Source organism: Paenibacillus filicis, assembly GCF_038070315.1.
Classification (GTDB): Bacteria; Bacillota; Bacilli; order Paenibacillales; family NBRC-103111; genus Paenibacillus_G; species Paenibacillus_G filicis.
In genome coordinates this window covers 115,344-173,014 of sequence record NZ_JBBPCC010000015.1, presented here as the reverse complement: position 1 = coordinate 173,014, position 57,671 = coordinate 115,344, and the positions used below count along the sequence as shown (strand labels likewise).

The following is a 57,671-nucleotide window of genomic DNA, read 5'->3' as shown; positions in this document are numbered from 1 at the left end:
AGCCCGGATGAAGCATAGACGTTGCCGACATGGTCAAACAGCATATTCCGATGGCGACCAAAACAAAAGCGACTAACCAATCCATCCATTTCATGGGTATTTACTCCCTCCCGTAAACCAAACAATCTCAAACCTTGTCCCCTGACCCAAGCTGCTGGAAACCTGAATCGATCCCCCCTGAATATTGACCAGTTTCTTCACAATGGCCAGTCCAAGTCCGGTTCCCCCGCGTTCCCTGGAGCGAGATTTTTCCACGCGGTAAAAGCGTTCAAAGATATAGGGCAACTCCTCCGCCGGAATACCGATTCCGGAGTCCTCGATGACGGTTATTACCCGGTCAGGCTCTGCCGTGCTCACCTGTACATCAATGTTCCCGGCTTCGGTATAGCGAATCGCGTTATCCAGCAAATTCATGTAGATCTGTTCCATGCGCAACCCATCCGCATAGACGAGCGGAACCGATGCGGGAATTCCAACGCTTAAGTTCAGTCCTTTGCTTTTTAGGTTAAGTTCAACTTTCTTCAGCGAATGTTCGATGACTTCGGCAAGATCTATCCATTCCAGATCGAGGCTTATTTTGCCTTCCTCCATTTTGGACAAGGCAAATAAGTCCTCAATCAGCCTGGTCAATCGAACGGCTTCTTTATGAATAATGTCCAGATAGCGCTCCTTTTCTTGTTCCGACTCGTAAAGCCCTTCTTTGAGCACATGCGTATATCCTTCCAAATAAGCCATCGGCGTACGAAGCTCATGAGAGATGCTGGCAAAGAATTCACTTCTCGAGTCGCGGTAGCGTCCCAGGTCCACGGCCAATTCGTTGATAGCTGTAGCTAATGAACCCATCTCGTCTCTTGCCGGAACTTGGACCCGAATGTTTAAGTTGCCTGTAGCCATTTGTCGGGTTGCCCGTTCCATTTCGATTAATGGGTGGGAGAGCTTTCTTGAAAGAATAAAAGTGAATCCGAGAGCCAAAAAAAACGCTCCGATGCCAGATAGGATTAATAGCTCCTGAACATTCCGAAGGGACTGGCGGACATCCTGAGTAGAGGCTAAGACATACACGGCTCCGCGAAAATGCGTACCGTTCATGATGGGAGCGGCCGCAACTAAAAAACGATCCCCGTTAGATGGAGAATTCATCTCGCGGAGCAGCGTCTTCGCTTCAGTGAACGCGTTCATGTCCTCCTGAGCAATAACCGTTTCTTGAGCCGCCCAAGGTACTCCGGAATTTGCAATAATATGACCCCGGTCATCAGCCATAACCATGCGAACGTTCGTGAATTGCGAGATTTCTTCAAACTTTCGGACAGCTGCAATCGGATCTTGGATTGTCGATATCGACTCGGCATACCGAGCGGAAGATTCGCTGATCTCATCCTGTATCTTTTTATAATAAAATCCGGAGACAATTTGATTAGTAACATAACCAAGAGGCAGAAGGACGACAAGGAAAAGAATTATAATGGCTCCGCCTAATTTGGCGACAATTCGGTTAAATTTCATGAATCACGATCCTCAATGGCGTGGAATCTATATCCCACCCCCCAAACCGTTTGAACAGGCGTATCGTTCAGGCCGGCTTGCCTCAGCTTTTCTCGGATATTCTTAACATGGGTATCTACGGTTCGAATATCCCCAAAGTAATCATCCCCCCAAACCTGTTCCAGCAAGACTTCCCTTGAAAAAGCCCGATTAGGATGCTCGGCCATATAGCGAAGCAATTCAAACTCTTTGGGCGTGTATTCAACCGGCTGCTCGTTTACGAAAACTTGCCTTGATTTGGAATCGATGAGAATGCCCCTATATGAAATGGTCTCGATAGGAGAGGGTTGAGTCTCTGCCATCCCGGCTCTTCGGATCAAAGCAAAAACCCGGGCAATCAACTCTTCGGGTTCAAAGGGCTTCACCACGTAATCATCCGCTCCAACGTTAAATCCATGAACTTTATCTTGGGTTTCGGTTCGGGCGGTCAGCATCAGAATGGGCGACTGATTGACTTTGCGTATTTTTTTGCAGACATCCCACCCGTCCATATCGGGCATCATGACATCTAAAATAATCAGATCGAAGGAGGATTGTTTGATCACACTTAGAGCTTCGCTTCCGCCGCTCGCTTCCGTGACCTGAAAGCCGCTCTTGGACAAGTAAATACGCAGCAGGTTCCGCATATTCCATTCGTCATCGACAACCAATACATGAATTTTCTGCATAGGGTACACCTTTTCTATCGCTATTTACTATCTAGTTTATCATCCACATTTGTTGAAACTGTGAAGAAGCGGAAATTTGAATCAAAACATCGATCCTGGCCTCCCTCTATAGATTGCCACATTTGTTGAAGGAAACATACGGACCTTGCCTGATTAAACACAATGATTCTCCATGCTTTCATCAAACTTTCAACACATCTTGGGACTATACTGAGCATGTTCTTACACGGATCAAGGAGGAATCGCAAATGCAGCAACTATTATCGATTTTGGCACTGTTGGCTTGTCCTATCATGATGCTTCTGTGCATGAGGGGGATGTTCGGCGGAAGCAAGAATAAGAAGGCAGATCCATCGCAATTGGAGGCTTCCCAGCAGAACATGCAATCTTAACCAGAAATGGCCGGAGGGAGTATTTGGATGTTGTCGATCATAAGTATGGGGTTAGTCATGCTGTTAACTGGATATAGCGTGTTCTACACCTACAAGCAAAAAGAAAAATTGAGCTGTATGGCCGGTATGATGATTGCCATGACTGTCGGCATGATGTCCAGTCTTGCACTTGGTGTTCTGTTGGGCGTTGCCCTGAATCATGACTTAACGCTCTCCACGATCCTCTCGATTTTATTCGGGATGGGAGTCGGTTACTTAACCGGAAAACCAGTCAGTCTCATGGCTGCCTTGGATGGCATGATGGCGGGAGTCATGGGCGGCATGATGGGCGCTATGCTTGGCGTCATGCTCGTTGTGTCAGATGTCATGGTCATATTTGTAGATGTCATCTTCATTTTTATCATGAGCGTGCTCATTCAATTGATCGAACAAGAATCCGGTAAAACCAAAGAAGCTCGTCAGGCGGTCGGCAAACGATTTGTAGGCAGTCTCTCTGCACTGATCTTAGGCATGGTATTGGTTGCCGTATTGTTAGTTGTTCAGTATCAAGGGACAAGTTCGGTGTTCGGGGCAGCCCCAAGCACGTCAGCAGGGGAAGGGGCGGCTTCGGAGGAAACCGCAGGCTATGAAATTGTTAATATTCAGGTAAGTGCTACCGGATACGCCCCCAAGGATATTGAGGTGAAGGCAGGAGTGCCCACCAAAATTAATTTTATTGCCAATTCAGCGCGAGATTGCACGGCTACGGTTGAATTCGAAAAATTGAATAAGGATGTGCAATTAAAAAAAGGAAATAACTATGTCGACTTGGGAGACTTGAAACCGGGGGTTTATGATTACCATTGCCGCATGTATATGTATGGCGGTAAGATCACGGTGAAGGCATAGCTTGAGAATTTTATCAAAATTAAAGAAATGGCGGTGCTCAAGGATGTTAATCCCGGGCATCGCCATGTTTATTCGGGCCCGAATGGAGGGGGTCCAAACTTTAAGCCTGCCTCCCTCAGGTTCAGGAAGCTTTGGCAGAACGGCGCATCTTCGCCATGAAGCGTCTGTCCAGGATGAAACCGACGAGCAAAGCCAGAATGCCGACGGCTATCGGGATCCCAAACGCTTCATAAGAGAACGGCGCTCCTTCCAACTTAAGCCGGTCTGTCGCACGATACTCCAGCCGCTTGGCTGCAAAGGCTGCCGAACGCACATCCTCCTGCTTGGCCAGTTGTTCAAAGGCAGGCTCCATCGCGAACCGGTCCGGCGCATCGCTATGCAGGAACAGGGTTGGAGTCTGGCTGCCCTTGTCGTTCCACTTGCGGATATCGTCGGCAGCGCGCATCTTGACATCAGATCCGACAAAGATCAGGTTGTCGAGCTGCGGAGCATCGGCGAGCGTATAGCGGGCGATCAGGTTCAGGCCATGACGGCTGACTATCGGCTCGCGGCTACTCGATATCGTGGGCGTTATCGTGGTACCGGAAGCCCCGTACGTGTCAAATGCCGAGGATAACGCCAGCTCATCCGCGCCGTTGTACAGAAATACGCCGTTCTTTTTCTTGTTCCATTGGAACGCATTGTTCAAGATATAGACGATATCGCTGAGCCCTACCGGGAACGGCTCCATCTGCGGATGCTCCACAAAATCATAGGAAGGGTAATTCATGGCCTTGGCGACTTTAGCCGCCGCAGGCTCCCCGATTTGCCGGGCAATCACGTAAAGCGTCGCATCGATGCCGGATGTCAAGCCAGCAGAGGAGACCAGATTGCCATCAGGCACGTAGCGCTGATCCCTTTTCCATTGAACCTTCGTGTAGGTTTTCTCCAGCCTGTCGATATCTCCCCAGTGCGTGGCAGCGGATTTCCCGTCCAGCAGGCCGGTATCGGCCAAGTTCTCCGCTCCGTTGCAGATCGAGAGGAGGATCGTATTCGGGCCGGAATGCTTCCTGATCCAGTCGCGGACTGGCTTGTACTTCGCTTCGTCCAAGATCGGCATGAAAGGAATGACGATGATATCCGGTCCCTTGCCCGTCATATGGTCCAGCTCATCGAACGTGTAATGCGGAACGACGTCAAGTCCGCCGGTCAGCGACTTCACCTTGTTGTCGGGGGCCGCGGCAAACACATTATACGCCTCGGTCATCGAGAACATTTCATAGGGAACCAGGAAATCGAATACTTCTGTAACTTCGTTGGCCAGTATAACGGCTACGGTCGTTTTTTTGGAATCATAGGGCGGTGGTTGCAGATTGGATAACGAAGCCGGAAGGGGCCGATCGTACATGGACATCGCCTCCTGCATCGTCGAAGCGAACCCGACCGCTCCTGTTCCTCCCACAGCCACGACGAAAACGAACACATACACGAGAATCCGCCAAACTTTTTTCAACTTCATTTCTCTCCCTTATTTTTCTCTAGTTGCAATTCCCTTTAAGAATAAGGGGAGGGCGCCTTGGAAGAAACCGCCTAAAGACTATATAGGACTTGGACTTAAGTCCAGGCGTTCCCAAATCAAAAGCCAGGCTTCGTGAAGTTGTTCACGAGACCTGGCTTCAATTCTGCTCCTAGGCAGTTCATCAGAGTCAGTTAGATGCAGCGTACTTCCGATCCGACATCAGGCAGGCAATAGCCAGGAGCAGCGCCAATCCTACGAGTACAGCCCCAACCCAAGGGAGCGAGGCAATAGAGAGGTGGATGATGACCATTCCCCCGATGAAAGCCCCGGTTGCATTGCCCAGATTACCCGCAGAGTGGCTCATGGTAGAGGCCAAGGCAGGCGCTGACTGCGCCAGGTTCATAATGCGCACCTGCATCCCAGGGAAAACTGCGAAGGATGCGACACCCCATAGGAATATCGTCAATACGGCGGTAATCGGGTTGTACACGGTCACGGTGAATAGGGTCAGAATGACACAAGTTGCAAAGTAAATGCCGAGAATAGTAGGCATCAGCTTCCAGTCCGCCAGCTTGCCGCCGACGAAGTTGCCGATGGTCACTCCGCAGCCGAAGAGAACGAGTATCCACGTTACACTATGCTCGGCAAACCCGGTCACTTGCACAAGCAGCGGGGTGATGTAAGTGAAGATGGTAAACAAGCCGGCATTTCCCAGCACGGAGATCAACAGGAAGGCCAGAAGCCTTGGATTGGCCAGAGCTGCAACCTGCTGGAGCATCCCGGCACTCTTCTCCTGCTTGAACTTCGGGATGAAGATGATGATACCGATCAGCGTCACCACGCCCATAATCGCAATGGTGGCGAATGAGGCACGCCATCCCATGTTCTGACCGATAAAGGTTCCCAGCGGTACGCCAATAATATTGGCAATCGTAAGACCCGCCATCATCATCGACACGGCCCCGGCCCGTCTGTCCGGATGGACCAGCTTGGAGGCGATCACGGCCCCTACCCCGAAGAAAGTGCCATGCGTCAGGGCGGTGATGAGCCGTGCTCCCATTAGAACGGCATAGTTCGGAGCAAAGACGGCAAGGATGTTTCCGAAAATAAACAAACCCATCAAAAAATATAACAGCTTTTTTTGAGGAATTTTGTGGGTCAGTACGGTCAGAATAGGAGCGCCGACCGCTACTCCGAGCGCATACATCGTGATGAGCTGCCCAGCGGCAGAAATACTGACGTTCAAATCGTTCGCGACATTAGGAAGAATACCCATAATGACGAATTCCGTCATGCCGATGGCAAAGGCTCCGACGGTTAATGAGATCAAAGAAATAGGAAATGATTGACTAGGCGCCTCTGGCACGATAGACGGTTCTGATGCTGCCATGATAGTTTGTTCACCTTTCGACCACAGGATCGGGTTTGGACTAGGCTCGGAACAGTAACTTTGAGCCCAAGTAAGTGTAACAATTTTCTCAGATTGTTTCAATTGCTAGATATAGGGCTCTTTGCTAGAGAGTCCAGTAGAAAATCCCCGTTCATGGACTATAGGATTCGCGCGGCAATTAATGCACGCGGCTAGGCGGAACGCCGTAATGGCTCTTGAACAACTTGACGAAGTAACCCTTGTTGTCATAGCCCAACGCTTGGGAGATATCTTCAATCGTACGATTCGACTCGTTCAGCAGCTCTTTGGCCCGCTCCATTTTCATGCGATTCACGTATTCGATAAAATTCTCGCCGGTTTCCTTCTTGAACAAGCGGCTGAAATAGCTTGCATTCAAAAACAACCGCTCCGCCACTTCGCCTAAAGTAATTTTTTGATCCAAATGCAGGAGAACATACTTCTGGGCATCGACGATCTCCGCTTTCTTGCTTTTCGTCGAGATCTGGTCCATCAAGGTAATGGCTCCTTCGAGAAAACGGATCATCCATTCCTTCAATTGGCTGATATTGTCCATTTCCTCCAGATGGCCCTGAATTTTCTCGTAATTGTACTGATGACTGAACGTTAATTTCATCTGAATATCCAGCATCAGCTTGAACAAGAAATGTTTCACCGTGATGGGTTGAACCCTGCGCACCGTGACGAATTGAATGAATGAATCGACGACCGGGTGAACGTCTCGATTACCCTCTATGATCAAATGATTGACTTGCTCCGTATACTCAGAGTAAAAAGGCAATAAATCTTCCGGGTTATTCAGCGGCCGGATCTGACTCGAACGGAGGATTTCTGGCGTCGCTGAGTAAAAAAACGGATCGGCTGCTTGCAGCAATCCCAGCAGCTGATGCTTAATCGCCGCATGATGCTGCTCGATCTCTCCGACGAGAAAGGAAACCTGAACCTTCAATACTTTGGATAAGGTTCGCTGCAGCTGCTTGCATACCTGTTCGACCCACTCGTCAGGATTGGACTTCAAGCCCTTCCGGCAGGCGAATAATAAGCAGAAGGACTCGGCAGAGTAGGAGAAAGCGAGCACATCGGGCTCACTCTGCAGCAGCTCGTCGAGGGCGTTGCAGATGATAAATTTCACCATGTCCTCATTCTGATACCGGGTTATGGCGTCCTGAAACCGGTACATGCGGCAGACAACGGGAACAAAATGGGTCAGGCTCAGGTCTAACCCATATTCGGCGAGCTGCTCCCGCCACTTGATTTCTTCGGGGAGGGGAGTCGTCAGAAAATCGCGCAGCCAATGTTCCTTCCAGACCGACTTGCTTTGCAGCGCTTGGAAATGCAGCTTTTCTACCTTCTTCTGCAGGCGGTTGTCTTCTTCGAGCCGGTGATGGACGCGTTCGAGCAGCTCCTGCACGATTTCGATATGGAGTGTTTCCTTCAGGATATATTCCTGCACGCCTAGCTGGACGGCCTGTTGAGCGAATTTGAAGTCGTCATGGCAGGATAAGATAACGAAGCGGGGATGCTCGTCGGTTTGCTTGACGGTCTTAATAAATTCAATCCCATCCATGCCGGGCATGCCTATATCGGTGATGATCAGGTCCGGCATATGGTCCTTGCTTAGTTCCAGAGCATCCAGAGCATTCGTACAAGCGCCGATCAATTGATACCCGTAGTCCTCCCAACGAATCATTTTGCTTAGAAACGTAAGTACCGCCACATCATCGTCGACGATCAAGGCTTTATACATGGCCGGTTTCATCCTCCTTCATAGACAGTGGCAATTTCATCGTAAGGGTCACGCCGTTGCCGGGCGAGCTGTCCACTTCAATCGCATAAGCGGAACCATAAATAATCTTCAGACGTTCATGAACGTTGCGCAGTCCGATCCCGGAGATGTTCGCTCGGGAGCGGCTCGGAGGGCCTTCCTCGACCTTCTCTTCAAAGAGTTTCATGACTTCTCTCAATTCCTCTGCGGTCATGCCTTTGCCGTTATCTTGAACGGTTATATAAAGCGAGTTCGCTTGTCTTCGCGAAAAAATCGAGATCTCGCCGTTTTTCTGTTGTAATCCGTGAATATAAGCATTCTCAATTAAGGGTTGTAGCGTAAAGCGGGGAATCGGATTCAATAACGTATCGGAAGCCAGATTGGCGGTAAATCGAACCTCCTCCAGATGCCTGAAATTCATCAGCTTAATGTATTGCTCTACGGTGCTGACCTCCTCATGTAACGGAAGAAATTCGTTGTTCCGATTGATCGTCATCCGCAGCAGAGTCGATAGAGACTCAATGATCTTGGCAATCTCGTTCTCGCCCTTCATCATGACCTGCAGACGAATCGAATTCAGGGTGTTGAATAGAAAATGCGGATTAATCTGAGCTTGCAGAAGCTCCAATTCCGCGATTCGTTTGCGGTTTTGCTCCCACTCGATCTGCCTTACCATATTGCTGATGCGGTCCAGCATGCTGTCGAAGGACAGGCCCAGGTGTCCGATCTCGTCCTCGCCGTGGATCTTGGAGCGTACATCCAGGCTGCCCATCTCGACCTTGCGGGCTGTCTTGGCCAGCCGGGTAATCGGATTGGTGAGCTGCCTCAGCAAGTAGAACATCGCGATAGAGAACACGACGAAAAATAAGATTTGCAGGATGAAAATATAATTAATGAAATTGCCGAATTTGCCGATCACGTCTTTGGAACTCATTAAGCTCTGAAGCGTCCAGCCGGCGAACGGCAGCGGATGGCTGACGCCAAAGTAATCAGCTTCATTCCAGCGGAAGGAAGCTTCATCGCCGCTAGTGAGCGGAGAGGGAATACTTTGACCGATCAGCCGGTCGTCCGTTTGCGCGAGCACCTTGCCCGCGGCATCCTTCAGCATGATGATCTGATCGGGCTCGTAGGTGCTGAAAATCTGATGAAACTGGTCCTCCGGCTTGCTGATCATAATATATGCATTGGGGCTGTTCGCATACAGCTGGAACGTCCGGATGATCGTAATCAGATGTTTATGCTTGTCTGCATCGGAAGGCACATAGTTTGTTTGGCTGCCCAGCCAGTAGGTCGTATTGATCGGAGCCTTGGACAGCTCCTGCAGCCACGGCTGTTGATACATGCTGGACAGATCGGCCTTATAGGTGGAATAATTGGTGAAATAAAGTCCATTCGGCAGCAGGATCGTCATATACGTTTTCTCGCCGTACAGGGTAATCGTCTCCAATTGCTCCGTAATCCGTTTGAAGGAGAACATATCGAGTGCCTTGGAGTCATCGCTGTTGTATTTCGTATACGAGGTCCGCAGATGGGTAATCATCTCGCTGTCATACTGGACGGAATTGGAGGCGGTAATCATATCATGGACCAGATTCGTCACGTAGAGATCGGCTACCTCCAGCGATTGCTCCGCCTTCAGGAAAGCCTTCTTCTTGAATTCATTCTTCGTATGCATACCGGTTAGAGCCAGGGTAATCACGGAGGGCAGAACCAGGCACAGCAGAGAGGTCGTAATTAGCTTTTGCCTCCAGCTCATGGCCGGGAGCTTCATGAGTCTCATGACAAGGCCTCCGTTCTTCAAGGTGAATGAAAAAAGGGGATGCCGGTTAAGACATCCTCCTCATCAGTATAACGTAGCTGATTACTTATTTGAATCGACAATTTTCTTCAGCTTGGTTTTGATATTGCTAATCGTCGTATCGAGATCGTTTACTTTCAGCAGGAAAGCCTCCGATTCCGCGATATATGCTTTTTCGATTTCCGAGTTGTAAGGCACCACGGTAGGCGGGTTAGGCAGCTTGGTTACCTTCAGCGCGTTCATCAGGGAAGCTTTGTCGATCTTGTCAGGGGTTTTGGTAGACGCGATGATCGCATCGATTTCCTTCTCCAGATCGGCTTTCTTCCAGGCGGATAATTGCTTCGTCAGCGCCATTCCTTCTGTCGACAAGAATCGGATAAATTCATAGGATTCTTGCTTATGCTTGGACTTGGCCGAGATGACCAGCGAGTCGGCACCGCCGAAGGAGTATATCTCGTCGCCCTTATTGTTGGTAGGCCATGGAGCGAAGGCCGAGACGAACGTTGCCGGGATTTTTTCCGTTCCGCCGGCTTCGGCAATCATCCATGAACCTGTTGGTACCATGCGTGCTTTTCCTTGGAAATATTGATCCCGGTAAGGAATTTTCTGCGTAATGACATCCTGGTAAGGAGTTGCGGACTTGTCGACATACTCCATATCATAACGGAGCTGCAGGGATTGCTTCATGAGTGGGTTATCTGCATCCACTGCCGTGCCTTGGTCATTCATAATGCCTTGGTTGCTTGCTGCGCTGTACTTGCGCAGCAGCAGGTAGTCTTTCCAGGAATGGAAGTGTGCTCCGTACTGCTTGTTGGCGCCTTCGCCGCTTGTTAATTTCTTGGCATACTCGCGGAAGTCATCCCATGTCCAGTTGCTAGGAACCGGCAGGTTCGCTTTATCCAGCTCGGCTTTGTTGAGCAGGACCAGCCATGGACCGAACTTGCCCGGCAAGGAATAGCGCTTCCCGTCTACCTTCATCTGCTCGGCTTTGTACTCGTCCTCGTATTTCACGCCTTCCTTACTGATGTAGCTGTCCAGCGGCTCGAGCATCCCATTGGACGCTCTCTGGCTGAAGTTTGGCGTTGAGTTGAGCGAGAAGACGTCAAAGTCTTCTCCCGATGCATACATCATGTCGAGCTTCTTCAAGGTTTCATTGGAATCGTTTTCGACCAGCGGAACATATTTAACTTTAATATGAGGATACTTTTTCTCGAAGGCATCGATCGCCGGCTGGTAGACGGCAGGCGGCTCCCAGTTAATAAATTTGATTGTGACATCCCCCGACTTCCCACCGGAGCTGCCAGCATCTTTGCTGGACTCGCCAGACGGTGAGGTGGAGCTGCTGCAAGCTGTGAGAACGCTTGCCAGAAATACAGCGGATGCAGTGAGTGTGACCAGCTTCTTCATGTAAAAACCCTCCCTATTTGTCTATGGATCAATGGATATCTGAACTTTAACATCACGAGGTATTCGATCAAAGTACCTATTTTTACTCTTTTTGTACTATCTTTACCCTTTTACGCCGCCCAATGCGATTCCCTCGATGACTTGTTTTTGTCCGATAATGAAGATGATGATCAGCGGGATGATGGCTGATACCGTTCCTGCCATAATCAGCGAGTAGTAGACACCGCTCTCGGAGGCAAACTTCTGGATGCCGATCTGTACCGTCTCCAGATGATGGCTTCTGATGAAGACGAGCGGGTTAGAGTAATCGTTCCAGGTCCAAATGAACCGCAGAATGGCATAAGTGGCCAAGGCCGGCTGGACGAGCGGAAGGGCGATGGTTGTAAACATTTTGTACTGTCCGGCTCCGTCCATTCTGGCGGCGTCCAGCAGCTCTTTGTGAATACCCAGGAAAAACTGTCTCAGCATGAACGTGCCTAGCGCAGAGAAGGAGCCCACAAGAATAAGACCAAGATGCGTGTCGATCAGATTCATCCACTTGAGAATCATAAACTGTGGGACGATAATCGACAAGTTGGGAACCATGAACGTCATGAGTACGACGACGAACAGGGCGTTCCTTCCTTTGAAATTCACATGGGAAAAGCCATAGGCCGCCATGCTGGATACGATAACGGACACCAGTGTCGTAAGCAAGGTCACCTTGATCGTATTCCAATAGTAGAGGGAGAAGGAATGCTCGCCAAGCCACACTTCTTTATAATTCTCCACGATCTGCCAGTTCGTCGGAATCCACTCAATCGGATACTTGAACACATCTACTTCGGGTTTGAAGGAAGCCGAGATCATCCATAGGAAGGGCATCAAAAATACCAAACCCAGGATGAGCATAAGCACCGTGGAGATCACTTTCCCGAGATTGTAATTCTTTGTCATAACAACCCCCGCTTAATGTAAATTAGTAATTGACCCATTTTTTCTGACCGTATAATTGAACGATGGTAATGAGCATCACGCATCCGAACAAAATCAATGCCATGGAGGAGGCGTAGCCGGTTTTCAAGCCCTCGAAGGCTGTATTGTACAAGTAATGGGTGACGACAGAAGTGGAATTGGAAGGACCGCCGTCGGTCAATACTTTGATAATATCAAACGACTTGAAGCTGCTGATCAAACCGGTAACCATAAGGAAAAAAGTCGTCGGCGATACGAGCGGCATTGTGACTCTCCAGAACTTCATCCCCGGTCCGGCGCCATCGATCTCAGCGGCTTCATACAGCTCCTTGGGAATGGATTGCAGGGCAGCCAGATACACGATCAAGCAGAAGCCGATCCCGACCCAGACGAGAATGATCATCACCGACGGAAGGGCGAAGTGAACGTCCGCCAGCCACTTGGGCGGGTTCTCCATACCAAGGGCTCTCAAGGTTTGATTGACAGGTCCATGGGACGGATGGAACAACAGCTGGAAGACGATCGCAACTGCGACAATACTAGAGATGTAGGGCATGAAGAACATGACCTTCATCAGGTTTTTGAAATAGACGAATTTATCGATCACCACGGCAAGCGCCAGGGCGACCAGCAGCTGAACGGGAACCGCCAGCAGCAGAATCAGGTTGTTTTTAAACGAAGTTTGGAACACCGGGTCATCGAATAGCTTCACATAGTTCTGAAAGCCGATGAATTTGATTTTATCGATACCGGAGATAAAACTCCACTGCGTAAAGCTTAGAATAAAAGTGATGAGCGTCGGAAGGATGGTTAGGACAATGAGTCCGATCATCATCGGCGCGATCAGGATGTAACCGGCGAGATTTTCTTCTCTTTCCTTCTTTATTCGCACCCGCGGCTCCTTGCGGTTGAGTTCGGTTTGCATAGGGTTTCACCTCACATGATTCGTTGTCTAGGCTATTTGTTGCTATAAAACTCCTGCATGACATAGAAGGCCGGCTTCGTGTAGCTCTTGTCCTCGGAGAGCAGCCCCTTCGTATTGTAATAATTCTGGGTCGTCGGATGAAGCCTGCGCGGGCAGCGGAAATCATACAAAATCCAAGGGCTGGTGCCTTTGACATAAGGAATTTTCCCGAGGACATCGACCTGCTTCTTGTAAATGTCGAGCTGGCAGTCTTCGGTTCCCTTCTCGTCGATGGTACCCCGGTGTCCGGCCTTAGCATCAGCGCCGAACTCTGTAATGACGACAGGCTTATCCGGCTTGCTGTTCTCGAACAGCGTGATCAGATTGTTGAAATCCGTCTGGTACCAGCCGTAGTATTCATTGGCACCGATCACATCCAGGTACTCCGCCAGTCTGTCATCGATCACATGATTGTCATGATCCAGGAGGCAGGCCGCGGAGACTAGCCGGGTCGGGTCGAGTTCCTTGGCTTTCATAGCCAGAGAGCTCATGAACTTGAGCCTGGCTTCCGTGTCCGCATTTTCATTGCCGACAGACCAGATGATGACGCTGGCGCGGTTGCGGTCTCGCTGGATGAGCTCGGTCAGCTGGTTCTCGGCATCCTGATACGTATCCTCATTGTCAAACTCGATTGCCCAGTACACGGGAATTTCTTCCCAGAGCATGATGCCCATCTCATCGGCCAGTTTGGCCGCTTTTTCCGTATGAGGGTAATGCGCCAGCCGCATATAGTTGCAATTCATTTGCTTGGCCAGGTTGAAGTTTTCAATAATTTCTTCGTCTGAGATCGCCTTGCCGTTCGGGACGCTCTCTTCATGCGTGCTGATGCCTTTCAGATAAATCGGCTTGCCGTTCAGCACGATGTCGGTACCGTCTACACGGATTTCCCTGAATCCGATTTTCTCGCGGATGCTGTCTTCCCCGTACGTGAGGGTAACCTCGTACAGCTTGGGGTTTTCAGGACTCCACAGCTCCGGCTGCGCATCGAGGATAGCCGTTCCCTTGCCGTTCAAGGCTTGTATCGATAGCGAGATGCCAAGCTCTGGGATCGTCAGGTTACCTTCGCCTTGAAGTTCCGGCCCATCAACGGCGAATGCTGCGCTAATTTTCGAAAATTCGCTGCCTGGTACGAGCTGGATCACGAAATCCTTGATGAAAGTCTGGGGAAGCCGGATGATCTCCACATCCCGGTACACGCCGCCATAGTTGAACCAATCCGTATTCTCATTGGGCACCTGCTCACGCTTGCGCGTATTGTTGGCCACGACGAGAATCCGGTTCGATTCCTTCAATCGCCCCGTCACTTCGATAAAGAAGGGAGTGGAGCCGCCCTTATGAAAGCCGAGATACTCCCGGTTCAAAAAGACTTTGGCGTCATAGTTGACCGCCCCGAATTTGATGAAAACCCGCTCTTCGCCGTTGTTGATGTATCGGAAAGTACGGGTATATACCGCGCTGCCTTCGTAATAGAAGAACTTCTCCTGCTGCGTATTCCAGGATGAGGGAACCTTGATTTTCTCCCATTCGTCAAAGCTGAAATCCATCGGATTCGTCCGGCCTTCGGCATCTGTGTAATTCTCTTCAAACCACTTGGCTCTCAGGCAGGTATCATATTGATCGATTCCGAAATTCCAGAAGCCGTTCAGGGATTCTTTGTCTCTCCCGTTGTCATAGATCATGCTCTGATGCGTAATAGGCTTGGATAAGTACGGGTCGAGATAAGAAGGGTTATGGAGATGATCGACGAAATTCGCCGGCTGCTTCATGTTGAAAACTTCCTTTCGCTTAGATCGTATGGACTTATTAAACCTTGCCCGGCAATCCGTGACAAGGAAGGGAAATGACCGATCCTTAAAATATTTTTACATGGGAAAATAATCCATAAAATGTGAGGAGAAGTAGTCAATTTTTTTCGAAATGAAGTAAAATATGCAGCTTTTCTTTCTCGAAAAAGCTGTTACATGAAATAGTACGCTCCGACATATCGTCACGAAGCAAGGCGGTGTTTTTTCATGGAAGGAATGGCCGCGGCGCATTAGGGGTGCAATTGTTATCAAATCGTGTTAACATGGGAAGTGAGCTTGCAGGCCGCAGGCCCGTAAGGAAAGGAGCACCTTCAAAAACATTGCGTTTTTGTAGAGGTGTTTATTTTTTTAATGACGAGGAGAGAACAATGACCGACAGCATATCCAGTACAAGATGGTTTGGATTAGCCCTTCAGATCCTCCTTATCCTTGCCGACCATAATGAACTTTGTCCTAGCGGTAAAATTGCTGAGAAGATGAAATCCAGGCCTTCCTTTTTAAGAAAGATATTAACTCATCTCGTGAAGGCAGAAATCATTCAAGCGAAAGAAGGCAGGGAGGGCGGCTATACGCTAGTCAAAGATCCAAAGGATATTTCTCTGATGGAGGTTTACGAGGCCATCAAAGCCGAGCCTCTCACGAAAGGCTTCATCTGTATGGAAAACACAGCGTGCAGGACGCCTTCGATTGAAAGTGGCTTATTAGAACTTCGCGACGAAATAGAAGGATGGATCACGGACGGACTAAGGAAAAAAACCTTGGCGGATCTGCTTAATAAGTGAATAACCGGCAGCAGTTTAAAAGCTAGTTGGCGTTGAGTTAACTGTTCTTGACGGAGATACAGTTACGCATTATACTGTTCCTGTAGGAGGATCAGTTTAGAGTAAACTGTTCCTAACATATATACAGTAAAAAGGAGAGAGACATCATGGCTGAAGAACAAACAATAGTGGGTGCGACGGCGGAGAAAAGGGAGGATGCTGTGACTGCAGATTTCCTGAACTTAGTCAGAGAAAGAAGCTCCATTCGGCATTACGATCCGAATTTCAAGATCGAGGAAAGTGAGATTCGGGAGATTTTGGAGGCAGCGGCTCTAGCGCCGTCTTCGTCCAACCTTCAACCGTGGAGATTTCTTGTCATTCAAGATCAAGCTGCCAAGCAAGAATTATTCCCTATCGCTTTTAGCCAGCAGCAGGTCCTTGATGCTTCGGCCGTGATTGCAGTGCTTGCCGATAAGCTGGCCTACAAAAATGCCGATCGTATTTACAGCGGATTGGTGAAGCTAGGTGCAATGAACGAAGACGTGAAAACCAAATATGTCGCGGGAATTCATCAGAACTATGGGAATCTTTCTGAGACTCGTTCATTAAAAATTGCTGCGACCGATGGTGGTCTGGTATCGATGCAGCTGATGCTGGCGGCAAAAGCCAAAGGGTATGACACGGTACCTATGGGGGGCTATGATGCAGACAAGTTCGTGGAAGCCTTCGGTGTGCCGGAGAACTATGTACCGGTTATGCTCATCGCTATTGGTAAAGGCGTGAAAGCAAGTTATCCCAAAACGCGTCTCCCTCTTGATGAAATTCTAACGTGGAATAAATATTAATAGACCGATAAGCAGCCCGTAAATTTGCTCTGGATAGAGCGATTTACGGGCTGTTTTTTGTTCGTTCACATAATATTCACAAATGAAAACCTAACAAATAGTCCATGCCTGGCCGACATAATAAAAGTGCCAATCAATAAATTTATCCATTTATGGTAAGTAATAGATGCTTTAGTCCTAAATAAATAAGGATTTGAACAGCATAACCTATCACAGACTCTCTATGGAATGGGAATTAAGGCGCAATTTGATGAAAGGAAGGGGTAGGCAATTGGACCCTGTCGTATGAGAACGACAGTCCTATGAGGCAAGGCCAGAGGAAAATCAGATGAGATAATCAAAAAGTGGAGGATCACGCAGATGAAGACACGTTGGATTGGAATTACGATCGCTTTAACCCTTTTGGTAGGAAGCACAGTATCGGCCGCGGGAACGAAGTACAATTGGATCGAGGGCGGGAAAAAAGTAGATTTGAAGCAAATTGCGACGTTGGATCTGGACCCGTCCCTTTTGTTTCTGGATGCGGCGAATACGATGAAAATGAATAAAGAAAATGGGGATGCACCGTCCGGCAGGGAGATCGGAAGCGTATATCCGATGGATGAGAATCAGACCTGGTCCGTGATTTTCGAATATGAAGAATCCGGTTATATTAAAGATGAAGAGAAGAAAAAAATAGATGCCAAGGGTATTTTGAAAAGCTACAAAAAAGGAACGGAAGAAGCCAATAAGGATAAGCAGCCTGGAGAACGTCTGTATGTGACCGGCTGGGATGTAGAGCCCTTTTATGACGATAAAACGCATAACCTGACTTGGTCTATGCTGGCGGAGGATGACAACAAGGATCAGCTGCTCAACTATAATGTCCGCTTATTGACGAGAAAAGGCTATGTATCGGCGATCCTGATCTCGGACCCCGAGCATCGTGAGGCCGACAAGAAAGTACTGACCGACAAAATTTTAAGTAAGCTGGAGATTAAAGCTGGACAGCGCTATGAGGAGTTCGATGCGTCCACCGATAAAGTCTCGGAATACGGGCTAAGCGCGCTGATTCTGGGCGGTGCTGGCTTAGCCGTAGCCAAGAAGGTAGGCTTGCTGGCTACCCTGGCTCTGCTGGGCAAAAAGTTTTTCATCGTCATTATTGCGTTCTTCGGAGTCATCCTAGCCTTTATTAAAAAGCTATTCACCCGAAAGAAAACGGAGCCTGCGCAAGCTCCGTCTCAGGATCAACAAGACCAGACGCCGCCGGTGTAGCGGAACGAAGCTTTATCCATGGGTCAGCCCGTTCTCGAGAGAACGGGCTGTTTTAGTTAGGAGAGGGATTACTGGAGAACAACAAGAGGACTCAGCGTAATTTCGAAGGCACGTCCCCAGATGTAATTGGGATTTCCGTAATCTAAAGAGGCGCTGCTGTAGCCCGCAAATGTCCAAGTTGACCCGCTAATTTGCTTGACATTGTAAGCGGTGGCGGCGTTGCCAATCAGGAATGCACTCTTGGCGCGAAGCGTGGCCGTGTGTGTTTGCATGCGATTGCGCAGTACGCTGAGCAAATGCTCGTAATCAGCAGTTGAATTAAACAGAAGCATATTCTGATCTGTCGTACTGTTCGGAAGGTTGGTATATTTGTTGTGATCCCGTGAATAAGTGCGAATCTCGCTGATCGATATTGCTTTGTAGTAGTAGTCTTTCAAGAAACGCTTAAATAGCAGCGAACCATGCGCACGTACCGCATCGCTTAGGGCGGAAGCTTGCGTCTCCGTAACCAAAAACGCATAACGTGCCTGCCCCATACCTAACGAAATCCCTATCTTGTTCCCCGCTGTATTCCAGCCGCTGTACCCCAGAAGCCGTCCGGTATTCTGGCTTCCTAGCAGCGCTTCTGTTACCGTAGCATCCGAGGAGCCTGCTCCGACAAAATCCACCACCACCGTTGCCCTGCGGTCCGCTCCATTGGTGTTTATGCGGCTCACGGCTTGGGCAACCTGAGTAGAGTCCGTAATCGCAATAATTTCAACATCCGGAGAACTGGTCACGAGCTGGCCGCCGATCATATCCACATGCCGCACAATATTATCGTGCACATTCATATACTCGTACGGGTTGATGATGGTGGAACCGTGAGGTCCATAATATTGAACCGCATATCTCGGCTTAGCTCCACCGCGGTACAGTTGGTTAGCCATGCGCGCCACGAGGGAGTGCCCGAGGCCATCTGCGTCCGGAAGAATAATCGCGCGGTTGGGATTTTGTCCTCCGCTGCCGCCTAGCGAGTTGTTGATATAGTTTTCTACGAAACGGATTTCGTTGATTTGTACGCCTTGGGTTTTGGCATCGTCTACGCCTACAGCCACAAAATCAATATAGCCGAGTCGAACGAGCTGGTCCAATACGTAGTAGTTCGTCTTAAACTTATGCTGCCGCGTATAGTAGTACTCGTTCTTGTTAAAGTAAGTCGTGTTTCCATAAGGAGTACCGCTGCTGGATACATTATATCCATTCAAAATATCGTTAAAGGCTGTAAACGTCTGACGCGCCTGCCCCATGAAATTACGGGATTCGTTGTAGGCGTCTAGAGTAAGTCCCTCCACAAATACGGATGAGGCTAGTCTCAAAATTGTATCCAACACATAAACAGGCTTGTTGGGATAGGATTGCTTAATCTGGCGTAGGACATCGAGCAGGTTGGCTGTAGCCGTATCATAGTTAGGGTAGGTTCCCCCTCCGCTTGTTCGGAGACGCCGGCTGCCGATCAATCCCCCGTAAGCGAGCATATCGATGGAAATGATGAAGCCGTCTACAGAAGCTGCTTGGTTCAAGATAAACTGACGAATATTGGCGGTGTTGCCGAACGTAGGGGAGGACGTGCCGATCAGTTGGGTTCCCGAAGCGTTCGCAACGGAATCAATCCGGTTGCGGATATCGGCAGAGCTTGGCGTAATCAAATTCAGCCCCGCTGATTTCGCCTGCATAATCACATCATCCAGATTAACCGGACGATCATCCAGCGGTACGTACAGTACATTTTTCATAGTTGTATTCTCCTTTTCGGAAGAGGTTAGGCCGTTGAACCGGCCCTCGCTTATATAGGTAATGGGGAGGCTAATTCTACAACCTGGCTATTCATGTTGCTTCACATATTCCAGAAATTCTACGATAATCTGCGCGACTGCATCTTCCTGGGGCATAAAAATAAATCGGCTTAACCGGGTAATGTCCCCCTTAAAGAGCTCCAGAAGCTGCAAGGTCGCTTCCGGGTCATTAGTTCTGGTGCTTTGTAAAAGCTCTACGAACACTTGATCCGGGATAATTGCTGAATCATTTTCTTTTTCCATTTATTCACCGCCTGCTGACTTATGTTTAGTTGTTTGGCCACCTCGGCCTCTGTTTTTTCCTCGATAAAGAGCTTGCGTATAATGGTTCTTCCTTGCGGAGGCAATTGGCTTAACAGCTCTTGGATGAACAGTTTGTTGTCGCAGTGAGCCGTGAAGCTGGCCTGGGCCGCTTCGATTTCAGTGAAGGAAATCTCACGCTTTCTGGCAACTTTGGCCTTGTACTGCAATCTCCAGGCAATCCTATAAATTTCGGCTTGGTAATGCTCAAAAATCGTTTTGCTTGCATGCATGAAAGGTCCCCCTTTAGATAGTCTTGTTTTAAAAAAGGGAAAATTTAAGTGAAAAATAACAACCAAAACAAGAACATATGTTCCGTAAATTATACTATAATATGTATCAAAAGTGAAATTATAGTCAATTCCATTGGCTCAAAAGAACCCGAGATTCCTCGAAAGCTTGACTAAAAGAAGGAGTTTGGTCCAGTATGAGGAATTCATCTACTACGAAATCAGCCTCCGAACAGTGACATCCCAGATTCGGAATTTGAGAGGTGAATGCTTTGAGCAAGGTACTTATTGTCGAGGACGAGAAGGAAATCCGTCATGGATTAGCGGCCCATCCGATATGGCAGGAACTAGGGGTAGAGCAGGTGCTTACGGCTGATGACGGGATCACCGGCCTGGAGATGATTGGAGAGTTCCCCGATATCCGGCTGGTCGTGACGGATATCCGGATGAAGCAGGTATCGGGTCTTGAGTTTATTCAGAAGCTGCATGAGGAGCTGGACTTTGAAGGAAAAGTCATCATCCTAAGCGGCTATAACGATTTTCAGTATGCGCGCAAGGCGATGAATTACGGAGTACTCGATTATTTGCTGAAGCCAGTGGATCTGACGGAGCTGAAGCAGGTGGCCCGCAAAGCTCTGCTGCTGCTAGAGGATGAGAAGAAACGGCAAAGCAGCCTGAGTCTGATGGAAGACGCGATGCCCAAGCTGCGGGAAAAGTGGCTGCAGGAGGTCGTCGATCGCGCGGCTATGGCCTCTGTTGCTGAGCCTTCGACCTGGAACCGGCTTCAGCAGTACGGCTTGCTCTGGCTAGGCTCGGACAAGCTCGTGATGATGGTTGTCGAGGCGGACAATCTCAAATCCTATGCGCAGCAAGGCTACTCGGTCAAGGAACGGGACAGAATCGGCTTCGCCATCGGCAATGTGCTCGAGCATTCGCTGATGGAGCAGGCCGAGCAGGCGGGCAGCTACGTTTGGTTCCGTTCTCCGGACGGAGGCAAGTGGGTAGTCGTTTTCGGCCAGCGTACCGGCTCCCGTGCTTCGTTCAACCGCTGGTTTGGCGAATTCAAGGCGCTTCTGGCCGAACGGATCAAAATTTATGTGAAGGCCAGCGCTACCTTCGTTCTCACGGGGGAGGGCTCGCTGGACTCGCTGCCGCAGCTGTATGAGGAAGCGCTCCACAGCCTGATGCAAGCTAAAATATATGGCGAGGACGAAAGCGCAAGAGAGCTGGAACAGGAAGCCGGGCCTGCTTACCGGGATCTGGACCTGCTGCTGGAGCCAAAAGCGTTGGTCGATCTGCTGGGGCACGGGGAACCGCATGACGTGCAGGAGGCGGTGGAGCTATTCCCGGCTCTCGTACGGGAATGGGGGATTACGCTGATCCGCGATCTCCATCAGCGGCTGTTCGAATGGCTGCTGGAGGTGTTCGAGGAAGCGAGGAAGGCCGGCTGGAAGCGGGATGAATGGTCGAAGAAGCCGCTTCTGCTCTGGGAGAGCATCGAAGCTTTTGATACGTTGGAAGCGCTTCAGCCTCTACTTCTCAAATACCTTCTGCAGGTGAATGCCGAACTGCAGGGTCACTCGAACTCGAACAATCAAATTCTGCAAAGAGCGGAGCAGTATATCAAGGAGCATTATACCGAGCCGATCACCGTGCAGACCGTAGCCGATCATGTCTTTCTGTCGCCGGAGTGGCTAAGCACCCTATTCAAGAAGCATGCAGGAACGACGTTCCTCGATTATGTGACCCAGCTTAGGATGGAGAAAGCCAAAGAGCTGCTGCAGGATGTTTCCCTGAAAATTTATCAGATCGGTCCTGAGGTTGGCTACCGGGACACCGTCTACTTCTCCAAGCTGTTCAAGAAGAAGTTCGGCTGCACGCCTAAGGAATACCGCAATTCCATGGGGATTTATGGAAATGAATGAGCGCCGGTCCCGGTTTCAGCTGTCGATGAGATACCGATTTATGTTTGTTTTCTTTATTCTTACCGTGCTGCCGTTCGTGCTTGTCGGGTATATTGCACTATCCAAGTCGGAGAAGACGATTCGGAGCAGCAATCTCGACTCAGTGGTCCAAGCGAGTAAAAATCTGGACCATTTCTTGCGTTATGTACTGAACGAACAAGATAAAATCATGGCTTCCGATGAAACGCAGGAGCTGCTCGACGGAGGGAAGCTTGCCGCGCAGCTGGGCGAAATTCCATACGCGAACAAGTTGTCGGCTTATACGGATACGCTGAACTATGCCAATAAGCTCTTTAAGATTCGTCTGTTTCCTCTTGAGCCGTCCCGGTACCCGGCCTATATGAAATCCGTCTACGGTCCGGCGGAGCTGGAGCAGGTCCCGTGGTTCGCCGAGATTGTCACGAAGGGGCGGTTTTTCTGGAAAGTATTCGGTCCGGCCGATCATCCGAGTCTGTACGTCCAGCCTACACTCGGGAGCGTCAAGCGGCTCCACAGCCTGAAGACCTTCCAGCCTACAGGCGTGGCGGTGATGGAGATCAGACCGGCGATGCTCGCGGAATTCATCGATCCGGTGAAGCAATTCGACAATCAGCGGCTGATGCTCGTCCACAAGGATCAAGCGATCATCTACAGCACGGATGGCAGCTATGACGGAAAAGATGCCGAGGAGCTGGAGCGGGAGCTCTCCGTACCCTTCGTCTCCAAGACGATGAAGTATGCGGGGACAGAGTCTCTCGTTAACGTGTCCGCCCTGCTAGGAGGCGAGCTGAAGCTCGTCAGTGTCGTGCCGATGAAGGATCTGAATAATCCCGTGGCCGTGCTGAACAAATTAACGATCGCGTTTCTGGTGTTTTATTTCCTCATGTCGCTGGCGCTTGCCTGGTATATTACGGTGAAATATACGAGCCCGATCTCTTCACTCGTCCGCCAGATGAAGATCTTGGCCAGAAATCAATTCAATGAGGCAGCTTTGGCCAACTCCAACTGGGTGAAGAGAAGCGATGAGGTGGGCTGGCTTTACCGCGGCATGTCCCATATGGTTAGCGAGATTCACAAGCTGCTTGAAGAGACGAGGGAATTCGAGAAACGCAAGAAGCAGCTGGAGTTTCAAGTGCTGAATTATCAGATCAATCCTCACTTTCTGTACAACACGTTGGATACGATCCGCTGGAAAGCCGAAGCCCATCAGGTTGCTGAGATCAGTGAGATGGTCAGCTCTCTCAGCTCGCTGTTTCGTCTCAGCTTGAACGGAGGGAGGGAATTGACGACCGTACGACGAGAGCTGGAGCTGCTCAAGTCGTATATCCAGATCGAGAAGGTGCGGCAGTCGAGTCTCGTCCGGATGATGTACCGGATCGAGGAGGACATCATGGAGCTTCCGCTTATCCGTCTTATTCTCCAGCCGCTCGTCGAGAATGCGATCCGGCACGGCATCGCGGGGAAGGGAGACGCTGGAATCATTATTATCCAGGGCACGCTGGAAGAGGACGGCATATGCTTCCGGATTACAGATAACGGTGCAGGCATGGCTGAAGACGTGAGGGACAGGCTGCTGGACCCTTCGGCTGAGTCCAGACAAGACCGTGAAGGCGGACTCGGACTGATTAACGTCCATGAACGGCTCCGGCATTATTTTGGCGAGCCTTATGGCCTTGATATTCAGAGCGAGCCCGGCAGAGGCACGACGGTCATCCTTCTGCACCCGCGATTGCCGGACAACACGACCGAGATTGACAGGTAGATCATTCCCCCGTTCATTTCCATAGTGAAGTAAGTAGAGGCGTCTCCCGACAGGGGGACGCCTTTTCACTGGTTTTGTAACAGTAAAGCTTATGAATGTCTCATGGGCTGGCGGAAGCGGGAATGATATCTTGTTAGTACAGGAGGGGAGCACGATGAACAAAACAGACACCGCGCTGAAACCAAGAGGAAATGGCAACTGGAAAGTGTTCAAATCCCAAATCACCTTACAGATGATGATCTTGCCATGCATACTGTTTCTCATCCTATTCGCGTATATTCCGCTAGCGGGAAATATTATTGCGTTTCAGGATTTTAAGATTATGTCGGGCATCACGGGAAGCAAATTTGTCGGGTTAACCCATTTTGCCGAGATGTTCTCGGATCCGACCTTTTATCTCGCGATTAAAAATACAATCCTATTGAGCCTGCTCTACTTAATTGTCGTTTTCCCGGCGCCGTTGATTTTTGCTCTGCTCATTCATGAGATTCCATTCCGGCGTCTCAAAAAAATCGTGCAGACCACGAGCTATTTGCCGCATTTCATTTCGTTCGCGATGGTTGCTTCCATGTGGATTATTTTGCTTGATCCTAAGGGACTGGTCAACGAATCGATGCTGCTGCTGCAACTGATCAAGCATCCGATTGAGTTCTGGACAGAGCCTGGATTGTTTCGTCCTTTGTCCTTGTTGATCAGCATGTGGAAAGAGGTCGGCTGGGGTGCGATTATATTCCTGGCCGCCATCACCGGTATCAACCCGGAGCTGTACGAGGCAGCGATGATCGACGGAGCCGGCCGGATTCGGAGAATCATCAGCATCACCCTGCCGAACCTGATTCCGTTATTCGCTATCTTGTTTATTCTCAAGATCGGATCTTTGTTTACCGGCAATCTTGATCATTCGATTCTGCTCGGCAATTCCTTTAACAAAGAGACCTCGTATGTCGTCGAGTATTACTCGCTGCAGATGGGTCTGGAGCTGACGCGCTATTCTTATGCGACGGCGATCAGCCTGTTCCAATCCGTCATGTCGCTGCTGCTTGTCTTGTTCGCCAATTGGTTTTCCGGGAAAGTATCCGGCAATCGTCTGTTCTAAACTGACCGTACGGGAGTGACCGCGATGTATGCACATATTAAGCTAACCCGGGAAGACAAGGTCGTGAACGTTGCGGTCGTGATCGCAGGCATTCTCGCCTTCCTGGCGACCTTCTACCCCTTGTACTACTTATTGATTTATTCCTTGAACGATCCGATCGATTCGGCGAGCGGGCAGTTGTACTTGCTCCCAAGACAATTCACGCTTGCCAATTATAGCGTGATCTTCGCCGACAGCCAGCTGCTAAGCTCGTTCCTGGTTACGGTTGCCCGGACCTTGCTCGGCACGTTAACGGGAGTTCTCTTCACCGCTATCGGCGCCTATGCGCTCTCCAAGGACCGGCTGCTGTTCCGCAAAGTGTATTCCTTGATCGGGTTGGTTACGATGTATGTAAGCGGAGGGCTGATCCCAACTTATCTGCTGCTGCAAAAATTGCATCTGCTGAACACCTTCTGGGTGTACATCATCCCGTCCCTATTCAATATTTTCAATGCTCTGCTGTTCATGGCTTTTTTCCGGCAGATGCCGGATGAGCTGGAGGAATCGGCCAAGGTAGACGGCGCCGGAGATTTCTACATCCTGATGCGCATTATTCTTCCTCTGTCCAAGCCGGTGCTGGCAACCGTCTCCTTGTTCGTAGCCGTCAACCATTGGAACGACTGGTTCAGCTCCGCCTACTTCGTGTCCAATCAGAAGCTGTGGACGCTGCCGACGATCATCGTGCGAATGCTGTCGGATACGGCCATCATCGACAATATGCAGAGCTTGCCGCCGAATATGAGGCTCAACCCGCTATCCACACTGCTGGCGATCAAGTACGCGACACTGATCGTCACCGTATTGCCGATTACGCTGGTGTACCCGTTCATTCAGAAATATTTTGTTCAGGGTATGATGGTTGGAGCTATCAAAGCTTGACGCAATATCAACGGCTTGCGGGTCAGAGCCTTCGATATCATAGAGAGTACATTAGGGGAGGTAGTTTTCTGATGAAGGTTTCGTTCAAAGGCTTGTCTGTGCTGCTGAGTGCCAGCTTGTTCGTGACGCTGCTTAGCGGTTGTACGGGCGGCAGCCAGGGAAATGGCGGAGCAGCGGATACGCCGTCTGTGAAGGACGGTCAAGCGGACAAGGGGACGCTTACGCTGGATCTGTATTCCGATCGCTCCTGGTACAGCGATTGGTCCGGACCTGGGGCCAAGCGGATCACCGCCAAGACAGGGATCAGCTTTAATGTGAAAAAGCCTGTGCAGGATGATGGCGACGGCAAAGACATCTCGCTGATGATCGCCAGCAACAGCTTGCCGGACGTAATGGTTGTGGATAGAGGCAATAAGATGCTTCAGCAATTGGTGGAAGGCAATTATTTATACTCCATGGATGAATTAATCGACAAGTATGCGCCCAATCTGCGCAATATCTTGAACGAACAATACGGGCCGGAGCTGCTGACGAACTTCAAGGAGCAAGACGGTAAAACCTATAAGCTCGTTTCCGGCTATCAGACAGCCAAGTATTTGGAGCAAGCGAAGAAAAATTCCGGATTGGCGCCTGTATGGCTGCCGCAGCTTGTCGTGCGCAAGGATTACTATGATGAGATCGGCCGTCCGGATACGTCGAGTCCGGAGAAGTTTCTGGCCGCGCTGGAGCAAATGGCCAAGAAGCACCCGGATAAAATTCCTTACCTGGGTGACAAAGGTCAGCATGCCAACGATCTCGGCTGGTTCCTGAGCCAGTTCGGCATGGAAGAGTACTATGTGAACGGCGACAAGGTGCAGCATAACCTGCACAATCCGAAGTGGAAGGACGTCATCAAGTTCGGGAACACCATGGCGAGCAAGGGCTTGCTGACGAAGGAGTCGTTCGTTAATACGGGCGAGGTCACCAGCCAGAAGGTCGCAGCGGGCGACGTCATCGTCTCGGCGCTCAACTCGGCAGCGGAGAACAATGCTCCGCCGAAGGACAATCCGAATACGAAGTTCGAGATGCTCCCTCCGTTCTCGACGTATATGTTCTCGACCATTCCGAAGGGCTGGATGGTGCTGGTTATTCCGAAAACCAACAAAAATCCGGAGCGCACGATGAAGCTGCTGGAGTACGCCGCCTCCAAGGAAGGCCAGGCTGATTTCTCCTACGGCGTGGAGGGGCCGGGAGCCGACGGCTTCAAGAGCGTGGACGCTGGACCGCATTTCTTCTATGACAAGACAGTTCCGAATGACTACTATGCTCAAGGAAAACCGACCTATACGACGGGCTTTAACGATGCTCTGAATAAGGATTGGGGCGGCACCTGGAAGCAAGCCGGACTCGGCGAGCCGGTCATGCTGATCACGAATTGGGCGGTGACCAATGCCCCGTTCTGGAATCCCAAGGATGAGAAGAAGGTGGCGTATGACAAGCTGATGGCGCCGAAGATGAAGTTTTTTCCAGAGTTTAACTTTGTCATCAACGGCACAAGCGAAGTCGGGATTACCGAAGCCAAGCTCAAGACACTGCGCGGCGATTACTTGCCGAAGCTTGTATTTGCCCAGTCTGAGCAGGAATTCGAGTCTCTATTCGGCGATATGCTGAAGAAGGCGGACGCGCTCGGCATCTCCAAGCTGGAGGAAGAGTACACGAAGCAGTATAACGCTAATCTAGCGAAGCTCGGCAAAAAATAATACGGAGTGCCCAAGGGGAGAAGCAGCGTATAGCTGCTTTCTTTTCCTTTGTGCTTCTGCAGGAGGATCTCATATGTTTACTTTAGAGAATGAACACTTGGTCGTCGAATTATATGAATGGCCGGCGATCCGGCAATACACGCATAAGGCTACCGGTCTTGCGGTGTCCGGCAGCGGACCGGAAGGCCGGTGGGCCATCAACGGAAAGCCGACACCGTGGGAGCATTGGAGTATTGCCGCTTATGATGCGGAGGAGCTAGCGGTGAGCTATGAATTGACCCTTGGCGAAACAGGGCTGAAGATAGCGATCATCTACCGTCTGGAAGAGAACGAGGTATTCTCGCAGCTTCGCGTACTGGAAGATCCCGCCGGGCTGCTCAAGCAGCTCGATTGGATCGGTCAGCCGATGCTGGCTTGCGCCGACAGCTCCTTCTCGTATGCCCGTACCGAAATCCATCCGAAGAGCTGGAAGCTTCTCCCTGGCGGGGGCCGGGGCTTGTACGACAGAAAGCAGGTCATGGATCGGATCTCCGACTCCGTTCCGGACCGCCATACCGTTCCGACCATGCACACATGCCTGTTCAATGACGAGCTATGCTGCTTCGTGAAGACCAACTATCCCGTTATTCCGCTGCTGAGCGAGGTATCGGGAAGCGGTGAGTTCGCAGGGAGATCCGACAGCTATGCGATCAGCCTGAATACGTATCAATACCGGGTTCGGAATCAGGTGATGGACCCGCTGGAGATGAGAATTGTCTTCCTGACGGATAGCAATGGCGACGGCAAGGCGGATGATTGCGATTACCAGTTATGGCTCAACCGGCACTATCCGGATGCCAATCCGATCTACAAGGAGGCGATCTGGTACAAGATTTTTTGTGCGGAGAGAAAGCGCGGCGTCCTGACTTCGTTCCGTGAAGTGCTGGACATTGTCCGTCAGATCCATCATATCTCCGGAGGCGTGCCGCAGATCGTGTACCTGGTCGGATGGCAGTTCGATGGTCATGACACCGGCTATCCGGCGCTGAACCGCTTGAATACTAAGCTTGCCGAGAATCCAGACCGGGCAAGGGAGGAACTGCAGGAGCTCGTAGACGAGGCGAAAGCGGCATATAATTGTACGATCAGCTATCACATCAATGCAGATGACGCGTATACCGATTCCCCGGCTTGGAATCCGGATATTTTGAGCCGGGATCCCGACGGATCAGCGCGCTTGTGGCTGGATTTGGAGCATCAGGCTTATCACATCTCGCATACGAAGGATGTGGAGAGCGGTCATGCTTTTGCCCGCTTCGAGCAATTCTTGGAGCTGGTTCCCGTTCAGGATACGCTCCATCTGGATGCTTTCAGAAACACGAACGCGAGCTGGGACGGCAGTGAGTATATCGGGCCTCTGGAGGAACTAATCTGCGGGATGAAGCCGATTATCGCTTACTTCAAGGAAAGAGGGATCGACATCTCCACAGAGGGCCAGAACGGGATGCCGATTGAGGACAGCGGAATTTTCAGCGGATACTGGCATTTCTGGCCTTCCCAGATGTATCATGGAAAAGTAGTCGGCGGCGGTAGCGTCAGCACCCATGCGGTATCCTGGGGCCGGGGAGTGTCCATCGATGCCGATATCTTATACAGGGGTGAGCCGACTAGGCTGGAAGGAGAGCACTTTGAATCCAACGCGTTTGATTCCAGCTGGGAGAAGATCGTCGACATTATTTACTTAGGTTCGATGCTGTACCGCTTTTACCTGGAGCGGGAAATGCTGGAGATGCGTGAGGATGAGGCACGGATCTACATGAGGTTCAGCGACGGCGTTACGGTCAAGGTGGATAAGAAGACGGAGCAGCTGTCTGTGACTTGGGGGGCGGTAACGATCGCCGACAATCACGATCGTTTTATTCCGGCGGGAGACCGGATATATGTATACAGCCGTTACGGAGCGGATCGTTCGTGGATACTCCCTGAAGCTTGGAGGCAGGCTCCCTTCCAGGCGTATCGCCTGACGCGGGACGGCCAAGAGCGGATGGATGACTATGTCGTGACGGATGGAACCATCGAGCTGAAGCTGGAGCCTCATGCTCCCGTGATCCTGAAGCTGCAATAGCGCTCAATTGGACAAGGAGTAGATAGCCATGAGATCAGACCAAGGCAGGGCGAAGGAATCCGTAGAGCTTCATTTGGCAGATTACGGAGGCATACCCGACACTGGAGAAGACACGGGACCGGCTATGCAGCGGGCTATCGAGGCGGCTTCGCAAATAAACGGGGCCGTGGTGCTTGTCTGCGAGCCGGGGCAATATGATTTTTACGCAGCCTCTGCGATTAGAAAGAAGTATTACATCTCGAACACAGCTAGTGAAGTTGAAAATCCGAATCCGGAGAAGACGATCGGTATTTATGTCAAAGGACTCCAGGATTTCGTCTTGGATGGCGGAGGGTCGCTGTTCATGTTTCACGGCAAGCATACGATGCTAGTGATCGACGAGAGTCAGCAGATTGAGATTCGCAATCTGCATATGGACTATGCGGAGCCGACGGTAACTGAAATGACGATTGAGCAGGCGGGACCTTCCTATTTGGATATTCGGGTACACGGGGACTCGCGTTACGAGCTTCAGGATGGTAAGCTATTCTGGACGGGAGAGGGCTGGCGGTTCCATGAAGGCCCGATGCAGGTGTGCGATCCCGTTCGCAATACGACGTGGCGAATCGACAACCTGATCGAGCAAGCAGTCGAGTCAGAGGAATTGGAGCCGGGCCGTATCCGCTTGCACTATGACCATGCGCCGGCCGTGTCTGCAGGATGGATTTTGCAGGCCCGTGATGGCATCCGCGACCAGGTCGGAGCGTTTATCCACCGAAGCCGCAGGGTTCGCCTGGATAACGTCGGCGTACACTTCATGCACGGTCTCGGCATCGTGGGCCAGTCGAGCGAGGATATAAGCTTCAATCGATTGGAGCTTGCTCCGCGTGCGGTTACAGGACGGACGGTTGCCAGCTTCGCGGATTTCGTCCATCTGTCCGGCTGCAAGGGCAAGATCTCGGTGACGAACAGCAGCTTCGCCGGAGCGCATGACGATGTCATTAACGTCCATGGCATTCACTTGGCTATTGTAGGCAGGCCGTCGAACAATCAGTTAGTCGTACGCTTTATGCATCACCAGACATACGGCTTCGCGGCCTTCGATCCCGGCGATGAAGTTGAATTCGTCAGAGCCCGTTCCTTGATCGCTTATGCTTCCAGCAAGGTCACCGCGTCGGAGTTGATCTCACCGAGGGAGATGCTGCTGACATTGGCTGAGCCTGTACCGGAAGGGATCGAAGAGGGCGATGTGCTTGAGAATGTGACCTGGACGCCGGAAGTTGAGATTACGGATAATTATTTCGTCCGGATTCCTACACGTGGCGTGCTCGTGACCACGCGCCGTAAGGTGCTTATCGCGCGTAATGTTTTTGACCGGATGCAGATGAGCGCAATCTTGGTCGCCAATGATGCGGCTTCCTGGTATGAATCCGGGAGAGTGCAGGACTTAACAATACAAGGTAACCGCTTTATTGAATGCGGCAGCAGTGGGCAGGCTGTCATTGCCATCACTCCCGAGAATGAAGAGATCGACGAGAATAGTCCTGTTCATAGCGGCATCCGGATTGTTGAGAACCGATTCGAACTAACCGATCAACGATTGTTGGATGCTAAAAGCACACGAGACTTGACCGTAAGCGATAATGAAGTTATTCTTTTATCCGTTAGCACAAAACCGGAAGACAACAAAAACGGTATGCGGCTAATCGCATGTACCGAAGTTACCCCATCATTAAACCGGTTTAATGATTTGTTGTAGGGGCTGTTTTCCGTATTCGTACCATTCAGAAAAAACCATGAAGAGGTGTGCGATGAAGCTACAGTATGACAAACCGGCTTCCGCTTGGACCGAAGCGCTGCCGCTCGGTAACGGGCGTCTCGGGGCCATGCAGTTCGGCGGAGTGGAACGCGAGAGAATCGGACTTAATGAGGACACCCTATGGTCGGGAATCCCTAAGGACGGGCTTAATGCCCGGGCCTCTGAGGTATTGCCGCGGGTGAGAGAACTCGTACGCCAAGGAAAGTACGCCGAAGCCGATCTGGTCTGCAAGGACATGATGGGGACTTTTACACAATCCTATCTGCCTTTCGGCGACCTTCTGTTGACTTTCGGGCACGGAGATTTGTGTCAAGGATACCGGCGTTCTCTGGATTTGTCTACGGCGCTTTCCAGCGTGGAATACCGGATCGGCGACGTGACCTATACGAGGGAACTTCTCGTCTCGCATCCCGGCCAAGTGCTGGCGCTCCGGCTGGAAGCCAGCGTTCCGGGAGCTCTCGAGTTTCACGCACGTCTGGATAGTGCGCTGAGGCATGCAACCTCGGCCGAAGGGGAGCAGTTCGTCCTTCGCGGCATTGCGCCGGAGCATGTGTCACCGAATTACTATACCGTGGACAAGCCTATTGTCTACGGAAACGAGGCTACGACGGAAGCCATGAGGTTTGAAGGTCATCTGTATGCGGAATCCGAAGACGGCACCCTGACTATAGACAGCTCGGGCATTCATCTTGTCGGTGGCACCCGTGCAACACTGTATGTTAGCGGAGCTACAAGCTTTAACGGACTGGATCGGCTGCCGGGCAGCGAAGGCAAGGATGCTGGAGCAATCGCCGCGTCTTATCTGGAAAGGGTGCGGGGCGCATCCTATGCAACGATCCGCAGCTCCCATATCGCGGATTACCGGGCTCTCTTCGACCGTGTAAAGCTCAAGCTGGGCGATTCGCTCGCGCCGGAGACGATGTCGACCGAGGAGCGAATTAAGACGTATGGAGCCAGCGATCCCGGACTCATCGAGCTGCTATTCCATTACGGCCGGTACCTGCTGATTGCCAGCTCCCGTCCGGGTTCACTGCCGGCCAATCTGCAGGGGATCTGGAATGCCACGACCCGTGCGCCGTGGAGCAGCAACTGGACGATGAATATTAACGCCCAGATGAATTACTGGCCGGCGGAGACGGCCAATTTGGCCGAGTGTCATACACCGCTGCTGGATTTTATCGGCCAGCTCTCGCAGACGGGCAAGCGGACGGCCGAGGTTCATTACGGCGCCCGCGGCTGGGTCGCGCATCACAACGCCGACATCTGGGGGCATACGGCACCCGCAGGGGGGCTCGGAGCAGGTGAGGCCGTATGGTCCATGTGGCCGATGGGCGGGGTATGGTTGGCGCAGCATCTGTGGGAACATTACGCCTTCGGACTGGACCTGGAGTACTTGCGCCACACGGCCTATCCGACGATGAAGCAAGCGGCCTTGTTCTGTCTGGACTTCCTGGAGGACGACGGTCAGGGCCGCCTGGTCACCAATCCGTCCACCTCGCCGGAGCATAAGTTCCGTTACGACGGACAGCTCGCCGGGGTGAGCATGGCTTCGACGATGGATATGTCGCTGATCTGGGACCTGTTCACGAACTGCATGGAAGCCGCCGAAGCGCTGGGCGAGGACAGCGAATTCGCAGCCGAGCTGAAGGACGCGCGTGCTAGGCTCTATCCCATGCAGATCGGAAGCCACGGCCAGCTTCAGGAGTGGTTCCGGGATTTCGACGATGAGGATATCCATCACCGTCACGTCTCTCATCTGTTCGGCGTCTACCCGGGCAGACAGCTTACGGAGCGTGCCACGCCGGAGCTGTACGCAGCCGCACGGCGCTCGTTGGAGCGTCGGGGGGACGAGGGGACGGGCTGGAGCCTGGGCTGGAAGATCGGCTTCTGGGCCCGCTTCCGCGATGGAAACCGCGCGTACCGGCTGTTGTCCAATCTGCTGAGACTGGTGAAGGAGGATGGCGTTCATTACGAGCATGGCGGGGTGTATGCCAATTTGTTCGACGCCCATCCGCCATTTCAGATCGACGGCAATTTTGCAGCGACGTCCGGTGTGACGGAGATGCTGCTGCAGTCTCACCAGTCCTTTATCGAGCTGCTCCCGGCGCTCCCGGATTGCTGGCCGCAAGGAAGCGTCCAGGGGCTGCGGGCACGCGGCGGCTTCGAGGTCAGCCTGAGCTGGAGGGACGGCTGGCTGGTGGAAGCAGAGGTACTCTCGCGGGACGGAGCGGATTGCGCGCTCGCGGGCGGCGCCGGCTTGACGGTATCGGCCGAGGGAGATCATCCGGACATTTCCTTGTCCGAGGATGGCATCCTTCGCTTTGCCACAGAGGCAGGACGGATATATAAAGTTCATGTAACCCAAGCAAGCTACTAAACGGAGGAATGCGAACAACATGACCAACATTGAGAGAGTACATGTCGTATTTAAAACGCATCTGGATATCGGCTTCACCCATCTGGCAGCCCATGTCGCCAAGCAATACCGCGAGGAGTATATTCCCAAAGCTATCGACCTGGCGGAGCAGTTGGAAGCTGAGGGCGGCAAGGAGCGGTTCGTATGGACGACAGGGTCCTGGCTGATCCGGCACTATCTCGACACGGCTTCGCCTGAAGATAAGCAAAGAATGGAGCTCGCGATTGCCAAGGGGCATATCGCTTGGCACGGACTGCCGTTCACGACGCATACCGAGCTTATGGATACCGAGCTGTTGAAATTCGGCTTGTCCATTAGCCAGGAGCTCGATGAGCAGTATGGGAAAAAAACCATCGCGGCCAAAATGACCGACGTGCCGGGTCATACACTGGGCATGGTGCCTCATATGCAGGAGGCAGGACTGCAGTATATGCATCTAGGCGTCAATCCGGCGTCCAAGCGTCCGGATGTGCCGCGGCTGTTCCGCTGGCAGGCTGCAGACGGCTCGGAGATCATCGTCAACTACGCCGGTACTTACGGTGAGGCGCTCGAGATCGAGGGGCTGCGCGACGTGCTTGTGTTCGCGCATACGGGAGATAACTGCGGACCTCCATCCGCTGAGGAAATTCGCGAGCAGTTCAAGGCGTTTAGTGAGAAATATCCCGGCGCAGAAGTGGTCGCTTCCACGATGGATGCGTTCGCATCCAATCTTGCTGAAGTTCGCGACCGCCTTCCGGTCGTTCGCGAGGAGCTCGGGGACACTTGGATTCATGGAGCCGGTACGGACCCGCTGAAGCTGGCTAGATTCCGCGAGCTGCTGCGGTTGCGTAACGAATGGTTGGAGCAGGGACGCCTTACCCGGTCCAGTGCGGAGTATAAGGGGATGAGCGATGCACTGATGCTGGTTTCCGAGCACACGTGGGGGCTTGACGTGAAGAAATGGCTGCCGGACTTCAGAAATTACGCGAAGCCGGACTTCAATAATGCCCGCATCCAAGACGAGATCGACGTGAATGATCTGCCGGCTAAGTTCGCTTACATCGGTGCGTTCGCCATGGATGAATTCGACCGCCACTCCAGCCAGCTTTTCTCGGCCGAGGAGAGCATCCGTTCCTATTCGATGATGGAGAAATCATGGGCGGAGCAGAGAGCTTACATCGATGAGGCGATTTCGTTCCTGACGCCTGATAAGCAGGCAGAGGCGCGCCAGGTGCTCGAGCAGCTGAACCCAGTCAAAGCCGATTTGCCTGCGGCCGAAGCAAGGCATACCCGCGAAACGTATCGCAGCGGGGAGTATGAGCTGGCCTTCTCAGAAACCGGCGCCCTTATTCATCTGAAGGACGGCAACGGTAAAGTTTGGGCGGACGAGCAGCATCCGTTCGGTCAGTACAGCTATGAAACATTCGGGACGGACGATTACGGCCGGTATTTCCGGACGTACATGCAGAACCTGCCTGTGACTCATCCTTGGGCAGATGCGGATTTCAGCAAGCCTGGCTTCGAATTCGTACGGCCGCTCCCGAGCAACCAGCTCTACGTACCTCATGTTACACAGGTGCGCTGGGTGAAGGAAGAGACCGCGGAGCGTTACGTATTGAGCCTGCGTATGCCGGCTGAAGCCCATGAGCGCTACGGAGCGCCCAAAGAGCTGGAGCTCGAATACACCTTCCAGGCTAACGGCGCGATCGACGTCAGCTTGCAGTGGTTCGGCAAAGAGGCGAACCGTCTGCCTGAGGGAAGCTGGTTCGGCTGCAGCCTCAAGCTGGATAACCCGAATATGTGGATGATGGAGAAGCTCGGTTATTCGCTTTCGCCGTATAGTGTCGTCAGAGACGGCAATCGGAACCTGCATGCCTTGGATCGGGGAGTTTCCTACGAAGCGGCCGACGGCTCAGCTGTCATCGAGACCTTGGATTCAGCGCTCGCGGCTCCCGGTCAAAGAAGGCTGCTGCAGTTCGATAATTCTTTCGTTTCTCTCGATCAAGGCTGGCAGTTCAACCTTCATAACAACATCTGGGGAACTAACTTCCCGATGTGGTATGGAGAGGATTCTAAATTCCGTTTTCAGCTTAAGCTGAAGTCCAACAAGAAATAATTCTGTCGCTGCGTGCGTCATTCGTTGAATCACCCTACCGACTGGCGAATCGCCAGGCAGGTTTAGTTTGTGAGCGGTCCTAGACAGGACCGCTTTTTTCTATATATCATACATGATACAATATATTGAAAACGTAAGATATGGAGTGAGCGCCTTGAAAGACAAGCAGTTAAACCGCTATGTGCTTACCGATGAGCTATATGCTCTATTGAAGCAACAGATCTTAGTTCATACGATGCAGGCGGGAGATAAAATAAATATTGATCGTTTGGCACGGGATCTTGGCGTGAGCAATATCCCTATTCGGGAGTCCCTGTCCCGGCTAGCCTCCGAAGGCTTTGTGACGATCGTCCCGTTCAAGGGCATGTTCGTGGCAGGCATGAGTCTGGCCGATATCGACGAAATCTTCGAAATCCGGAGTCAGCTGGAGAATCTTGCTATCCGTAAAGCCGTCCCGCATATACCGTCTACGGAGCTTGAGGTCATTTTGGAGGATTTGAACCGCGGAGAGGAAGCGGTGGAGAAGAACGAGGAAGTAAGAATATCGAGGATGAATCATGACTTGCACGGAACGATTTTACGGTATGCGGGGAACGAAAATTTAAGACAAATGGTGACCTCCATCATCGAGCGCATCCACCGTTATTTGAATTACGTGCATTACAACATAGAAATGGGCGCTGAGAAAGTCGAGCATGAAGGGATTGTCCGGGCCCTGTTGGACCGCGATACGGAGAAAGCCGCAGAGGCCATGCGTCTGCATATCGACAAGGCCCATCAAAGACTTCGAGCTCATTTCGACAAGTGAACCTATCCTGAGGAGGGTTGGAGAGGCGAAATGGAACATGGAGAAGCTGGCGATTCACAGGGAGGTCCATCGAATTCAGAAGGAGAAGCTCCGGCATATCTGGACTGACCAGGCCGTTGATGAGCGAACTTCCGCGGAGAGCCGCCTCTTCGGGATAAACGAGTGACTTCGCGGGACGCTATTGGCCTATACGGCCCGGCAGATCAGTTTCGTTGGGTAAGAGGATGTAGAGTGAGCTGCGGTTGTATCTGGATCATGCGCATGGGAGGCCGCGGGCATCATTTTCTGAAGATAGAGGCAAAGTCATTTGAAACCCTTTACATAATAAATCGTGTATGATATTGTAATTTTCGTACATGATTTATTTTATCATCAGGAGGTGAGCGCAGATGCCACATGCTCCATTGCAGGTGGCTCTCATAGACGGTCCGATGTATGCGCCGCTCTACCGGAGTTTTCAGACATTCGAGCAGAGTACTGGCATTGCGGTGAACATTGCCTTCCGGGGTACGCATCCCGAGCTGAACGCTCATCTGAAACAATGGTTCCAAGGAAGCGAATGCCCCTACGATCTCATCTCCACGCATACGAAGTATGCGCCGTCCCAGGCCGATCATCTGCTTTCGCTAGATGCTTATCTGGAGGATGACGAATTGGCCGACTTCGCACCGGCTATCGTAGAGCTGTGCCGGATACGGGGAGAATTGAAGAGCATTCCTCGCAACTTCGATGCGAGACTGCTGGCGTATCGGACAGACCGACTTCGCAAGCTAGCCATCGGTGTGCCGGATACCTGGGAAGAACTAGGTGAGGCGGCGCACCTCGCTCACAAGGCGGGTTATACCGGATTTGTGTACCCGGGTAAAGGATCAGGCTTGTTCGGCACCTTCTTCGAGCTGCTGTCGAGCGAGGACGGCGAGCTTTTTGACGATCGGCTGCAGCCGCGCTTCGACAGCGAGGCCGGGGTTAGGGCATTGGAGCTGCTGCGGTCGTGGTATCGTCAAGGCTGGACGCCTGCGGAGCTGCCGGAGATGGAATACGAAGAGGTAGCCGCATGCTTCAGGGACGGCACGAGCACATTCGTGACGGATTGGCCAGGCTACTTCAGTCTGCTGAAGGACGCCTCCTCTTCGGCAGCCGGGCAGTTTGATCTGGCGTTGACGCCAGCCGGTTCAGGGGGCAGACGGGCGGTATACTGTGGCAGCCATTCATTCGCCATACCGGCAGGGACCCAAGAGCCGGAGCAAGCCGTGCGCCTGCTGAGGCATCTGACATCGGCAGAGACGCAGATGATTGACGCGAGGCATGGGCATGTGCCTGTTAGAAGCTCTGTGATGGACGAGACCAAGCAGAGTGCTGCCAAGGGTTCGCTCGAAGAGCGCAGGTGGTCGCTGCTGGAGGAGACGATCCGGACCAGTGTGGTCATTCCTCCCAAGTTCCCGGAGTATCCGCTGACGGAGGATATTCTCTGGCAGGCCTTGCGAAGCGGAATCGCCGGTGATCTCTCGCCGCGTGAGGCGCTGGCACAGGCGTCTTCTGAGATTGCCAGGGTTGTCGCAATTTATGCATAAAACCAAACCTGTCATTCCATGAAATTCCATGAAGAAATGAGGATAACCCCGTATCGTGAGTATGGCTTCGCTGAATGGACTGGTCGGCCAGAAGCAGAATGCCGTCTATGCCTCTACCAAGGGCGCCGTAATCGTAATAGCGGTTACCAAGGCATTGGCACTCGATGATGCTGCTGGCGGCGTCAGGGTCAACGGTCTCTGTCCCGCCGGCGTCATGACGCCAATGCTGGAGCAATGGAGACTTCAGCAGGTGATCCTGAGGCGACCGCACGGCTTCTGAATGACATGCATCCTCTTGGCCGACCGGCGGAATCGGCGGGAATTGCCGATGCTGCCTTATTCCTGGCATCTCGCGGCTCATGGTTTGTAACTGGGGTTGCTCTGCCGGTGGACGGAGGCGCATCACTGGGATACTGAATCGAGAAGCGAACTAATAAGGAAACGAAGCATTTTGAGAGGCATAAGACGAAGCTTAACCGACAAAACAGAGAGGATGTTGTTCTATGAAAATTACGAAAGCGGAAAGTTTTATTTTGCATGTCCCGATCACTCCACCCATTACGGATGCGATCAATGTGGCGACACACTGGGGAGTTACCGGTGTTCGTATCGAAACAGACGAAGGCATCACAGGGTACGGGTATACCGGTACGACCGCCAAGGGGGACGAGATGATCGTGGATACGATCGACCGTTATTATGCCCCGGCGCTCGTCGGTCAAGATCCATTCTGCGTGAGGCAGATTTGGGATCAGCTTCGCTTCGGTCCGATGCACTGGATCGGACGCGCAGGCATTGCGCATATGGCACTGGCTGCGGTGGATATCGCGCTGTGGGACATCATGTCGAAGGCAGCAGGCAAGCCGCTATGGCAGTATCTGGGCGGACATAAGCCGGACAAGATCAAGGCCTACAACACGAACGGCGGCTGGCTGAACTGGAGTCAGGATCAGCTGATCCGGGATATGACAGGCATGCTGGAGCAGGGCTTTACGGCGGTTAAGATGAAGGTCGGCAAGCCCGATCCCCGAGAGGACTTCGAACGGGTACGGGCCGTGCGGCGGGCGATCGGAGACGATGCAGGCCTTATGATCGACGTCAACCAGCAGTGGAACATCACCACGGCCATGACCTGGGGCAAGAAGCTGGAGCAGTTCGATCTGATCTGGCTGGAGGAGCCGCTCAATCCCGACGACATCCCGGGACACCGTAAGCTGGCCGACGAATTGAACGTGCCGATCGCCCTTGGCGAGCATGTGTACAACAAGTATGCGTTCCGGGATTATATCGCCCAGGGGGCCGTGGAATACGTGCAGGTCGACGTCACCCGTGTGGCGGGCATTACCGAGTGGCTGCAAGTCGCCGGTCTCGCTGCCGCCTACGATCTTCCCATCTGCCCGCATGTCGGAGATATGGGCCAGATTCATCAGCATCTGGTTGCCGCTACGCCGAATGCGATCATGCTGGAGTACATTCCTTGGATCAAGCATATCTTCGAGGAGCCGATTCAGGTCGAGAACGGCTTCTATAAGATCCCGCAGCAGCCGGGTGCTTCGACGACGATTATTCCGCGTTACTTCGAGGAATACCGGGTCCGGTAATTCAGCAGTCCTTATCCATTAGGACATCATCCTGTCAGTCGGCTGTGGATCGATCTGCCCGCTGCTGATCTGGATGACTGGAATACCGTCGTAGCCGTCGAGCTGGAGGGCAGGCCCGTGTATCCGTCTTGCGGGCAATGACGGGGAAGCTGCAGCCAAGCCGTTCCAACCCGCGGCAACTTTAATTGAAATAGATTTTGGGCATGGACTGAAGTCAGGGAGTCCTTTAAACTTAAATCCAGATGAAGGCAAGGAGGCGTTGGTGATGACCACCATAAGTAAATTCGGGCAAAACTCTCAGGGGATCTGCGCATACTTGCCCCTAAACTGCGTGAGGCCCCAATAAAGGGGAATGCTATTGAAAGCCTATATCTTCCAGCAATATGAGTACCATGTGTGGGCAAACCATAAGCTGTGCGCGCACCTGCAGGAATTATCTGAAAAGGTGTATCGCCAGGAGCTTACAAGCGTGTTTCCGACGATCTATGAGGCCATGGCGCATGTGTATGTGGTCGATTACAATTGGCTCTCCTTCCTTGAGAAGGGCGGTGTCACCGATATGTCCGCTTCCTATCTGGAAGAGCTGAAGGAAGAGACGGACCGGCTGGTGGCTTCCACGGCGGGTAAGCGTATAGAAGAGCTGGATCAGATGATGACTGACTTGAGCGAACGGTTCATGGTGTACCTTGTCCATCATGACCATCTGGAAGCATTATGCCCATCCGGGGCCTTCCAGGCCAGATATCTGGATTTTGTGCAGCATCTCGTCAACCATGGGACGTACCATCGAGGTAATGTGACGGCCATGCTTAGACAGGTCGGCCACGCCGGAACGCCTACGGATTTTGGTTTTTACTTGTACACCTTGACTCAGGCCTAAAGATGAAAAGAGCCCGGAATGTGGATTTTCCACAATCCGGGCTCTTTTCCATGTGCGCATGAATAATCCGGATTGGGTAAAAATAGGGCTACGGCTTTTAGCGGGAGGCAGGAACCATGTGGACCATGATAACCAGCTTTATGCCAGGCTGGAGCGTTCTCATCCAGGGATTGTTCATTCTGCTTGTCCCTGTCGTCATCAAACAAACCGTGGACTGGATCAGAGCCTCTGAAGGGAAAGTCAGCAGACGGGGCAAGCAGTTAGCCAGAGCCCGGCGCAAAGAAACGGATGCTCTAGCCTCTCCAGATAAGTCTGGCGCAGGCAGAGTTGTCCTCTCTTCTAAACAGGACGAGAAGCGGGAAGACCATGAGATAGACCCTCAAGGCATGACCTACTCGGGCCGCTTCTATGAAGACCTTCAATTGTTCAAGGAAATTAGCCGCGATATGTCCGACGTGAATGTGCGGGAGCTGCGCATCGGCTCTCTGGAGATCCGGGCGGCGTTGTTATTCGTGGATGGGCTGACGGATAAGGATTCGATGGACCGGAACATTCTGAAGCCGCTCATGTATGCAGCCCGTCCCTTCGAGGGCATGGCGGCCCCGCCGGATGAGGAGGAGCTAGGGAGAATGATCGTGCAGCAGATCGTTCAAGTCTCTGAGATTGGGTTTACCTCCGATCCTGTCTTATCCCTGCAAAAAGTGCTGTTCGGCTCGGCCGTGCTTATGGTGGACGGCATGAAGCGGGCCTTGGTACTGGGCACATCCAAAGGCCTAACGAGAAATGCAGAGGAGCCCATCTCCGAGGCGCTTCTGCGAGGGCCGCGCATCGGCTTCAACGAAACGCTCAGCGATAATACCGCCATGCTGAGAAGGCACGGGGAGCAGACGCAGCTGGCGATGATCTCGTTTACCGTGGGGAAGAGAATCAAGAAGGAACTTGTGCTTACTTATATTCGGGATATTGCCAATGAGGACCTGATCGAGGAAATCAAGCGCCGGATCGGCACGATAGATATCGATGACGTGCAGGAGTCGGGCTATGTGGAACAGTTGATCGAGGACAACTTCCTCAGTCCGTTCCAGCAGATCCAGAATACGGAACGGCCGGATCGCGTGATGGCCGCTTTGCTGGAAGGACGGGCTGCGATTCTGCTGGATGGCACCCCATTCGCCCTGATTATGCCGGTGACGTTCGGGATGCTGCTGCAATCCCCGGAGGATTATTTTGACCGATGGATTGCCGGCTCACTGCTGCGTACCCTGCGTTTTTTCGCGGCGACGATCTCGCTGTTTGCACCGGCCCTGTATATTTCCTTTCTCTCGTTCCATCCCGGACTGATTCCGACCAAGCTGGTCATATCCATTGTCAGCTCTCGTCAAGGGGTACCGTTCCCTGTATTGATCGAGGCTCTGATTATGGAACTATCTCTCGAGGTTCTGCGGGAAGCGGGTCTCCGTCTCCCCAAACCGATCGGTCCGGCGATGGGCATCGTCGGAGGTCTCATCATCGGACAAGCGGCGGTAGAGGCGGGTATCGTGAGTCCCATTCTCGTTATTGTCGTGGCGGTCACGGCGATTTCTTCCTTCGCCATGCCGATGTACAGCGCAGGCATCACCCTGCGCCTATTGCGGTTCGGGGCGATGTTCTTCGCGGCGGTATTCGGGCTGTATGGTGTTATTCTTTTCTTCCTGCTGTTATGCAGCCATCTCATCAAGCTGAGGAGCTTTGGCTTGCCTTATCTCAGTCTGGCCGTTCCCGACCGGATGAGGGACTGGAAGGATTTTATGATCCGCCTGCCACTGCAAATGCTTAGACGCCGGCCGTCGCTGCTGGACCCGAAAGATCCGATTCGCAAAGGGTAAGGTTCAATCCAGTTAGCGGAGGTGAATGCATTGCATACAACGGAGAAAGAACAGCTTTCAACGGGCCAGTCCATCATTGTCCTGGTCAACTATATGCTGGCTGCGGGCGTATTCACGCTTCCGCGGACTACGGTCGAGCAGGCTCAAACTCCGGATGTCTGGCTGTCCGTTATCCTTGGAGGTCTGCTTTCTATGGTTACCGGGCTCATCATCGCCTGGCTTGGCCGGCGCTTCCCGGGCCAGACCTTTTTTCAATATATCCGGAAGATCGTCGGGTGGCCCATCGGTATGCTGCTGGGATTTATCCTGATCGGGTATCTGGTGTGCATCGCCAGCTTCGAGATGCGTATGGTGCAGGAGGTCACCAGTTTTTTTCTTCTGGAGGGAACCCCCCTCTGGGCTATTGCCGGGCTGTTTATGTGGGTGTCGCTTTATTTATGCAGTGGAGGAATCAGCGCGGTGTCTCGGATGTGCCGGGTAATTGTTCCCATTACCTGGACGGTGTTTATAGTCGTATGCCTGCTTAGTCTCCAAATCTTCGATATGGATAACCTCCGGCCCGTGTTAGGGGAAGGGATGGGACCCGTCTGGCGCTCCTTCAAGCCGACGGCGCTGACATTCACCTCCGGGGAAGCACTGCTGTTTATGATGGCCTTTATGGAAAAGCCCAAGCAGTCCGTGCGGGTGGTCGTATCCAGTACGCTGATCACCATGATGTTCTATATCATGGCTGTAGTCTTGTGCATCGGGGCTTTTTCCACCGAGGGTGTGGTTACCCGGACATGGCCATTTATTGACTTGATCCGCAGCTTTGAGGTGAAATATCTAATCTTTGAGCGCTTCGAATCGTTGTGGCTGGCCATCTGGATCATGCAGATTTTCTGCACGTTCAGCATAGCGTTCTATGGAGCGGCTCTGGGGCTATCCCAACTAACTAGGCTCGACCGGCAGCGCTGTTTATTCATTTTGCTGCCTATGATCTATATCGTGACCGAAATCCCTCGGAATCTGAATGGGCTGTTTGATTTCGGGACAGGAATCGGCAATTTTTCTATCCTGCTGTTCGGGATGATCCCGCTACCGCTGCTGCTACTGGCCCGTCTGAGGAGAGCAGGCTCATGAGTCGCGCCGGAGCTGCAACGATACTGCTAGGAGCTTGTATGCTGCTTACCTCCTGTTGGAGCAGCGCGCCTATCGAGGATGTCAATCTGGAGGTGGGCGTTGCGCTGGATATTGGAGATGAGAGGGGAACGGAGCGGAAGTTCGCAGAGAAGGGCGGCGAGTACCCCAAGCGGAATCAGGTCTCCTGTACGTATCAGTTTATTATTCCGCAGGGTGCAGTCGGTTCCAAGAAGGAAGGGGCTGCGTCTAGAAATTACTATAACGCCACGCAGACCGGAGACTCTATCTTCGAGGCGGTTCGGGAACTTTCCCTTCGTTCCGACCGCCTGCCGATCGGCCATCACCTGAAGACGATCGTCATCAGCGAAGAGCTGGCTCGAACCACGAGGCTTTCGGAGTTAATCGAGTTCTTCAGCAGGGACAACCATATCCGCCCCAGTGTGCTGCTGCTGGTCAGCAAAGGCAAAGCCAAGGATGTGTTCAGCAACGCATTGCCAGGCCAAACCCCGGCATTGGTGCTGAATGGCACCTTCAACAACAGGAGCAGGAGCACGCGGATTTGGGAGCCGGTATCCATGGCGAAGGCGATAGGCCCGCTGCACGGGCATACCAGCTTTGCCCTGCAGAGTGTGACTGCTGCCGGCAAGGAGACCAAATTTTCAGGTGCAGCCGTCATCAAGGGAGAGACGGGAAAGCTCGGCGGATTTCTGGACGAGGAGGAGCTGGAGGGGCTGGTCTGGTTGACGGGAAGAGGCCAGGGCGGGGTCGTCAAAACCTACAATCAGAAAAACGACAAGCTGATCACCTACGAGATTAAGTCGATGGATAGCAGCATCAAGGCACATATAAAGGGGAATGAGATTTCGTTTCACGTGTCGATCCAATCGAACGGACGAATTGGCGAGGACTACTCGTCCGGCGGTCATAAGCTGATAGACAGCATGAAAAGTGAAACAAAGGCTTTGGAAAAAAAGGTCGAGGCGATGTTGAAGGCCACGGTGGATAACATGCAGCACGACCTGCAGGCCGATGTCGGAGGATTCGGCAAGAAACTTCAAATCCAGTACCCCTCGATCTGGAGCAAGGTGGAGCATGGTTGGGATACGACGTTCGCTCATGTACCGGTTACCTATGAGGTGCATTTAAATATTGAGGAATATGGAGCCTCCGACACAACGTCCGATTAAAGCAGGTCCGTAAACGGACTGGGCTTTCATACAAGGATAGATGTAATCGCCGTTCACACTTGCGGCGATTTTTGTCATGCTTTGTCATCCTATGATAATATGGTAGAGATTACAAGAAGATTCATAGTCGGGAGGGAAACTTTTGAACGAGCTTACGGAATCGTACATCAATGCCCTGGCTCCGAATGATGCAGCCGTAAAAAATGCGCGCGGACTCGTGAAAAAGCGCAGTTTCGTGCACTTACATAAGTCAGAGGACGGGACGCTTTTGTTTGGAGAGTGCAAAGGCAGCGGTAGCTCGAATTATCTCTGCTCCGGAGATTTTATCAGTCCGGACAAGCCGGTGCTGCGCTGTTCCTGCCCCAGCCGCCAGCTCCCTTGCAAGCACGCTTTAGGACTTCTGTACGCATACACGGGCGGAGAAACCTTCGAAGCGGCACCGATCCCGGAGGATATTCTTTCGAAGCGGGCAAAGGCCGAGAAGCGTGAGGAGCAAAAGGTGCAGCGCGAGGCTCAGGACATAGAGACTAAGCCGAAAAAGGTAAACACAAGCGCACTCAAGAAAAAGATCGCAGCTCAGCTGGAAGGGCTGGATCTGCTCCAGAAAATAGTCGACTCGCTAGTACGAAGCGGCCTGGGGACGATCGATAAAAAAATGCTGAAGGTGATGGACGGTCAAGTCAAGCAGCTCGGCAACTATTATTTGCCGGGAGCACAGACCGCGCTGCGCAGATTGACCCAGCTGTTAGGTCAGGGCGACGGGAAGCTTGAGGCTGCTTACACGGATGTGGTCGAACAGCTGACCATCATCCATGCTTTGGTGAAAAAAGGCAGAGCGAACCTCAACGCACGGCTGGAGACGCCTGACATGAAGCCGGATCATGAGACGACGATAGAGGAGTGGCTTGGTTATGCATGGCCGTTAAGTGAGTTGAAGGCATGCGGTCTGACGAGCGAGGATGTCGAGCTGGCCCAGCTTTCCTTTCTGTCCTATGACGATAAGGGGCGGCAGGAATTTGTCGATATGGGGTATTGGATCGATCTGGCGAGCGGCAACATTCATAGGACGCTGCAATACCGGCCGTATAAGGCGGCGAAGCATATTCGCGAAGACGATAGCTTCTTCGAGGTGGCGGCGATTCAAGAGCTGTATCGCTATCCGGGAGATCTCAACCGCCGTGTCCGCTGGGAGGCCATGACTACCCGGACCCTGCAGCCTGCTGATTATGCAGCCATAACAGCCAAGGCCCAGCGTATCTATGCAGAGGCGGTCAAGCTGGTGAAAAACCAGCTGAAAAATCCGCTTGCCGACAAGCATCCCGCTATGCTCCTGCACGTGTCCGAGCTAAAGCAGACGGTGGACGGGAAGCTTGCGATCGGAGATGAAGCCGGACAGTTTCTGGTGCTGGATGATGCGGTGGTCGATGGTCCGGCAACGGTGGAGCTGCTGTCCTTTTTGCCGCCGGAGCAGTTAAAGGATGTAGCCATGCTGGTCGTATTCGGGCATCGGCTGGACAGCGGACGGCTGGTGGTTCAGCCGCTAAGCGTTATCAGTGAAACCCGCCTTACGCGGTTGTTATATTAGAAGTCATGACCCAATAGGAGGTACAGCACATGAGTACGGCCTTACTGCAAGAGCTGCACCAGGAGGTGCGGCGCGTCTATATCGCGGGCAGCGATCTGGCCGAGGAAGATTTCCGGCTGAAGCGGCTGCTGCCTCAATTTCAACAGCTTGGCGAACGATCTCCCGTATTCAAGCGCTTGAGCGAGATGATCGCCGCGCTCATAACCCCGGAAGCGCCGGAACATGAGCGTCTTTCAACGGCAGAGACGCTTCAGGAGCTCGCCTCTCTGCTGAACTCGGTACTTTACACGCAGGGAGCTACGGCCCCTACCGGAGAATTGACGCCCGTCCGGCATCAGCCGACGGCGATGCCCACCCAGGCTTCCTATCGTCAGCTCGCCGCGGTGCGGGAGGCGCTGACGACGACTGGAGGGGGCCGGTACGAAATCGTGCATGAAGCTGCCGGGCAAGGCTTGTTTCATGATTTGCGGATGGTTCGTCTGGCGATCCGCGCACTGGGCGATCCGTATGCCGAGCTGGCAGATTTCATGGCACTCAAGGTACTGCCAACCCTTAGCGCTGAGATCATTCCTTCACTCTTGGAAAGCTTCAACCCGGATGGAGGGCGAGCTGATGCCCGCAAGCTGCAGGTTGTAGCCGTCATCGATAAGGCGGCTCATCTGGAATGGATAGCCCGAGCGGCCCGTGCAGGCTCAGATGAAGTAAGAGTAACGGCGATTGAATGGCTGAGCGGCGAGAAGGCTTATGAGCCGGAGCTTATCGAGTGGACAAAGGACAAGAAGAAGAGCATCCGGCAAGCTGCCTATCTTACGTTATCATCGCTGGATACCGAAGCGGTCCGTAACCGGCTGTATGAAGGGTTAACGGGCAAGGATGCGGACATTGCCTCAGAAGGCGTAAGGATGAGTGAATCGCCCGTTCTGATGGATCGTGTGACCGAGGAGCTGAATGCCCGGATTCTTGACTTGATCCATAAGCAGCCGGATGCGAAGAACACAGAGACTCTGGTGGAGAAGATTCTTCTGCTGACAGCTGTCTTAAGCGGGAAACAGAGCGACCGGCTGCTTCAAGTTTATATGGAAGCGCTGAGAGATCCGATATTCTTAACTGGTCCGGTCTTGTCTGTATCCCATGTTGCTGCCGACTATTTGGCGGATTTCGGAGGGGAGCGGGGGCTGGAGCTGCTGACAGAGCTAGAGAAGAAGAATCCGTTCTTTTACCCCTTTGCCTTACGTACAGGCTATCGCTGCCTGACGCCGGCGGCATTCTATGACCGTTACGGCGCTCCTCTGGAGCGTATGGACGGAGCGAACAAGGAAAGACGCCAAGAAGTTCGCCAGATCCTCGACCTGATGAAGGAACAACTGACGGAGCAAATCTATGAAACCATCCCGGCTCCCTGGTACGAAGAGGGAACTATGCGAATTGGCCGCGTACAATTTGCAAGCATGAGCGAAGTTCGCGAGAAGTGGGATGCGCGGTGGCTGAACTGGCTGATCGCATACAGCGAAACCCAGCTTGTCTCAATATTTGCCGTCCCGGGCCATAGTCAGGCCGAGCTGTATTTGCGCGGTAAGCTGGAGAACAACCCGGAGCATCGCAACCGGTTTGCTGGCAAGGTGCTGCTGGGTCTTGAGCGCACTGGCGTTCCGGATTTGCACGAGCTGCTCATGCTCTCGCTGGAGCATGAACGCAATCAGTCGTTCCATCATTTTGACCACCACGTCTGGGAAATGATGCTTCAGATGCCTTCTTCTTATGGGAATCGATTGGAAGCCATACTGCCCAAGTTCACTCACTCCGCCCGTAAACAGACGGAGTACTTGGTGGAACGGTTGAAGAATACACAATAAAGAAGGGCTGCTGTTCGTTAGCGGATGGCAGCGTATCAGATAGGGGAGGCAAAGCGAATGAATACTCAGCAGGAAACGGTTCAGGATGTGATGCGCTTGCCAGCAGAGCGGCTCTATGCTGCGGAGCTGGAGGCGTTAATTGCAGTGGATACGGGCAAGGCTCCACAGGGATGGCGAATGTCGCCGCAGGCGGTGCTGACCTTTATATGCGGCGGGGAGGCTGGTGGGGTTACGATTACGCCCAAATATATCGGCAACCGGCGTCTGGTAGAGATGGCTATTGCCACGCTGGTCACAGACCGGGCGCTGCTGTTAATCGGCGAGCCGGGGACGGCCAAGTCCTGGCTGTCGGAAAATTTGGCGGCTGCGATTCATGGCGATTCAGGCAAGGTGGTGCAAGGGACGGCAGGGACGAGTGAGGAACAGGTGCGCTATTCCTGGAATTATGCGATGCTGCTCGCTAACGGACCTACGCCCGAAGCGCTCGTCCGCAGTCCGATTATGCGGGCGATGGAGACGGGCGGCATCGCCCGGTTCGAGGAAATATCCCGCTGTGCCTCCGAGGTGCAGGACGCGCTGATCTCCATTTTGTCGGAGAAGACGATTTCGGTGCCGGAGCTGGGAAGGGAAGTACCCGCGCAGAAAGGCTTTGCTATCATTGCAACGGCAAATACGCGAGACCGTGGTGTCAACGAAATGTCTGCTGCTTTGAAGCGGAGGTTTAATATGATCATCCTTCCTTCGCCGTCCGATGTGCAGACGGAGGTGGAAATCGTGAAGAAGCGGGTAGGGGAAATTGCCGCTTCTTATGATTTGCAGGCGGCCGTGCCGGCCGATGAGGCGCTGCTTAAGGTGGTTACAATCTTCCGCGAGCTGCGCAGCGGTATGACCTTGGATAAGAAGGACAAGGTGAAGACACCGGGGAGCGTCATTTCGACGGCGGAAGCCATCTCGCTGCTCACGAACAGTATGGCGCTGGCAGCCAGCTTCGGCAGCGGCGAAGTATCGGATGAGGATTTGGCGGCAGGTCTGCAGGGTGCTATCGTGAAGGACGATGAAAAGGACAAGACCGTCTGGAAGGAATATCTCGACAATGTGATGAAGAAGCGCGGTGCGCAGTGGCGCGGACTTTATGAGGCTTGCAAGGAGATGAACGAGTGAGCAGAGAAGGAAGGACAGAGCAGGCGGTACCTATTTTCGGCGTACGTCATCTGTCCCCGGGCGGAGCCAGGCACTTGCGGGAGTATCTGGATGAGCTCCAGCCGACGGCTGTCCTGATTGAGGGTCCTTCGGATGCTACGGCGGAAATTCGCCATTTGATCAATAAGGCTACGAAGCCGCCGGTGGCGGTGCTCGCATTTACCGCTGATTTGCCTGTACGTACGGCCATGTGGCCGCTTGCTGTCTATTCTCCCGAGTACCAGGCGATGAAGTGGGCGCAGGAGCATCATGTTCATTGTGCCTTTATCGATTTGCCTTCTACCGTGGCGCTTGCCCTACAGGGAGCAAGAAGGGACGGACCGCAGAAGCAGGAGCGGGAGACGGAGGGGAAACCGTCTCAGGAACCGCCAACAGCCTCGCTGTATGAGCGGATCGCGTCTCTGGCTGGCGAGCCGAATTATGAGATGTATTGGGAGCGGCATTTCGAACATAACCTGAACCCTCATGCGTACAGAGCGGCTATTCTAGCTTTCTCCGCTCAGATGCGCGAGCTGTCGGAAGCCGAAGAATGGCTGCAGGACCGGCAGGAGTTTGCTTACAATGCGGTTCGCGAATCCTATATGCGACGCCAGATTAAGGCGGCTATCGAAGCCGGGCATGAGCCGCAGCGAATCGTGGTCGTATGTGGAGCCTATCATGCATCGGCCCTGGCGAATCTGGATGATGGCATGTCAGACGAAGAGCTGGACGCACTACCGGTACGGGACACGAAGCTTACGTTGATGCCGTATTCCTATTACCGGCTGTCGACCATGTCGGGTTACGGAGCGGGCAACCAGGCTCCGCGGTATTTCGAACTCATGTGGAAAGCGATGGACATGGGTACGGTGAACGACTTGGGACATTCGTATTTATCTGAAGTGGCCTCGGCGCTTCGCGCTTCGGGAACCTACCGCTCCACAGCCGAAGTCATTGAAGCTGTGCGTCTGGCGCAATCGCTGGGTGCACTTCATCAGGGAAGCGCGCCAACGCTGCTGGATTTGCGAGATGCGGCACAGACGCTGCTCGGTCATGGCGACTTGGCAGTTGTCGCGGAAGCGCTCGCCAGTGTGGATGTAGGCACGGCTATTGGCGAGCTGGCAGAGGGAGTCAGCCAGACGCCGATTCAGGATGACCTGAACCGGCTGTTCAAGTCGCTCAAGCTCGACAAGTTCAAGACGGCTGTTGCCACGGACCTGGCTCTCGATCTGCGGGAAAACCGGCGGGTCCAATCTGAGGAGGCTGCGTTCCTCGACTTACGCCGTTCCGTGCTGCTGCACCGGCTGCAGCTGCTCGGCATCTCCTTCGCCAAGAAGCGGCCCAGCGGGCAAGATCAAGCCACCTGGGCGGAGCATTGGGTTATGCAATGGACGCCGGAGGCGGAGATCCAAATTGTCGAATCCACGCTGCTGGGAGAAACGGTCGAGCTGGCCGCTGCTTTCAAGCTGCAGCAGAAGCTGGACCAGTGCAGCTCGGTTCAGGAGGCATCATCGCTGATCCGGATAGCCTGCGAATGCGGGATGCTCGCTCAGATGGAGTCGGCGCGCCAGACGCTGCAGCGATTGGCCGTGGATAATCATGATGTCGTGGAAATTGCCGCGGCTTCCAGTCATCTATCGCTCATGATTAGCTATGGCGATATCCGGCGTATCGATGTGATGCCCCTGCAGCCTTTGCTTGAGCAATTATTTCTAAGGGCATGTCTCTTCCTGGTAGATGCCAGCGGCTGCAGCGATGAAGCCTCCGGACCGATGCTGACGGCTATGAATGAACTGAATACGGTATCACAGGAGCATCATGAGCTGGTGGATGAGCGTCTGTGGGTACAAGAGCTGCACCAGTTGTCCAGCCGGGATGACCGTAATCCGCGCTTGTCGGGCTATGCGTGTGCGATGCTGCTGGACCGGGGGGAGTTGTCTGTTGCCGAGTGTGCAGAGGAAGTATCGCGCCGGCTGTCCCCGGGAATTCCGGCAGACCTTGGTGCTGGCTGGTTTGAAGGTTTGTCTATGCGCAACCGTTATGGCCTGCTGTCTAGGATGAGTCTATGGGAACAGCTTAATGCTTACATCGGGACGCTGGACGATACGCAGTTTCAACGTGCGCTTGTGTTTTTGCGCCGGGCCTTCAGCGCCTTCTCGCCGCACGAGAAGACCATGGTGGCTGAGCTTCTGGGGGAAGTGTGGGGATTGGATACGGAATCGGTCGCGGAAGCCTTGACCGGCGAATTGAAGGAGGCCGAGGAGAAGATGCTCGACGACTTGAATGATTTTGACTTTGGGGACTTGTAGCCATGAACAATGAAGCGGAACAGAAGCAGTTATCGCGATGGAGATTGATTCTCGGCCGTTCTGCCGAGCAGCAGTTAAGCAGCTACACCGAAGGGGCGGGCGTGGGCTTGACGGCTGAAGAACAGATTATGGACGAGGCGCTCGCTGCGCTGTATGATGAGACGACGGATCAGCCGGGCAGCCCGGAGGGGCGCGTGGCGGGTCTGGGCAAATCAGCGCCGAGACTGGCCAAATGGCTCGGAGATATTCGCAGCTTCTTCCCTGAGGATGTCGTGTCGGTCATTCAGAACGATGCGATCGAACGGAAGGGACTCAAGCAGCTGCTGTTTGAGCCGGAAGTGCTCGGTAAGGTAAAACCGGATATTCAGCTCGTCGGTACGCTTCTGTCGCTGAAGGGAAGAATGCCCGAGCAAACGAAAGAAACGGCGCGCATCCTCGTGAAAGCGGTCGTGGAGGAGCTGGCCAAACGGCTCGAATCCGATATCCGCCGGGCCGTTACCGGGGCCCTGAACCGGCGCCAGCATTCGCCGCTGCCTTCCGTTAGCGGCATGGACTGGAAGCGGACGATCCAGCGCAATCTGAAGCACTACGATACGGAACGCCAGAAGCTGATTCCGGAGAAGTTTTACTTTTTTGACCGCGCACGCAAGAGCAAAGAATGGACGGTTATCCTCGATATCGACCAGAGCGGGTCGATGGCGGATTCGGTCATCTGGGCATCGGTGGTCGGCTCGATTTTTGCCAGCATTCCGGCACTCAGTACACGAGTTGTCGTGTTTGACACGGAGGTCGTGGATTTGACGGAGCAGTGTGCGAATGATCCGGTGGATATGCTGTTCGGCATCCAGCTAGGGGGCGGCACCGATATTCATAAATCGGTAGCCTATTGCGAACAATTTATTGAAGAGCCGAAAAAAACGATCTTTATTCTGATCTCCGATCTGATCGAGGGCGGCAATCAGTCGGCACTGATCAGGCGGATGCGGGAGATGCGGGAGTCCGGCGTCAAGACGCTGGGGCTGCTGGCGCTGTCCGATAGCGGGCAGCCATGCTACGACGAGCGGCTGGCGAAGATCTTGACCAGAGATGGAACGCCATGCTTTGCCTGCACACCGGGTCTGCTGCCTGTCATTGTGGAAGGAGCGCTGAAGGGAGCCGATCTGTTCGAGCTCGCCAAACGCGCGGGAGTCAAGATGTACTAAGACGATGCCCTGCAATACCGCTCTTGTCGGCAGCGCTGCAGGGCTGTATGAATTTGAAATGGACTTGTAGTCGCGGCCAATCGCCAGCGGCTTTTTGTTCATGCTAAAGCAAATCCATGACTTGACTTGGACTTAACTTCAAGTTGTAAGATTTCTAGAAAAGGGGTGATTGCTCATCAAGCAGGTATACAGGATCCAGCAGCTCGCCGCGCTCACCGATGTGAATGAAGATACGCTGCGTTACTATGAGAAGGTCGGGGTGCTCCCGCCGGCTAAGCGTAAGAGCAACGGCCATCGTTATTATACCGTATATTCGTGAGATGCTATTGGACTACAAATGCAAAGTGGAGCAGCAAATAAGTGATTTGCAAAAAATCAGGGATCTCATTACCCACAAGCTTCAAAGCGGTGAAAAGCTTTCTTTACTCAACGATGCATTCAAGGTGGAGGCTATAGGCCATGCTAATAAATAATTGGACGAAGACTGCCCTGATTACAGGGGCAAACTCTGGGATCGGGCTCGAGCTGACCAAACGGCTGTTAGGGGAACGCTGGCGCATAATAGCCATCAACCGGTCGCCTTTTCCTGATCATGAGGCTGGTGTTCAAAGGGCTCTCGGTCAAGGCCAGTTGACGCTGTACCGTGCGGACCTGGGCGATTTTCATCAGCTTCGCCAAGTGCTCAGGCTCGTGAAATCGGAAGTAAAGGGCATCGACGTGCTGTTCAATAACGCCGGTATAAGCTTATCCGAATCCAGTGTATCCAAGCAGGGACGTGAAATTCACTACGAGGTTAACAGTGTAGTGCCCTATATCGTGGCGATGGAATTGAAGCCTCTGCTGATGGAGGGAACTATGAAGACGATCATTAATACCTCCTCCAATGCTTCTTTAATGGTCAAGCAATTTGATCCCGGAACCTTGAAGCCTTCGCAGCCGTTTCGTAAGCTTCTCGGGCCTTATGCTTCCAGCAAGCTGGCCCTGTCCTTGTGGTCGGAGCAAGCAGCTCCCTTATTTCAGGCAGCAGGCATTCGGGTGACCAGTGTGTGTCCGGGGCCCAATAAGACGCCCATGACCAAGAGTAACGGTATGCCAGCCGTTATGCTGCCTCTTGTCAATCTATTCTTTCCCAAGCCTGACAAGGGCGCTTCCCGATTGTATGAAGCTGCATGTGATCCTCGATATATAAATAGCAGCGGCGTATTTCTCATAAAGGGAAAACCGGTTCCAACGCCATTTGCCCAGCATGGGCCGGGGCTATTGGCCCTTGTGGAGGCTATTTATCAGCAAGAGTTCCGCACCCGGATTGCAACATAATTTTTCCAGCCTGCGTCTGCAAGGATGAACCGGTTCAAGCATGAGCAATCAACCAGATCCAGGAGTGATTCCTTGCTGGACAGCATAGCTGTGAATATTTCGATAACGCTAAGTCTTGATGTCTAAGACTTGGCGTTTTGTTGTTCACAGAAGTGTTATCGCTTGCTTACTAAAAATAAGTGTTGACTTCTGAGATATATCCTAATATTATTATAAATATAATTATTTTAAATAAAATTATAACGATTCGATGCCGTGGCACGGTACAAACGGCGGCTTCGGATCGAAAAAGTGTGGAGGGGAATTAAGAGATGACTACGTTATCTGTCGTCGTGCAGTGTGTCCTGGCGCTGGGATTTCTCATGTTCGGCTTGATGAAGTTTGGTTCAAAGCAGATGGTGGATGAGTTCAAGCGCTATGGACTTTCTACAGGCTTCCGTATCTTTACAGCAGTCGTGGAGGTAGGGAGTGCGGCACTTCTGGCGTTCGGGATCTGGAAGGAGCAGCTCGCGGCAATCGGAGGATTGGCGGTTGTTGTAACGATGATCGGGGCCATAGTCACGCATGCTCGTGTGAAAGACCCGGCCGCCCGTATGGGGATGCCCTTAGTATTACTACTCCTTGGACTTGTGGTATTATTTATGAATTGGGGGGCACTGCTCGGTTAACGGAACGTATAAAATCCCCCTTTAGCTTCCGGCAAAGGTGGTAGGTACACAATGAATGATAATCAAGAGAAGAATGAGCTGGACTTGAGGCTGCTTCGGGTCTATCTGAACTCCGTAAAGTCCATATTTGGAGTTCTCAAGCACGATATCAGCCGCTATGGCGTCGAGATAGGATCGTTTCATATCCTGGAGTTTCTATATAATAAGGGACCGCAGCCTATTCAAAAAATAGGCGAGAAGTTTTCGATCCCGAGCGGGAGCGTTACCTATGCGGTCGATAAGCTGGAGAAGAAAGACCTTATCCAAAGGGAATTAAGTCCGGAGGACCGGAGATCGGTTATCGTCAAGCTGACAGATACCGGGCAAGCGTTGTTTGACGATATTTTTCCCAAGCATACGGAGACGATAGCGGATGTATTTTCCGTATTGACGGACGAGGAGAAGCAACAGCTTATTGGATTATTGAAGAAAACGGGGCTTCATGCGGCTAGTAAAGGAAACTGCAGCTCCTGATGAGGAGGTGACCCGACTACCGGGTAACTATACGCAATTCCACATCACAAAAAAATCTTTTCAATATAAAGGAGAAATCATACTATGTCTCATATTTTATTGGTGAAGGCTAACGATCGTCCTGTTGAGCAAGCGGTAAGTGTTAAAATGTACGAAGCTTTCCTGAATGCATACAAAGAGTCGCATCCGGGTGATGTGATCACTGAATTGGATTTGTATGAGGAAAATCTTCCGTATTACGGCAACACCGCCATCACGGGATTATATAAATTAAGTCAAGGCTGGGAGCTGACGCCCGAAGAAGCATCCGTAACCGCAAAAGTTAACGGTTATCTGGAGCAGTTTCTGGCAGCCGATAAAGTCGTACTTGCCTTCCCGCTCTGGAACTTCATGGCTCCTGCGCCGCTGATCACGTATATTTCGTATCTCGCTCAGGCAGGAAAGACGTTCAAATATACAGCTGAGGGACCAGTTGGACTCGTGCCGGATAAGAAAGTCGTCTTGTTGAATGCCCGCGGCGGAGTTTATTCGGTCGAACCTATGGCATCGATCGAATCTGCCGTGAAACCGCTGAAAGCAGCACTGGGCTTATTCGGCATCAAGGCCGAGGAGATCATCATCGAAGGGCATAATCAGTTCCAAGACCGTTCGGCGGCCATCGTGTCCGAAGGCTTGGAGCAGGTCGCCAAAGCCGCTTCCGTATTCTAATTGCATTTATATACGCCTTAGCTTCCCGGTTTCCGAGCCGGGAAGCTTTTTTTGTGCCATGCTAAATTGGAACGAAGGTCAAAGGCAGAGCGTACGCATAGGAGCGCGCATCCATGGAGGGTGCGCGCTGATTTGGTTTGTTGTGTTAAACTAATAGAAAGCAGGCCAAAGGAGACGAGTATGATGGAAAAATCAATTGTTGCCAAACTGAATTTGCAGAAGTTTGAACAGATAGCCGTATGGAAGCAGCCGGCAGGAAGCGATTATTTCGCAGAGCTGACGGGGTACGATACGACACTCGATAAACCTGGCTATGATCTCATCTTTGCCTTTGTGCTGGAGATGAGTGAATTGCAGAACCTGGTGAATCAAGTGATTGAACGCGGGCTGCTCCATCCTAACGGTTATTTGTACGCAGCATATCCCAAGAAAGGCAATAAGGTGTACCCGACCTTCATCCATCGTGATGATTTGCTTGCGGGCCTCAGCAGTGACGAGCAGGGATATATCGGGACAAGCACGATTAAGTTTGCCCGTATGGTAGGGCTCGATGACGTGTTTACTGTCGTTGGATTTAAGGAGGATGCCGCTGGCAAGGGCAAGACTTCTTCGCAATCCAGTCAGCGCGTGGACGATTATATCGCATTCATTCCAGCAGTGGAGAAGGACTTGACGGACGAGCCGGCATTGCTGGCCTTCTATCAATCGCTTACGCAGGGATACCGCAAGGATTGGGCTCGTTATGTCTACAGTGCCAAGCAGGAGGACACGCAGGCGAAGCGGCGGGAAGAGATGAAGGACATTCTGAGGCTGGGGTTTAAGAGCCGTGAGCTGTATCGCCAGAGCCTAGCGAGCCGTCCTTAGGAAATTTACGTCCGTATCCTATCGCCTTCACTCCTGATGCTGTCTTAACCATGATTCAATCTGTTCTTTGTGATGACGATCATGCAAGACAAACTCAGAAATTAAGAAGGAGAGGGAGTAGTTAAGCTGCTTATAATAGTACGCTTCCGGCATGTCCAATAGCTCTGCAACGAGCTGCTCCCGGGTTTGAATGACCTCTTCCAGCAAAGCCGACTGTCCGATGCCCGACCTGGCATAATCGGAGGCCTGCTGAT

The 57,671-nt window shown here is 52.4% G+C and carries 51 protein-coding genes (2 of these 51 cut by a window edge); 35 read left to right on the top strand and 16 right to left on the bottom strand.

Annotated features, from left to right (window positions below; translation table 11 throughout):
* The 3 genes in view from WMW72_RS21950 to WMW72_RS21940 are tightly spaced (each overlapping or abutting the next) and all read right to left on the bottom strand, a layout consistent with a single transcriptional unit that may run on beyond the window.
* A protein-coding gene (locus WMW72_RS21950; RefSeq protein ID WP_341417708.1) for a hypothetical protein crosses the window boundary here: on the bottom strand, positions 1-94 show its beginning. It extends 110 nt beyond the left edge of the window; 94 of the gene's 204 nt are visible here — the first part of the coding sequence; the start codon lies at positions 92-94; its stop codon lies beyond the left edge, outside the window.
* Entirely contained in the window at positions 91-1,503 is a 1,413-nt protein-coding gene (locus tag WMW72_RS21945) for a sensor histidine kinase (RefSeq protein ID WP_341417707.1), read from the bottom strand. The genes WMW72_RS21950 and WMW72_RS21945 overlap by 4 nt, the downstream gene beginning before the upstream one ends.
* Entirely contained in the window at positions 1,500-2,210 is a 711-nt protein-coding gene (locus tag WMW72_RS21940; protein ID WP_341417706.1) for a response regulator transcription factor, read from the bottom strand. Before WMW72_RS21940 ends, WMW72_RS21945 begins: the two co-directional genes overlap by 4 nt.
* Positions 2,211-2,458: 248 nt before the next feature.
* Here WMW72_RS21940 and WMW72_RS21935 point away from each other — a divergent pair, with 248 nt between their 5' ends.
* Complete coding sequence (locus WMW72_RS21935; RefSeq protein ID WP_341417705.1) at positions 2,459-2,602, top strand: DUF2933 domain-containing protein; 144 nt, start codon at positions 2,459-2,461, stop codon at positions 2,600-2,602.
* 27 nt (positions 2,603-2,629) lie between these two features.
* Complete coding sequence (locus tag WMW72_RS21930) at positions 2,630-3,490, top strand: cupredoxin domain-containing protein (protein ID WP_341417704.1); 861 nt, start codon at positions 2,630-2,632, stop codon at positions 3,488-3,490.
* A 121-nt stretch (positions 3,491-3,611) separates the two neighbouring features.
* Here the strand turns inward: WMW72_RS21930 and WMW72_RS21925 are convergent, their stop codons facing one another.
* The 8 genes from WMW72_RS21925 to WMW72_RS21890 form a co-directional block, all read right to left on the bottom strand.
* Complete coding sequence (locus WMW72_RS21925; RefSeq protein ID WP_341417703.1) at positions 3,612-4,982, bottom strand: DJ-1/PfpI family protein; 1,371 nt, start codon at positions 4,980-4,982, stop codon at positions 3,612-3,614.
* A gap of 193 nt (positions 4,983-5,175) precedes the next feature.
* On the bottom strand, positions 5,176-6,378 hold the full coding sequence (locus WMW72_RS21920) for an MFS transporter (protein ID WP_341417702.1): 1,203 nt from the start codon (positions 6,376-6,378) through the stop codon (positions 5,176-5,178).
* A 178-nt stretch (positions 6,379-6,556) separates the two neighbouring features.
* Positions 6,557-8,143, bottom strand: coding sequence for a response regulator (locus WMW72_RS21915; RefSeq protein WP_341417701.1), 1,587 nt, complete (start codon positions 8,141-8,143; stop codon positions 6,557-6,559).
* On the bottom strand, positions 8,136-9,941 hold the full coding sequence (locus tag WMW72_RS21910; protein ID WP_341417700.1) for a cache domain-containing sensor histidine kinase: 1,806 nt from the start codon (positions 9,939-9,941) through the stop codon (positions 8,136-8,138). The genes WMW72_RS21915 and WMW72_RS21910 overlap by 8 nt, the downstream gene beginning before the upstream one ends.
* Before the next feature lie 81 nt (positions 9,942-10,022).
* On the bottom strand, positions 10,023-11,366 hold the full coding sequence (locus tag WMW72_RS21905; RefSeq protein ID WP_341417698.1) for an ABC transporter substrate-binding protein: 1,344 nt from the start codon (positions 11,364-11,366) through the stop codon (positions 10,023-10,025).
* 102 nt (positions 11,367-11,468) lie between these two features.
* Positions 11,469-12,302: a carbohydrate ABC transporter permease gene (locus WMW72_RS21900; protein WP_341417697.1), complete on the bottom strand. Its 834-nt coding sequence runs from the start codon at positions 12,300-12,302 to the stop codon at positions 11,469-11,471.
* A gap of 22 nt (positions 12,303-12,324) precedes the next feature.
* Positions 12,325-13,245 (bottom strand): carbohydrate ABC transporter permease, encoded by a 921-nt coding sequence (locus tag WMW72_RS21895; protein ID WP_341417696.1) that lies wholly within the window; start codon positions 13,243-13,245, stop codon positions 12,325-12,327.
* Between the two features lie 32 nt (positions 13,246-13,277).
* Positions 13,278-15,050, bottom strand: coding sequence for a glycoside hydrolase family 2 protein (locus WMW72_RS21890; RefSeq protein WP_341417695.1), 1,773 nt, complete (start codon positions 15,048-15,050; stop codon positions 13,278-13,280).
* Between the two features lie 302 nt (positions 15,051-15,352).
* Here WMW72_RS21890 and WMW72_RS21885 point away from each other — a divergent pair, with 302 nt between their 5' ends.
* The 3 genes from WMW72_RS21885 to WMW72_RS21875 all read left to right on the top strand — a co-directional run bounded on the left by WMW72_RS21885 (position 15,353) and on the right by WMW72_RS21875 (position 17,949).
* Positions 15,353-15,871 carry an RrF2 family transcriptional regulator gene (locus tag WMW72_RS21885; RefSeq protein ID WP_341417694.1) on the top strand — a complete coding sequence of 173 codons (519 nt, stop codon included), beginning with the start codon at positions 15,353-15,355 and terminating at the stop codon, positions 15,869-15,871.
* A gap of 146 nt (positions 15,872-16,017) precedes the next feature.
* Entirely contained in the window at positions 16,018-16,695 is a 678-nt protein-coding gene (locus WMW72_RS21880) for a nitroreductase family protein (RefSeq protein ID WP_341417693.1), read from the top strand.
* A 360-nt stretch (positions 16,696-17,055) separates the two neighbouring features.
* Positions 17,056-17,949, top strand: a complete 894-nt coding sequence (locus tag WMW72_RS21875; RefSeq protein ID WP_341417692.1) for a DUF2167 domain-containing protein — start codon at positions 17,056-17,058, stop codon at positions 17,947-17,949.
* 68 nt (positions 17,950-18,017) lie between these two features.
* Here WMW72_RS21875 and WMW72_RS21870 read toward each other — a convergent pair whose 3' ends face one another.
* The 3 genes from WMW72_RS21870 to WMW72_RS21860 all read right to left on the bottom strand — a co-directional run bounded on the left by WMW72_RS21870 (position 18,018) and on the right by WMW72_RS21860 (position 20,317).
* Positions 18,018-19,724 (bottom strand): DUF4127 family protein, encoded by a 1,707-nt coding sequence (locus WMW72_RS21870; RefSeq protein WP_341417691.1) that lies wholly within the window; start codon positions 19,722-19,724, stop codon positions 18,018-18,020.
* 87 nt (positions 19,725-19,811) lie between these two features.
* A complete protein-coding gene (locus WMW72_RS21865) occupies positions 19,812-19,988 on the bottom strand; it encodes a helix-turn-helix domain-containing protein (RefSeq protein ID WP_341417690.1) in 177 nt (58 codons plus the stop codon).
* Positions 19,979-20,317 carry a sigma factor-like helix-turn-helix DNA-binding protein gene (locus WMW72_RS21860; RefSeq protein WP_341417689.1) on the bottom strand — a complete coding sequence of 113 codons (339 nt, stop codon included), beginning with the start codon at positions 20,315-20,317 and terminating at the stop codon, positions 19,979-19,981. The genes WMW72_RS21865 and WMW72_RS21860 overlap by 10 nt, the downstream gene beginning before the upstream one ends.
* A 269-nt stretch (positions 20,318-20,586) precedes the next feature.
* Here WMW72_RS21860 and WMW72_RS21855 point away from each other — a divergent pair, with 269 nt between their 5' ends.
* From WMW72_RS21855 to WMW72_RS21785, 15 genes are all read left to right on the top strand, one after another.
* On the top strand, positions 20,587-22,239 hold the full coding sequence (locus WMW72_RS21855; protein ID WP_341417688.1) for a helix-turn-helix domain-containing protein: 1,653 nt from the start codon (positions 20,587-20,589) through the stop codon (positions 22,237-22,239).
* 25 nt (positions 22,240-22,264) lie between these two features.
* Positions 22,265-24,019 carry a sensor histidine kinase gene (locus tag WMW72_RS21850; protein ID WP_341417687.1) on the top strand — a complete coding sequence of 585 codons (1,755 nt, stop codon included), beginning with the start codon at positions 22,265-22,267 and terminating at the stop codon, positions 24,017-24,019.
* Positions 24,020-24,173: 154 nt separating this feature from the next.
* A complete protein-coding gene (locus WMW72_RS21845; protein ID WP_341417686.1) occupies positions 24,174-25,115 on the top strand; it encodes an ABC transporter permease in 942 nt (313 codons plus the stop codon).
* 24 nt (positions 25,116-25,139) lie between these two features.
* Positions 25,140-26,033: a carbohydrate ABC transporter permease gene (locus WMW72_RS21840; RefSeq protein WP_341417685.1), complete on the top strand. Its 894-nt coding sequence runs from the start codon at positions 25,140-25,142 to the stop codon at positions 26,031-26,033.
* A gap of 71 nt (positions 26,034-26,104) precedes the next feature.
* The gene (locus WMW72_RS21835) at positions 26,105-27,772 is read left to right on the top strand and encodes an extracellular solute-binding protein (RefSeq protein ID WP_341417684.1); all 1,668 of its coding nucleotides are present in this window, start codon (positions 26,105-26,107) and stop codon (positions 27,770-27,772) included.
* A 73-nt stretch (positions 27,773-27,845) separates the two neighbouring features.
* Positions 27,846-29,876 carry an endo-alpha-N-acetylgalactosaminidase family protein gene (locus WMW72_RS21830; protein ID WP_341417683.1) on the top strand — a complete coding sequence of 677 codons (2,031 nt, stop codon included), beginning with the start codon at positions 27,846-27,848 and terminating at the stop codon, positions 29,874-29,876.
* Positions 29,877-29,904: 28 nt separating this feature from the next.
* Positions 29,905-31,614 carry an alpha-1,3-galactosidase-related protein gene (locus WMW72_RS21825; RefSeq protein ID WP_341417682.1) on the top strand — a complete coding sequence of 570 codons (1,710 nt, stop codon included), beginning with the start codon at positions 29,905-29,907 and terminating at the stop codon, positions 31,612-31,614.
* Positions 31,615-31,666: 52 nt separating this feature from the next.
* Positions 31,667-34,051: a glycoside hydrolase family 95 protein gene (locus tag WMW72_RS21820; protein ID WP_341417681.1), complete on the top strand. Its 2,385-nt coding sequence runs from the start codon at positions 31,667-31,669 to the stop codon at positions 34,049-34,051.
* Positions 34,052-34,070: 19 nt separating this feature from the next.
* Positions 34,071-36,185 carry a DUF5054 domain-containing protein gene (locus tag WMW72_RS21815; RefSeq protein ID WP_341417680.1) on the top strand — a complete coding sequence of 705 codons (2,115 nt, stop codon included), beginning with the start codon at positions 34,071-34,073 and terminating at the stop codon, positions 36,183-36,185.
* Between the two features lie 154 nt (positions 36,186-36,339).
* On the top strand, positions 36,340-36,993 hold the full coding sequence (locus WMW72_RS21810) for a GntR family transcriptional regulator (RefSeq protein ID WP_341417679.1): 654 nt from the start codon (positions 36,340-36,342) through the stop codon (positions 36,991-36,993).
* Between the two features lie 37 nt (positions 36,994-37,030).
* A complete protein-coding gene (locus WMW72_RS21805; RefSeq protein ID WP_341417678.1) occupies positions 37,031-37,159 on the top strand; it encodes a hypothetical protein in 129 nt (42 codons plus the stop codon).
* Between the two features lie 223 nt (positions 37,160-37,382).
* Entirely contained in the window at positions 37,383-38,564 is a 1,182-nt protein-coding gene (locus WMW72_RS21800) for an extracellular solute-binding protein (RefSeq protein ID WP_341417677.1), read from the top strand.
* Positions 38,565-38,625: 61 nt separating this feature from the next.
* Positions 38,626-38,844, top strand: a complete 219-nt coding sequence (locus tag WMW72_RS21795) for an SDR family NAD(P)-dependent oxidoreductase (protein WP_341417756.1) — start codon at positions 38,626-38,628, stop codon at positions 38,842-38,844.
* 5 nt (positions 38,845-38,849) lie between these two features.
* Entirely contained in the window at positions 38,850-38,981 is a 132-nt protein-coding gene (locus WMW72_RS21790; RefSeq protein ID WP_341417676.1) for an SDR family oxidoreductase, read from the top strand.
* Positions 38,982-39,067: 86 nt separating this feature from the next.
* The gene (locus tag WMW72_RS21785) at positions 39,068-40,165 is read left to right on the top strand and encodes a mandelate racemase/muconate lactonizing enzyme family protein (RefSeq protein ID WP_341417675.1); all 1,098 of its coding nucleotides are present in this window, start codon (positions 39,068-39,070) and stop codon (positions 40,163-40,165) included.
* 18 nt (positions 40,166-40,183) lie between these two features.
* On the opposite strand, the gene WMW72_RS21780 is transcribed toward WMW72_RS21785, so the two are convergent.
* A complete protein-coding gene (locus WMW72_RS21780) occupies positions 40,184-40,324 on the bottom strand; it encodes a hypothetical protein (RefSeq protein ID WP_341417674.1) in 141 nt (46 codons plus the stop codon).
* Positions 40,325-40,523: 199 nt separating this feature from the next.
* Between WMW72_RS21780 and WMW72_RS21775 the strand changes: the two genes are divergently transcribed.
* The 15 genes from WMW72_RS21775 to WMW72_RS21705 all read left to right on the top strand — a co-directional run bounded on the left by WMW72_RS21775 (position 40,524) and on the right by WMW72_RS21705 (position 57,417).
* Positions 40,524-41,045 (top strand): DinB family protein, encoded by a 522-nt coding sequence (locus WMW72_RS21775; protein WP_341417673.1) that lies wholly within the window; start codon positions 40,524-40,526, stop codon positions 41,043-41,045.
* 116 nt (positions 41,046-41,161) lie between these two features.
* A complete protein-coding gene (locus WMW72_RS21770) occupies positions 41,162-42,910 on the top strand; it encodes a spore germination protein (RefSeq protein WP_341417672.1) in 1,749 nt (582 codons plus the stop codon).
* 30 nt (positions 42,911-42,940) lie between these two features.
* Entirely contained in the window at positions 42,941-44,032 is a 1,092-nt protein-coding gene (locus WMW72_RS21765; protein ID WP_341417671.1) for a GerAB/ArcD/ProY family transporter, read from the top strand.
* Entirely contained in the window at positions 44,029-45,219 is a 1,191-nt protein-coding gene (locus tag WMW72_RS21760; RefSeq protein WP_341417670.1) for a Ger(x)C family spore germination protein, read from the top strand. The genes WMW72_RS21765 and WMW72_RS21760 overlap by 4 nt, the downstream gene beginning before the upstream one ends.
* Before the next feature lie 142 nt (positions 45,220-45,361).
* On the top strand, positions 45,362-46,804 hold the full coding sequence (locus tag WMW72_RS21755; RefSeq protein ID WP_341417669.1) for an SWIM zinc finger family protein: 1,443 nt from the start codon (positions 45,362-45,364) through the stop codon (positions 46,802-46,804).
* A 29-nt stretch (positions 46,805-46,833) separates the two neighbouring features.
* Complete coding sequence (locus tag WMW72_RS21750) at positions 46,834-48,657, top strand: HEAT repeat domain-containing protein (RefSeq protein ID WP_341417668.1); 1,824 nt, start codon at positions 46,834-46,836, stop codon at positions 48,655-48,657.
* A 57-nt stretch (positions 48,658-48,714) separates the two neighbouring features.
* Positions 48,715-49,818 (top strand): ATP-binding protein, encoded by a 1,104-nt coding sequence (locus tag WMW72_RS21745; protein ID WP_341417667.1) that lies wholly within the window; start codon positions 48,715-48,717, stop codon positions 49,816-49,818.
* On the top strand, positions 49,815-52,145 hold the full coding sequence (locus WMW72_RS21740) for a DUF5682 family protein (protein ID WP_341417666.1): 2,331 nt from the start codon (positions 49,815-49,817) through the stop codon (positions 52,143-52,145). The genes WMW72_RS21745 and WMW72_RS21740 overlap by 4 nt, the downstream gene beginning before the upstream one ends.
* 2 nt (positions 52,146-52,147) lie before the next feature.
* Entirely contained in the window at positions 52,148-53,347 is a 1,200-nt protein-coding gene (locus WMW72_RS21735; protein ID WP_341417665.1) for a VWA domain-containing protein, read from the top strand.
* A gap of 169 nt (positions 53,348-53,516) precedes the next feature.
* Positions 53,517-53,666 (top strand): MerR family DNA-binding transcriptional regulator, encoded by a 150-nt coding sequence (locus tag WMW72_RS21730; RefSeq protein WP_341417664.1) that lies wholly within the window; start codon positions 53,517-53,519, stop codon positions 53,664-53,666.
* 140 nt (positions 53,667-53,806) lie between these two features.
* Positions 53,807-54,664: an SDR family NAD(P)-dependent oxidoreductase gene (locus tag WMW72_RS21725; protein WP_341417663.1), complete on the top strand. Its 858-nt coding sequence runs from the start codon at positions 53,807-53,809 to the stop codon at positions 54,662-54,664.
* Between the two features lie 311 nt (positions 54,665-54,975).
* Positions 54,976-55,332 (top strand): DoxX family protein, encoded by a 357-nt coding sequence (locus WMW72_RS21720; protein ID WP_341417662.1) that lies wholly within the window; start codon positions 54,976-54,978, stop codon positions 55,330-55,332.
* 51 nt (positions 55,333-55,383) lie between these two features.
* Complete coding sequence (locus WMW72_RS21715; protein ID WP_341417661.1) at positions 55,384-55,845, top strand: MarR family winged helix-turn-helix transcriptional regulator; 462 nt, start codon at positions 55,384-55,386, stop codon at positions 55,843-55,845.
* Between the two features lie 84 nt (positions 55,846-55,929).
* Positions 55,930-56,553, top strand: coding sequence for an FMN-dependent NADH-azoreductase (locus tag WMW72_RS21710; protein ID WP_341417660.1), 624 nt, complete (start codon positions 55,930-55,932; stop codon positions 56,551-56,553).
* A gap of 180 nt (positions 56,554-56,733) precedes the next feature.
* The gene (locus WMW72_RS21705; protein ID WP_341417659.1) at positions 56,734-57,417 is read left to right on the top strand and encodes a YdeI/OmpD-associated family protein; all 684 of its coding nucleotides are present in this window, start codon (positions 56,734-56,736) and stop codon (positions 57,415-57,417) included.
* A 27-nt stretch (positions 57,418-57,444) separates the two neighbouring features.
* On the opposite strand, the gene WMW72_RS21700 is transcribed toward WMW72_RS21705, so the two are convergent.
* Positions 57,445-57,671 carry the 3' portion of a DinB family protein gene (locus WMW72_RS21700; protein WP_341417658.1) on the bottom strand. The gene runs 226 nt beyond the window's last position, so only the last 227 of its 453 coding nucleotides appear in the window; the start codon falls outside the window, past its right edge; it ends in the stop codon at positions 57,445-57,447.

What these genes read in the sequence shown, in the direction of transcription:
- WMW72_RS21825 (WP_341417682.1), top strand. Translation starts at nt 29,905, where the DNA reads ATGAGATCAGACCAAGGCAGGGCGAAGGAATCCGTAGAGCTTCATTTG.
- WMW72_RS21725 (WP_341417663.1), top strand. Translation starts at nt 53,807, where the DNA reads ATGCTAATAAATAATTGGACGAAGACTGCCCTGATTACAGGGGCAAAC.
- WMW72_RS21940 (WP_341417706.1), bottom strand. Translation starts at nt 2,210, where the DNA reads ATGCAGAAAATTCATGTATTGGTTGTCGATGACGAATGGAATATGCGG.
- WMW72_RS21890 (WP_341417695.1), bottom strand. Translation starts at nt 15,050, where the DNA reads ATGAAGCAGCCGGCGAATTTCGTCGATCATCTCCATAACCCTTCTTAT.
- WMW72_RS21935 (WP_341417705.1), top strand. Translation starts at nt 2,459, where the DNA reads ATGCAGCAACTATTATCGATTTTGGCACTGTTGGCTTGTCCTATCATG.
- WMW72_RS21930 (WP_341417704.1), top strand. Translation starts at nt 2,630, where the DNA reads ATGTTGTCGATCATAAGTATGGGGTTAGTCATGCTGTTAACTGGATAT.
- WMW72_RS21875 (WP_341417692.1), top strand. Translation starts at nt 17,056, where the DNA reads ATGAAGACACGTTGGATTGGAATTACGATCGCTTTAACCCTTTTGGTA.
- WMW72_RS21800 (WP_341417677.1), top strand. Translation starts at nt 37,383, where the DNA reads ATGCCACATGCTCCATTGCAGGTGGCTCTCATAGACGGTCCGATGTAT.
- WMW72_RS21735 (WP_341417665.1), top strand. Translation starts at nt 52,148, where the DNA reads ATGAACAATGAAGCGGAACAGAAGCAGTTATCGCGATGGAGATTGATT.
- WMW72_RS21895 (WP_341417696.1), bottom strand. Translation starts at nt 13,245, where the DNA reads ATGCAAACCGAACTCAACCGCAAGGAGCCGCGGGTGCGAATAAAGAAG.
- WMW72_RS21860 (WP_341417689.1), bottom strand. Translation starts at nt 20,317, where the DNA reads ATGCATGCAAGCAAAACGATTTTTGAGCATTACCAAGCCGAAATTTAT.
- WMW72_RS21830 (WP_341417683.1), top strand. Translation starts at nt 27,846, where the DNA reads ATGTTTACTTTAGAGAATGAACACTTGGTCGTCGAATTATATGAATGG.
- WMW72_RS21795 (WP_341417756.1), top strand. Translation starts at nt 38,626, where the DNA reads ATGGCTTCGCTGAATGGACTGGTCGGCCAGAAGCAGAATGCCGTCTAT.
- WMW72_RS21880 (WP_341417693.1), top strand. Translation starts at nt 16,018, where the DNA reads ATGGCTGAAGAACAAACAATAGTGGGTGCGACGGCGGAGAAAAGGGAG.
- WMW72_RS21750 (WP_341417668.1), top strand. Translation starts at nt 46,834, where the DNA reads ATGAGTACGGCCTTACTGCAAGAGCTGCACCAGGAGGTGCGGCGCGTC.
- WMW72_RS21790 (WP_341417676.1), top strand. Translation starts at nt 38,850, where the DNA reads ATGCATCCTCTTGGCCGACCGGCGGAATCGGCGGGAATTGCCGATGCT.
- WMW72_RS21840 (WP_341417685.1), top strand. Translation starts at nt 25,140, where the DNA reads ATGTATGCACATATTAAGCTAACCCGGGAAGACAAGGTCGTGAACGTT.
- WMW72_RS21910 (WP_341417700.1), bottom strand. Translation starts at nt 9,941, where the DNA reads ATGAGACTCATGAAGCTCCCGGCCATGAGCTGGAGGCAAAAGCTAATT.
- WMW72_RS21805 (WP_341417678.1), top strand. Translation starts at nt 37,031, where the DNA reads ATGGAGAAGCTGGCGATTCACAGGGAGGTCCATCGAATTCAGAAGGAG.
- WMW72_RS21785 (WP_341417675.1), top strand. Translation starts at nt 39,068, where the DNA reads ATGAAAATTACGAAAGCGGAAAGTTTTATTTTGCATGTCCCGATCACT.
- WMW72_RS21720 (WP_341417662.1), top strand. Translation starts at nt 54,976, where the DNA reads ATGACTACGTTATCTGTCGTCGTGCAGTGTGTCCTGGCGCTGGGATTT.
- WMW72_RS21915 (WP_341417701.1), bottom strand. Translation starts at nt 8,143, where the DNA reads ATGTATAAAGCCTTGATCGTCGACGATGATGTGGCGGTACTTACGTTT.
- WMW72_RS21850 (WP_341417687.1), top strand. Translation starts at nt 22,265, where the DNA reads ATGAGATACCGATTTATGTTTGTTTTCTTTATTCTTACCGTGCTGCCG.
- WMW72_RS21715 (WP_341417661.1), top strand. Translation starts at nt 55,384, where the DNA reads ATGAATGATAATCAAGAGAAGAATGAGCTGGACTTGAGGCTGCTTCGG.
- WMW72_RS21745 (WP_341417667.1), top strand. Translation starts at nt 48,715, where the DNA reads ATGAATACTCAGCAGGAAACGGTTCAGGATGTGATGCGCTTGCCAGCA.
- WMW72_RS21770 (WP_341417672.1), top strand. Translation starts at nt 41,162, where the DNA reads ATGTGGACCATGATAACCAGCTTTATGCCAGGCTGGAGCGTTCTCATC.
- WMW72_RS21845 (WP_341417686.1), top strand. Translation starts at nt 24,174, where the DNA reads ATGAACAAAACAGACACCGCGCTGAAACCAAGAGGAAATGGCAACTGG.
- WMW72_RS21710 (WP_341417660.1), top strand. Translation starts at nt 55,930, where the DNA reads ATGTCTCATATTTTATTGGTGAAGGCTAACGATCGTCCTGTTGAGCAA.
- WMW72_RS21820 (WP_341417681.1), top strand. Translation starts at nt 31,667, where the DNA reads ATGAAGCTACAGTATGACAAACCGGCTTCCGCTTGGACCGAAGCGCTG.
- WMW72_RS21905 (WP_341417698.1), bottom strand. Translation starts at nt 11,366, where the DNA reads ATGAAGAAGCTGGTCACACTCACTGCATCCGCTGTATTTCTGGCAAGC.
- WMW72_RS21835 (WP_341417684.1), top strand. Translation starts at nt 26,105, where the DNA reads ATGAAGGTTTCGTTCAAAGGCTTGTCTGTGCTGCTGAGTGCCAGCTTG.
- WMW72_RS21760 (WP_341417670.1), top strand. Translation starts at nt 44,029, where the DNA reads ATGAGTCGCGCCGGAGCTGCAACGATACTGCTAGGAGCTTGTATGCTG.
- WMW72_RS21870 (WP_341417691.1), bottom strand. Translation starts at nt 19,724, where the DNA reads ATGAAAAATGTACTGTACGTACCGCTGGATGATCGTCCGGTTAATCTG.
- WMW72_RS21815 (WP_341417680.1), top strand. Translation starts at nt 34,071, where the DNA reads ATGACCAACATTGAGAGAGTACATGTCGTATTTAAAACGCATCTGGAT.
- WMW72_RS21885 (WP_341417694.1), top strand. Translation starts at nt 15,353, where the DNA reads ATGGGAAGTGAGCTTGCAGGCCGCAGGCCCGTAAGGAAAGGAGCACCT.
- WMW72_RS21900 (WP_341417697.1), bottom strand. Translation starts at nt 12,302, where the DNA reads ATGACAAAGAATTACAATCTCGGGAAAGTGATCTCCACGGTGCTTATG.
- WMW72_RS21705 (WP_341417659.1), top strand. Translation starts at nt 56,734, where the DNA reads ATGATGGAAAAATCAATTGTTGCCAAACTGAATTTGCAGAAGTTTGAA.
- WMW72_RS21920 (WP_341417702.1), bottom strand. Translation starts at nt 6,378, where the DNA reads ATGGCAGCATCAGAACCGTCTATCGTGCCAGAGGCGCCTAGTCAATCA.
- WMW72_RS21945 (WP_341417707.1), bottom strand. Translation starts at nt 1,503, where the DNA reads ATGAAATTTAACCGAATTGTCGCCAAATTAGGCGGAGCCATTATAATT.